This is a genomic window from Pseudomonas putida (assembly GCF_028682175.1).
GTDB lineage: Bacteria > Pseudomonadota > Gammaproteobacteria > Pseudomonadales > Pseudomonadaceae > Aquipseudomonas > Aquipseudomonas putida_AD.
On record NZ_JANHKS010000007.1, the window covers coordinates 1 to 57,671 of the forward strand.

The following is a 57,671-nucleotide window of genomic DNA, read 5'->3' on the forward strand; positions in this document are numbered from 1 at the left end:
CGGCTTGCCGGCGGGGGCGTCTGTGAAATCGCCCCCGCCGGCAAGCCGTGCTGCTACGGATGGTGCGGGATCAAGCTTTCCTGGCAGCAGCCTTGGCGCTGCGCTGGCGCATCGCTTCGAACAGGCAGACACCGGTCGCCACGGACACGTTCAGGCTGCTGACGCTACCGGCCATCGGCAAGCGCACCAGGTAGTCGCAGTGCTCGCGGGTCAGGCGGCGCATGCCTTTGCCTTCGGCGCCCATGATCATGATGGTCGGCCCGGTCAGGTCCTGTTGATACAGTTCCTGTTCGGCCTCGCCCGCCGTGCCGACGATCCACAGGCCGCGCTGCTGGAGTTTTTCCAGGGTGCGCGCCAGGTTGGTCACGGCCACCAGCGGAATCACTTCCGCCGCGCCGCACGCCACTTTACGCACGGTCGGAGTCAGGGTCGCGGACTTGTCCTTGGGCACGATCACCGCCAGCGCACCGGCCGCATCGGCAGTACGCAGGCAGGCGCCGAGGTTGTGCGGGTCGGTCACGCCGTCCAGCACCAGAATCAGCGGCGGGCCTTCGGTACGGTCCAGCAGCTCGTCGAGCATCGCCTCGCCCCAGACCTGGCTTGGGCTGACATCCGCCACCACGCCCTGGTGAACACCTTCAACCCAGGCGTCCATCTCACGGCGCTCGGCCTGCCCAACCGACACACGGTTCTGCGCCGCCAGATCGATCAACACCTGAACGCGCGGGTCGCTGCGGCCTTCAGCCAGCCAGATCTGCTTGACCCGCTTGGGGTGATGACGCAACAACGCTTCTACCGCGTGAACGCCGTAGATTTTTTCCAGCTGACTCATGACTTCGCCTTAGGTTTACGCGCCCCGCCGCTCTTGGCAGCCGGAGCCGAGCCCGATTTTGGCGGGCCTTTACGGTGTTTACTCGGTTTTGCCGACTTGCCGGCAGGAGCGGAGTCACTCCGGGACGGCTTTCCCGACGACGCCTTGCTACCACCCTTCGCTTCAGCCAGCAGGGCTTTTTTCATCTCGCGGCTCTTGCGCACTTCGGCGTTCTTGGCTGCCGCATCGCTTGGGCGATAGGCCTCGACCACAGGCTCCTTGGCGGCACGACGGCTCGGGCGAGAGGAGCTGGTCTTTTCCGCAGCCTTCTCGACAGGCGCAGGCTCTGCGGCCTTGCGCTTGCGGGTCGTCGGCGAAACAGCGGCCTTGTCGGACATTTCGAAGTCGATCTTGCGCTCGTCGAGATCGACGCGCATGACCCGCACTTCGACGGTGTCACCCAGACGGAAGCTGCGACCGGTGCGCTCGCCCGCCAGACGGTGATGAACCGGGTCGAAATGGTAATAGTCGCCCGGCAGCGCGGTGACGTGCACCAGGCCTTCGACGTAGATGTCAGTCAGCTCGACGAACAGACCAAAGCCGGTCACAGCCGTGATCACGCCCGGGAACGACTCGCCCACGCGATCCTTCATGAACTCGCACTTGAGCCAGTTGGTCACGTCGCGCGTGGCCTCGTCGGCACGGCGTTCGCTCATCGAGCACTGTTCGCCCAACTGCTCCAGCGCCGCCACGTCGTACGGGTAGATCCGAGCTTTCGGGATGGTCGAACCACCAGCACGACGAACGTGCGGGGTGTCCTGCTTCGAGTGAATGACGCTGCGAATGGCCCGATGGGTCAGCAGGTCCGGGTAGCGGCGAATCGGCGAGGTGAAGTGGGTGTACGCCTCGTAATTCAGGCCGAAGTGGCCGTTGTTGTCGGAGGTGTAAACCGCCTGGCTCAGCGAGCGCAGCATGACGGTCTGGATCAGGTGGTAATCCGGACGGTCCTTGATGTTTTCCAGCAGCGCCTGGTAGTCCTTCGGCGACGGACCGTCCTTGCCCTTGTGCAGGGAAAGGCCCAGCTCACCGAGGAAGGCACGCAGTTTTTCCAGGCGCTCCGGCGGCGGGCCGTCGTGGACGCGGTACAGCGCAGGAATCTCGTGTTTCTTGAGGAATTGCGCGGTGGCCACGTTCGCCGCCAGCATGCATTCTTCGATCAGCTTGTGAGCGTCGTTGCGGGTGGTCGGCCGAATTTCGGCGATCTTGCGCTCGGAACCGAAGATGATCCGGGTTTCCTGGGTCTCGAAATCGATCGCGCCGCGGGCATGACGGGCGCCCAGCAGGACCTTGTACAACGCATAGAGCTGCTTGAGGTCCGGCACGACTTCGCCGTACTGGCTGCGCAGTTGCTTGGCCTCGGCGGTTTTCGGGTGCTCCAGCATCGTGCTGACCTTGTTGTAGGTCAGGCGTGCATGGGAATGGATCACCGCCTCGTAGAACACGTAGTCGGTCATTTCGCCGGTCTTGGAGATGGTCATCTCGCAGACCATCGCCAGACGGTCGACCAGCGGATTGAGCGAGCACAGGCCGTTGGACAACTGCTCGGGCAGCATCGGCACCACGCGCTCCGGGAAGTACACGGAGTTGCCGCGCACCTGGGATTCGGCATCCAGCGCCGAGCCGATCTTCACGTAGCTGGAGACGTCGGCAATGGCCACGTACAGCTTCCAGCCACCGGAGAACAGGCGCAGCTTGCCCGGTTTGGCTTCGCAGTACACCGCGTCGTCGAAGTCGCGGGCGTCTTCGCCGTCGATGGTGACGAACGGCAGGTGGCGCAGGTCGATGCGGTGTTCCTTGTCCTTCTCCTGCACTTCAGGCTTGAGCTTGGCGGCTTCCTTGAGCACCGCTTCAGGCCAGACGTGAGGGATGTCGTAGGTACGCAGCGCGACATCGATTTCCATGCCCGGCGCCATGTAGTTGCCCACGACTTCGACCACGTCGCCCTGAGGCTGGAAGCGCGGCGTCGGCCAGTGAGTGATCTTCACCTCGACGAACTGGCCGATCTTGGCGTTGGCGTTGCGGCCCGGCGTGACCAGCACTTCCTGCTGGATCTTCGGGTTGTCGGCGACGACGAAACCGATGCCCTGCTCCTCGAAGTAGCGACCGACGATGGTTTCGTGGGCGCGGGAGATGACCTCGACGATCACGCCTTCGCGACGGCCACGACGATCAAGGCCCGAAACCCGTGCCAGGGCACGGTCGCCATCGAACACCAGGCGCATCTGCGCCGGGCTCATGAACAGGTCGTCCGAACCGTCGTCCGGGACCAGGAAGCCGAAGCCGTCGCGGTGACCGCTGATGCGGCCCAGGATCAGGTCGAGCTTGTCCACCGGCGCGTAGGTGCCGCGGCGGGTGTAGATCAGTTGGCCATCGCGCTCCATGGCGCGCAGGCGCCGGCGCAGGGCCTCAATCTGATCTTCGGTGGTCAGGCCGAACTCTGCGACCAGCTCTTCACGGGCTGCGGGTGATCCGCGCTCGGAGAGGTGCGCCAGGATCAGTTCGCGGCTTGGGATGGGGTTTTCGTATTTTTCCGCTTCACGAGCGGCCTCGGGATCGAGGGACTGCCAATCGGCCATTAGAATGAGTTCACCTTATCTGTATGCAATTAGTTTGGCATATACCCGATTGAAACGCGAAGGCAGCGTTTGCTGAGTCTTTTCGCTATTTCAAAAAAAATTTCACTTCGGGGGTTTACAGCCCCGATTCCCATCCGTAAGATGCGCCCCACAACGACGGCACACGCCACGTTGTAGTTGAAATCAAGCGGCTTTTTAAACAAATAGTCGAATGAAATCAACGAATTGCCCAGATGGTGAAATTGGTAGACACGCCAGCTTCAGGTGCTGGTGACCTTACGGTCGTGGAAGTTCGAGTCTTCTTCTGGGCACCAATTCAACGAAACCGAGCCAAGTGCTCGGTTTTGTGCTTTCCGGGGTTTGAAAAAACCCGCAGCAGAACCATCTCCCAGCCTAGTCCATTCCCCGACTTGCGCGATTGCGAACAGCGACCGCCCTTCTCGCCCGCCTCCTTTTGGGCGCATCCTGCAAAAAATCCATCTCGCGCTAATTTTTCTCAAATTTATGTTGCATTAAAACGAAAAATCTAATTAAATCAGCGCCATGCCCAGGTGGTGAAATTGGTAGACACGCCAGCTTCAGGTGCTGGTGACCTTACGGTCGTGGAAGTTCGAGTCTTCTCCTGGGCACCAAACAAAAACGAAACCGAGCCAAGTGCTCGGTTTTGTGCTTTCTGGGGGTTGGAAAATCTCACCTACTTTACGTAGCAGCACGGCTTGCCGGCGGGAGCGGTGTGTCAGCGCCAGCGATGTTGGCTGACACGCCGCCCCCGCCGGCAAGCCGTGCTGCTACGGGTCTATGCGCGGAACTGCCCCAGGCTCGCCTTGAGCTGCGCCGCCAGTTTGTCCAGCGCCTTGCCACTGGCCGTCGTCTCTACCACCGCCTGCGCGGCCTTCTCTGCCTGCGCATGAATAACCTCGACACGCCCACGCACCGCTTGCGCACCCTGCGCCTGCTGCTCGGCCGCACGCGTCGCCAGGCCTATCGCCGCATGCACCTGCTCGACCGATGTCTGCACGCTTTGCTGCAGGCGCGCGCTGTCGCGCAATACGGCCAACCCTTCCTTGGCCTGACGCCCGGCCAGCCCGATGGTGGCCACGGCCTCTTTCGCGCCTGACTGCAATTTCGCGATGTGTTCCTGAATGTCACCGGTCGAGCTTTGCGTCTTGCTGGCCAGCGCCCGCACTTCATCCGCCACCACAGCAAAGCCGCGACCGGTTTCGCCCGCCCGCGCCGCTTCGATCGCCGCGTTGAGGGCCAGCAGGTTGGTCTGTTCGGCAATGCCATGAATCACTTCCAGCACCACCTCGATTTGTTCGCTCTGCTGCGCAAGGCGCTCGATCACCTGCGATCCGGTTTCGACCTGTCCGGCCAGCGCCTCGATCAGATTGCCCACCTGCGCGGAGGTGCGGGTGTTTTCATCGGTTGCCTGGCGGATATCCACCACTTGCTGCAAGGCCGCCTGCATCGCCTTGCTTTCAGCCTGCGCCTCGTCGGCCATGTGCGACAGCGCCTGCAAACTCGCCGCTACCTCATCGCGCTGCAGTTCGGCTGCAGCATCGGCCCCGGCGTTGCGCTTGCTCATCGCACCGATCTCGACGCCCGTCTGCTGCGCCACATCCCCGGCCTCACGCACGATGGGCTGCAACTTGTCGACGAACCGATTTACGGCAGCCGCCATGTCACCGATCTCGTCGTTGCTGTTGAGCTTGACCCGCTTGGTCAGGTCGCCCTCTCCCGCCGCCAGATCATCCAGCGCACGGTTGAGTAACTGGATACGCAGCACGACACGGCGCCCCAATACCACCGCCAGCACGATCAACACGCCAAGTCCGACCAGCGCCAGGCCCACGCCTATTTTCAGGCGCAAAGCCTCTGCCGCTTCCTGAACCGCTGAACGGGTATTGGTCGCCATCGCCGTGGCCGAGCCTTGCGCCGTTTGCAGCCGCGCACGCAGCGCGCCGGAACTCTCCGCCGCAGCACCACCCAGGCTCTCAGACACCAGTTGCTCGCCACTGCCGATCAGCGCCGTGAAGCGTTTGTCCAGCGCCGCCAGGTCAGTCTCGACCGAGGCCGTGGAAACGCCCATGCGCACCTTGCCGATCTCGACGCCATTGGGGCTGATGGACGCCTCGACGTAGTACACCTGCGGGTCTTTCTGCGCAGCATTGAGCACCTTGTCCATGGCACGCTCGCCATCGCCCTTGGCCAGCAGCGACTTGATCGCCTCGCTGTCGCGGTTCAGGTAGCGGGTCAGGTGTTCGCCCTGGGCGTCGTCGTACACCACGAACAGCACGTTGGGATTGCGCTGGGCGCGGCGGGCGAACTCGGAAAGCGTCGGCGTATCGTTGTCCCACATGGCGCGAGGCGCGACCGCTGCAAGAAGCTCTGCCATGTCTGTTGCCGAATCCTTCAGATCCTTCTCAAGCGTCGCACGCAGTTGCTTCTGCTCGTCCTTCAGGCGCGTAGAGAGCCCTGCGCTCAAGCGCTGGCGGGTATTCTGCGAAAGGCTGTCCAGACTGGATGTTACGTCGCGGCTTGCCTGCTCAAGCTCCCCGGACAAGTGTTGCGAATCTACACCCAGGCGCGCGGCGAGATCGGACTCCAGCGCCGTGACCGTGCTCCGGGTCAGGGCGAGCGCAACCAGCACCTGCACCAAAAGGGCAATGCCAAGGGCAATGAATACGGGGCGCAGCAAGCGGCTGCGAAAAAGCGAAAGAACGGCAGACACAGGAGATCCCCCAGCGCAAGCGCCACTAAAATGATGGCGTCTTTTCTGGCGGTATTTACAGCAAGTGTTGTGCCGTAATCGAAAGAGGGATATTGCAGGCAAAACAAAGGGCCGCCTGAGCGACCCTTTGTTTGTGCATCAACGACTTATCAACCGAACGGGTGACGCAGAACGATGGTTTCGTTGCGATCCGGGCCCGTCGAAATAATGTCGATCGGTGCGCCGACCAGTTCTTCCAGACGCTTGATATAAGCGCGGGCGTTGGCTGGCAGCTCTTCCAGGGTCTTGGCGCCCAGGGTCGATTCGCTCCAGCCTGGCACTTGCTCGTACACCGGCTCCAGGCCGATGTAGCTGTCGGCGTCGGTCGGAGCTTCGATCACGGCACCGTTTTCGTTCTTGTAACCCACGCAGATGTTGATGGTTTCAAGACCGTCCAGTACGTCCAGCTTGGTCAGGCAGATGCCCGAGATGCTGTTGACGTCGATGGCGCGACGCAGGATGACGGCATCGAACCAGCCGCAACGGCGGGCACGGCCGGTGGTCGCACCGAACTCGTGGCCACGCTTGGCCAGGAAAGCACCGACGTCGTCGAACAGTTCGGTCGGGAACGGACCGGAACCGACGCGAGTGGTGTAGGCCTTGGTGATGCCCAGGATGTAGTCGATGAACATCGGGCCAACGCCGGAACCGGTGGCGATGCCGCCAGCAGTGGTGTTGGAGCTGGTGACGTACGGGTAGGTACCGTGGTCGATGTCCAGCAGCGAACCCTGAGCACCTTCGAACATGATGTCTTTGCCGGCACGACGCATTTCATGCAGCGCAGCGGTGACGTCCAGCATCATCGGCTTGAGCTGCTCGGCGTATTCCATGCACTCGTCCAGAGTCTTCTGGAAATCGATTGCAGGCTCTTTGTAGTAATTGACCAGCACGAAGTTGTGGTAGTCCAGCAGCTCGCCCAGCTTGGCGGCGAAACGCTCGCGGTGGAACAGGTCACCGATGCGCAGGCCACGGCGTGCAACCTTGTCTTCGTAGGCCGGGCCGATGCCGCGACCGGTGGTGCCGATCTTCTGCTCGCCACGGGCCTTTTCACGGGCCTGGTCCAGCGCCACATGGTACGACAGGATCAGCGGGCAGGACGGGCTGATGCGCAGACGCTCGCGCACAGGAATGCCCTTCTCTTCCAGCTTGGTGATTTCACGCATGAGTGCGTCAGGCGCCACGACCACACCGTTACCGATCAGGCACTGCACGCCTTCGCGCAGGACACCGGACGGAATCAGGTGCAGGACGGTTTTCTCGCCATCGATCACCAGGGTGTGACCGGCGTTGTGGCCGCCTTGATAGCGAACTACCGCGGTAGCATGTTCGGTCAGCAGATCAACGATCTTGCCTTTGCCCTCATCACCCCACTGGGTGCCCAGGACTACGACATTCTTACCCATAACACTTGTCCTCATTCACGCAAACTTGGTGCCGGCTGCAGCCGACTGGAAAACTCAAGAGGCCAGCGGCATTACCTGCCAAAGCTCGCCATGCTGAATCAATTGCCGATCACAGTCGGCTTCTTTCGCTGCGCAGACCTCCTGGCCCGGCAACGCCTGGACCACGCGCTCACCTTCGCTGCGCAGCTGGCAGACTTTCTGCCAGAGTGCCGCATCGGTGCTGTCAGGCATCCAGATACCGCCAGACGGTAGCTCGATCTGTGCCTGCCCTAGCGTGACCAGGGTCTTGAGATCGGTGGAGAAGCCCGTTGCCGGACGCGCACGACCGAAGTCGGCACCGATATCATCGTAACGACCGCCCTGGGCGATGGACTGGCCAACGCCCGGAACGAATACCGCGAACACCACGCCGGTGTGGTAGTGATAACCACGCAGCTCGCCCAAGTCGAAGTACAGCGGCAGATCCGGGAAGCGAGCCGACAGACGCTCTGCGATTTCCAGCAGATCGTCCAGTGCCTCGATGACCGGTGCCGGCGCCTTGGCCAGACGGTCACGGGCAGCGGCGAGCACTTCACGACCACCGCACAGATCGACCAATGCACGCAGCATGGCGGCCAGATCCGCTGGCAGGTTTTCGGTCAAGGTCACGACTTCGTCGATGGCCTTGCGCTGCAGGGCATCGAACAGCTGCTGCTCGACTTCGCCCGACAGACCGGCCGCACGGGCCAGGCCACGGTAGATACCGACATGGCCCAGGTCCATATGGACATCAGGCACGTCCGACAGTTGAAGCATAGCCAGCATCAGGCTGATGACTTCGACATCGCTGCTTGGGCTGGCGTCGCCGTACAACTCGGCACCCAACTGGATCGGGCTGCGCGAGGACGACAGGGCACGAGGCTGCGCATGCAGGACGCTACCGGCGTAGCACAGGCGGCTCGGGCCTTCGCGGCGCAGGGTGTGCGCGTCGATCCGGGCGACCTGCGGGGTGATGTCCGCACGGAAACCCATCTGCCGGCCCGACTGCGGGTCGACCACCTTGAAGGTGCGCAGATCCAGATCCTGGCCAGCACCTGTGAGCAGTGATTCGAGGTATTCGATGTGCGGGGTGACGACGAACTCGTAGCCCCAGCTCTGAAACAGATCCAACACCTGACGACGCGCCACTTCTATGCGCGCAGCTTCCGGCGGCAGTACTTCCTCGATGCCATCCGGCAGCAGCCAGCGGTCAACCGTTGCCATTACGCCTTTCCCCTATGATCCGGGCGGCCAACCCTCGGGCGGGCCTTGAGTGAAGCAGACAGTGCCCTGCGGACGTCGTTTTCAGGGCGTTTGCGCCTGAGCCTTCTGTCTCGCAGCTTTGCGAACACTGTCCTCGAAAAAACTGCCGCGCACGAAACACGCCACGGCCAATCAATCGTGTAGACGCAAAAAAGCCGGGAATTTCCCGGCTGCCGCATCATACACACGTTTTGGCGCAGGATCACCCCGCCGGACAGTTTTGCCGCCCGGCGGGGCCATCAATTACCGTGCGCGATTACGGTTTGGCTTTCTCCAGGTAGCGGAAAAACTCGCTGCCCGGATCCAGCACCATCACGTCGCTCTTGTTCGCGAAACTTTCGCGGTAGGCACGCAGGCTGCGGTAGAACGCGTAGAACTCCTGATCCTGACCGTAGGCCTTGGAATAGATGGCGGCGGCTTGTGCATCACCGTCACCACGGGCTTCCTCGGACTCACGATAGGCTTCGGCCAGCAACACGCGGCGTTGACGATCGGCGTCGGCACGGATGCCTTCGGCCAGCTCGTTACCCTTGGCGCGGTGCTCGCGAGCTTCACGCTCACGCTCGGTGCTCATGCGCTCGAACACGCTGCGGTTCACTTCCTTGGGCAGGTCGATGGCCTTGACGCGGACGTCGATGACTTCGATGCCCAGTTCCTTCTCGGCCATGCGGTTCAGGGAAGCGGTGATGTCAGCCATCAACGCATCGCGCTCACCCGACACGGCTTCGTGCAGGGTGCGCTTGCCGAACTGGTCACGCAGCCCGGACTCCAGGCGGCGGGACAGGCGCTCGTCAGCGATCTGCTTCAGGCCCGATGTCGCGGTGTAGAAACGCTCTGCGTCCTTCACGCGCCACTTGGCGTAGGCATCGACCATGACCGCTTTCTTTTCCAGCGTCAGGAAACGCTGGGTCGGCGCGTCCAGGGTCAACAGGCGACCATCGAACTTGCGAACCTGGTTCACGTAAGGAACCTTCACATGCAGGCCTGGCGCGACATCCGCCTGGACCACACGACCAAATTGCAGCAATACCGCCCGCTCGGTCTGCGAGACGATATAGAAGCTGTTCCACGCGACCACGGCCAGTACGGCACAGACGATCAGGGCGACCAGAGATTTATTGCTCATCAGCGAGTCTCCCTGGTGCGCGTTTCACGTTGCTGTTGCGTATCGGCGGCCCGGGAACCCGGATCTGCGATCACCGTCGCACCTCCATTGCCCGACGAGGCCGAACCACTGCGGCTGCTTTCGATCATTTTGTCCAATGGCAGGTAAAGCAGGTTGTTCTGACCCTTGTCGCCGGTCACGAGCACCTTGCTGGTATTGCTGAAGACTTCCTGCATGGTGTCCAGGTACAGACGCTCACGCGTGACCTCCGGCGCCTTGCGATACTCGGCCACCAGCTTGGTGAAGCGGTCTGCCTCACCCTTGGCACGGGAGACGACTTCATCGCGGTAACCGTTGGCGTCCTCGACGATGCGCTGGGCCTGACCACGGGCTTCCGGAATCACACCGTTGGCGTAGGTCTCGGCCTGGTTGCGCGAACGCTGCTCGTCTTCACGGGCACGAATCACGTCATCGAAGGCTTCCTGAACTTCACGGGGCGCCGCAGCGCTCTGTACGTTCACCTGGGTCACGGTGATACCGGTGCGATAGGTATCGAGGAAACGCTGGAGGCGCTCCTTGATTTCGCTGGCCATCAACTCGCGACCTTCGGTCAGCACCTGGTCCATGGCGGTCGAACCGACCACGTGGCGCAGGGCACTTTCGGTTGCATGCTGCAGGCTGACTTCAGGCTGATCGACGTTCAGCACGAAATCCTGCAGGTTGGTGATTCGGTATTGCACTGTCAACGGCACCTCGACGATGTTCTCGTCTTCGGTGAGCATCTGGCCCTGCTTGCTGTACGCACGCTCGCGCGTCACGTTCTCGAGGTACTTGCGATCGAATGGCGGGAAATAGATGTTCAGACCCGAACCCACTGTTTCGTAGTACTTGCCGAAGCGCAGGATAACCGCCTGTTCCTGCTCGTCGACCACATAAATGGCGTTGTAAAGCCAGATTGCGAGCAGCGCGACCAGGCCGATGCCGAGCAGGCCGAAACCGCCGCCCTTGCCCGAACCGCCGCCACTGCCGCTGCCATCACCACTGCGTTTCTTGCCACCACCGAACAACCCATTCAGGCTTTCCTGCAGCTTTCGGAAGGCCTCGTCGAGATCCGGTGGCCCCTTGCGGTCGCCGCCCTTGCGCTTGCCGCCCCAGGGATCCTGATTGTTCGAGTTGCCACCCGGCTCATTCCAAGCCATAGCGCTCTCCATCTGATAAAGCAAAGACGCGCCCGCGGCGCGCCGACCAATGCTACAGAATGCCTGTCAAAGCAGCACAACCGCTTTTTCAGGCTTTTATTGCAAAGTGTGTTGCTCGATGAATTCCAGCGGCTGCAGTCCTTCGCGACTCACCAGGCGATTGAATTCAACTCGGGGTAGCCTTACAGCCAACAGGCTCTGGCCTTCCTCGTCATGCTCCTCGCTCTGCACCGCTCCCAGCTGGAAGAACTGGGCGCGAAGCCTTGCGAAGCGTTGCGACAGGCACAGGGTGCCAACGAACAGATCGTTGCCCAACAATTCGGCGATGGCTTGCTTGAGCAAGTCCAGGCCACGACCGTCACGAGCGGAAACCCAGACCCTTTGCGGCTTGCCATCGGCATCGCGCTGGATCTGAGGCTCGACCCCCTCGAGCAAATCGAGTTTGTTATAGACCTCGAGCATCGGCAAGTCCTGGGCACCGATCTCGCCCAGTACCGCCATTACCTGCTCAATCTGCTCCATGCGGTCGGGCTCGTGAGCGTCGATCACATGCAGCAACAGGTCCGAGTTGCTCGACTCTTCGAGCGTAGCCCGAAAGGCCTCGACCAGCTTGTGCGGCAGATGGCGGATGAATCCCACCGTATCGGCCAGCACGATCGGCCCCAGGTCGTTGAGTTCAAGACGGCGCAGGGTCGGGTCAAGGGTGGCGAACAGTTGGTCAGCAGCGTAGACGTCGGAATCGGTCACCGCATTGAACAGCGTCGATTTGCCGGCGTTGGTGTAGCCAACGATCGAAACGGTCGGGATGTCCGCGCGCGAGCGGCCACGGCGGGCCTGGTCACGCTGGCTGCGGACCTTCTCGAGACGGCTCTTGATCTGGCGCAGGCGCACCCGCAACAGACGCCGGTCGGTCTCGAGCTGGGTTTCACCCGGACCGCGCAGGCCGATACCACCGCCCTGACGCTCAAGGTGAGTCCAGCCGCGAACCAGGCGCGTGCTCATATGTTCAAGCTGGGCCAGTTCGACCTGCAGCTTGCCCTCGTGGGTACGGGCGCGCTGGGCGAAGATGTCGAGAATCAGACCCGTACGGTCAAGCACGCGACACTCGAACACACGCTCGAGGTTACGTTCCTGACTGGGCGTAAGGATGTGATTGAAGATGACGATATCGGTTTTTTCGGCCTGGACCAGATCGCGCAATTCCTCGACCTTGCCACTGCCTACCAGATATTTGGCCGTTGGCCGATGTCGTGGCACGTTGATGAACGCGACGATATCGGCACCCGCCGAAACAGCCAGTTCCCGGAACTCCTGCGGATCTTCGCGCGCCTCAGGGTCCTGGCCATCCAAATGAACGAGGATTGCCCGCTCACCACCACCGTGGCGCTCAAAGAACAAGGCAGACTCCTATCAGGCGTTACCTGGCTCAGCATCACCCTGTTCGGATTCGGAAGCGCTAGGCAGGCGAATTGGACGAACTGGAACGACGGTAGAGATAGCGTGCTTGTAAACCATTTGGCTGACAGTGTTCTTCAGCAAAATGACGAACTGGTCGAACGACTCGATCGTGCCTTGCAGTTTGATACCGTTTACCAGATAGATCGAAACCCCGACCTTCTCTTTACGCAAAGTATTCAGGTAAGGGTCTTGTAGCGAATGCCCTTTTGACATGTGCCGCACTCCTTTAAGGATCAATAGAATAAATTCGAAAACATTGGCTTGGGCCGTTACCCCCCAAGGATAGACGGCTATTGCAAGGACTCAGCTCAATATGGAGGCCGATCCCAGGTATTTCAAGGTGCGTGGCAGATTGTCGCAAGCCAGGCTGTCCAACCAGTGTAAATCTTCCCAGCTTCGCAGCCAGGTGAACTGCCTCTTGGCCAACTGGCGCGTGGCGATGATGCCGCGTTCGCGCATCTCGTCGCGGGTCAGGTTGCCGTCAAGGTAGTCCCAGACCTGGCGATACCCTACAGCTCTGATAGACGGCAAATTCGAGTGCAGGTCACCCCTCGAACGTAACGCTACGACTTCTTCAACGAATCCTTCATCGAGCATTTGCCCGAAACGCAGTGCGATCCGGTCATGCAATACCTTGCGATCTGCCGGAGCAATCGCAAGATTTGCGACAGTATAGGGCAATTGATGCCGCCCCGAACCGCCAGCTTGAGCACTTTGCGCACTTTGTTGCTCGCGATGCGCGGTCATGCTCATTCCGCTGACCCGATAAACTTCCAGTGCCCGCACCAACCGCTGTGGATCGTTGGGATGAATCCGCGCCGCCGACACCGGGTCGATACTCGCCAATTCATCGTGCAATGCCTGCCAGCCACGACTGGCCGCTTCGGCTTCCAGTTGTGCCCGAACCTGTGGATCGGCGGCCGGCATGTCGGCAAGGCCCTCCAATAGAGCCTTGAAATACAACATGGTGCCACCGACCAGCAGGGGAATTTTCCCCCGGGCGGTGATTTCGGCCATGGCCTGCAAGGCATCGGTACGAAAATCAGCGGCGGAATAGCTCTGCGACGGGTCGAGAATATCGATCAATCGATGCGGATACTTGTCCAGAAGCGCTTTTGAAGGCTTGGCGGTGCCGATGTCCATGCCACGATAGACCAGCGCCGAGTCGACACTGATGAGTTCGCACGGCAGCACCTTGGTCAGTTCGATTGCAAGATCGGTCTTGCCAGCGGCGGTCGGCCCCATCAGAAAGATGGCCGGAGGATAGGCACTCATCAGCGACCGCGCAGAAACAGTTTGTCGAGATCGTCCAGGCCCAGTTGGGTCCAGGTCGGCCGTCCGTGGTTGCATTGACCGCTGCGCTCGGTGTTTTCCATGTCGCGCAGCAGGCCGTTCATTTCCGGGATGGCCAGGCGACGGTTGGCGCGCACGGCGCCGTGGCAGGCCATGGTGCCGAGCAGTTCGTTCATGTGCGCCTGCACCCGGTCGCTGGTGCCGTATTCCATCAGGTCCGCCAGCACATCGTGCACCAGCCGGTTGGCTTCGGCCTGTTTGAGCAATGCCGGAATCTGCCGGATCGCCAGGCTCTCAGGGCCCAGGCGCTGCAGTTCGAAGCCCAGTTGCTGGAAGGTCGCCATGTGCTCCTCGGCGCAATCGGCCTCGCGCTGGCTGACGGCGATCGACTCAGGCACCAGCAGCGGCTGGCCGGAGAGCCCTTCGCTGGCCATGGCGATCTTCAGGCGTTCGTACATGATCCGCTCGTGGGCGGCATGCATGTCCACCAGCACCAGCCCGTGGGCGTTTTCGGCAAGGATATAGATGCCTTTGAGCTGCGCCAGCGCATAACCCAGTGGCGGGATATCGCCCTGGGACTCGGGCAGCGCAACGCCAGCGGACGCATCCGGACTGGCCTGAGCGCCCGGCAGCGGGGCAAAGAACGTGCTGTAGGCCGCCCGCGCTTCTTCCGCTGGCAACACCGACGCAGGGCGTGGCGTGTACTGATATTGATAGCCCGAACCGCTGCCGCTGCCCGGCGCGGAGCCGGCAGGAGGGTTCCAGGCCGGGCCTTGCGGGGTTTCCAGCACGTTGTTGGCCAGGCGCATCTCGCCCTGCGGGCCGAACTCGCCGGCTTCCGGCCCGGTTGGGCGCACCAGCGCGGTAACAGAGGTGGTGCCCGCCACCTGATCTTCAGGGCGCACATCACCCAGCGCGCGGTGCAGCGTGCCATAAAGGAAGTCATGCACCATGCGCCCGTCACGGAAGCGCACTTCGTGTTTGGTCGGGTGAACGTTGACGTCCACTGCCGCCGGATCGACCTCGAAGAACAGGGCGAACGTCGGGTGCCGACCGTTGAACAGCACGTCGCGGTAAGCCTGACGGACCGCGTGGGCAACCAGTTTGTCGCGCACCGCACGGCCGTTGACGAAGAAGTACTGCAAGTCAGCCTGGCTGCGGGAGAACGTCGGCAAACCGACCCAGCCCCAGAGTTTCAGGCCATTGCGCTCGACCTCGATGGGCAGCGCCTGTTCGAGAAAACCCGGCCCGCAGACAGCCGAGACGCGCCGCGCACGGGCCACGTCATCGCGGGCCTCGTGCAGGCTGAGGATGGTCTTGCCGTTATGGCGCAGGTGGAAGGCCACGTCGAAACGCGCCAGGGCCATGCGCTTGATGACTTCCTGCAGGTGATCGAATTCGGTCTTCTCGGCCTTGAGGAACTTGCGCCGGGCCGGGGTATTGAAGAACAGGTCGCGCACTTCCACCGAGGTGCCCACAGGATGCGCAGCAGGCTGCACGCGGGCGGCCATGTCGCGGCCTTCGGTTTCCACCTGCCAGGCCTGATCGGCGTCACGGGTGCGCGAGGTCAGGGTCAGGCGGGCGACGGAGCTGATCGATGCCAGCGCCTCACCGCGAAATCCCAGGCTCATGACCCGCTCGAGGTCTTCCAGGTCACGGATCTTGCTGGTGGCGTGGCGCGCCAGGGCCAGCGGCAGGTCGTCGGGGGAGATACCGCCGCCGTCGTCGCGCACGCGCAACAGCTTGATACCTGCCTGCTCGACGTCGACATCGATACGCCGGGCGCCGGAGTCCAGGCTGTTTTCCAGCAGCTCCTTGATGACCGACGCAGGGCGCTCGACCACCTCGCCCGCGGCGATCTGGTTGGCAAGCCGTGGGCTGAGCAACTGGATGCGCGCAGCCTGTGCTGCTGGGGTATCGCTGCCTACAGTAACGTCGAAGCCTTGCTCATCGAGCAGCAGGTCGGTCATGGCTCACCCGCCAGTTCCGCGCTCGGGATCTTCAATTGCTGGCCGACTTTCAGCTCATCGGAGCTCAGCCTGTTGGCGCTGCGCAACGCCTCCATGCTCATGTCATAGCGCGCCGACAGCATGCTCAGGGACTCGCCCGGGCGCACGGTGTGCTCACGCGGGCCCATGGCCAGCTTGCCGTTGTCGCGCAGCCAGGCAATGTAAGTGCCCTGCGGCGGGTTCTGCTGGAAGAACTGCTTCACGCCAGCGGTGATCGAACGCGCAAGCGCCTGCTGATGGCTCGCACCTTCAAGCTTGTTGGCTTCGGCGGCGTTGGAGATGAACCCGGTTTCGACCAGGATCGACGGGATGTCCGGCGACTTGAGCACCATGAAGCCCGCCTGCTCGACCCGGGACTTGTGCAGCGAAGTCACACGGCCAATGTTGCTCAGGACCTTCTGCCCGACGTTGAGGCTGGACGTCAGCGATGCGGTCATGGACAGGTCGAGCAACACGCCCGCGAGCATGCGGTCCTTGTCGTCCAGGCTCACGGCGCCCGCACCACCGATCAAGTCGGAGCGGTTTTCACTGTCGGCCAGCCAGCGCGCGGTTTCAGACGTCGCGCCGCGTTCAGACAGGGCGAACACCGATGCACCGAAGGCAGCCGATGAAGGCGCGGCGTCGGCGTGAATGGAAACGAACAGGTCGGCGCCCTTGGCGCGGGCAATCTCGGTGCGTTTACGCAGCGGAATGAAGTAGTCGCCGGTGCGGGTCAACTCTGCGCGATAGCCCTTCTCGGCGTTGATCTGGCGCTGCAGCTCCTTGGCGATGGACAGCACCACGTTCTTTTCTTTCTGGCCACGGCCACCCGAAGCGCCGGGGTCTTCGCCGCCGTGACCGGCATCGACCACCACCACGATGTCGCGCTTGCCGTTAGGCACAGGCGGCAACTTGATTTCAGGCTTGGACGGGCTGACCGGCACCGCAGGCGTGGCCGGGGCGACGGTTGCCGGGGTATCGGCCACGGTTGGCGTCGGGTTGGCGTCGGCCGGGTTGTCGTACAGGTCGACCACCAGACGGTTGCCATACTGTGCGTTCGGCGCCAGGGTGAAGCTCTTCGGGGTCACGGCCTTCTTCAGGTCGATGACCACACGCAGGTCGTCAGGGGTGCGCTGGGCCGAGCGCATGGCGGTAATCGGCGTGTTGGCGGTGCCGATATTCAGCGAACCGCCCAGGGTCGCGCCATTGATGTCGATCACCAGGCGGTCCGGGGACTGCAGCGTGAAGACGCTGTGCTGAACCGGCCCGGACAGGTCGAACACCAGGCGGGTGTTATCCGGAGCGCGCCACAAGCGGACACTTCGTACCTGTGTAGCGGCCAACGCATCGACAGCCAGTGTCGTCAGCAACAGTCCTACCACAGTAACCAGCGCGCGCATGCGCATACCTAACCCCATATCTATTTGAATTCCAAAGCCAAAGCGGCACACCACGCTTGCCCACGCGAGCTTTCCGGGCTCAGTGTCAGCGCTCGACCATCAGCGTGCGGCCTAATGGTAATGATCAGGTCAGGCTTTGGCAAAAAGCCTGTACCCAGATTCGGCCACTCGATCAGGCACAGCGCTTCTCCTTCGAAGTAATCGCGTATGCCGAGGAATTCTAGCTCTTCTGGATCAACAAGTCGGTAAAGATCAAAGTGATACGCGCGATTTCTCCCAATATCGTAAGGTTCCACGAGGGTGAAAGTCGGGCTTTTGACCGCGCCGGTGTGCCCCAGGCCCCGGATGATGCCCCGTGACAGGGTCGTCTTGCCCGCCCCCAGATCCCCTTCGAGAAAAATAATCCCACTGCTTTCAGTCACTTGGGCAATCCGTGCACCAAAGTTCGTCATCGCCTCTTCACCCACCAGGTGCAGGGTTAACTCAGACACGGTTGTTGCTCCTCCAGAAGCTTGCGAATCACAGGAATCAGATCAGCGGCAGCCAGACCGCGTCCGTCAGAACCACATTTCTCGCCCGCCAGCGCGTGCAGCCACACGGCCAGGCAGGCAGCCTCGAATGCCGGCATGCCTTGCGCCATCAGGGCGCCGATGACTCCGGCCAGCACGTCCCCCAGCCCACCCGTGGCCATCGCCGGGTGTCCGTGGTCGGCCAACGCCAGCTCGCCGCTCGGGCTTGAAATCAAACTGCCACTACCTTTCAAGACGCATACGGCATCAAATTTTTTAGCCAGGGCTTTCGCCGCCGCCGGGCGATCAGCCTGAATTTCTCGGGTGCTGACGCCCAGCAGCCGCGCCGCCTCGCCCGGGTGCGGTGTAATCACGCAACCTTCGGGCAGGCTGACCGACCCCGCCGCTAGTTGATTCAGCGCATCGGCGTCCCACACCTGCGGGCGCTCGGCGTTCGCTGCCGCAGACAGCAGGCTGCGCCCCCAGGCCGCCTGGCCCAGTCCAGGGCCGACCACCAGCACCGTTGCAGGCTCGATCAGCCCCATCAACTGGTTGGCCGAACTGATGCCTGCACTCATGACTTCCGGAAACCGCGCCAGCGCCGCCGAAACGTGCTCGGGCCGGGTCGCCAGCGTCACCATGCCCGCGCCGCAGCGCAACGCGCTTTCGGTGGACAGCAGCGCCGCACCGCCGAAGCCCAAATCGCCACCGATCACCAGCGCGCGCCCGAACATGCCCTTGTGCGAGGTACGCGAGCGAGGCGCAAGGCGCGGCAGATTGAATGTATCCAGCCGTTTCACGACGACCGGGACCTGCGCGACGATGGCCGGATCGGCCTGCAGATCGTCGAACACAAGCTCGCCCACCAGGTCCGGCGCATCGCCGGTGAACAGGCCAATCTTGAGCCCGATAAATGTCACGGTGAGGTCAGCGCGCACCGCTTTACCCAGCATATGACCTGTGTCGGCGCACAGCCCCGAGGGGACATCCACCGCCAGCACCGGCAGCCCGCTGGCGTTGATCGCCTCGATGGCGTCAGCGTAAGGAGCGCGAACGTCGCCCTTGAGTCCGGTGCCCAGCAACGCATCCACAAGCACACCACTCAGGGCCTGTTGCTGCCAGGGCCGGACATCGACGCCTTCGGCCAGCGCCTCTTTATAAGCAGACTCGGCGTCGCCGGTCAGGGCCGCGGTATTGCCCACGGCCAGTACCCGCACCTGCCAACCCGCCCGCTTGGCCAGCGCGGCGATCAGGTAGCCATCGCCAGCGTTATTGCCGTGCCCTGCCAGCACCGTCACGTCACCGACATCAGGCCAGCGACGACGCAGCGCGCGCCATGCCGCATGGGCTGCGCGCTGCATCAATTCGAAGCCGGGCGTACCTGCTGCGATCAGGCGCGCGTCGAGGTCGCGCACCTGGACTGCGCCATACAGCGCGTCGGGTAATGGAGGTTTACTGTGCAACATGCGTCTTCGGGCTCCGATGTCTGGCAGAATTATACCCACCTGTGCCCCGGTGTCCTCCTTGCATGTCCGCGATTACTGTAGATCCATCCACAAACGCTGTGCCTTTGAATGCTGCCCAGTTGGACGAGCTTGCCCAATCGGTCAAGGATTGGGGGCGCGAGCTGGGTTTCCAGCAGGTCGGCATCTCGGGGCTGGATCTGGCGGAACATGAGCAGCATCTGGAGCGCTGGCTCGAAGCCGGGTATCACGGCGAGATGGACTATATGGCAGCCCATGGCAGCAAACGTTCGCATCCCGACGAATTGGTGCCGGGAACGTTGCGAGTTGTTTCCCTGCGCATGGACTACCTGCCCGGCGACACGCAGATGGCGCAATTGCTGAATCAGCCCGAGAAAGCCTACGTGTCGCGCTACGCCTTGGGCCGCGACTACCACAAGCTGATCCGCAAACGCGTGCAGCAACTGGCCGAGCGCATTCAGCAGGCCATCGGCCCGTTCGGTTTTCGCGCATTCGTCGACAGCGCCCCGGTGCTGGAAAAAGCCATCGCCGAACAGGCGGGGCTGGGCTGGATCGGCAAGAACACCTTGGTGCTCAATCGCAAGGCCGGCAGTTATTTCTTCCTCAGCGAGTTGTTTGTCGACCTGGCCCTGCCGGTCGATGCCCCCCACGCTACCGAACACTGCGGCCGGTGCAGCGCGTGCCTCGACATCTGCCCGACCAATGCTTTCGTCGGCCCCTACGTGCTGGACGCCCGGCGTTGTATTTCCTACCTGACCATCGAGCTGAAAACGGCGATTCCGGAAGATTTGCGGCCGTTGATCGGCAACCGGGTGTTCGGCTGCGATGACTGCCAGATCGTCTGTCCGTGGAACCGCTTCGCCCGGCCAACCGATCAGAACGACTTCAAGCCGCGTCACGGTCTGGACAATGCGGAGCTGACCACGCTGTTCTTGTGGGATGAATCGACTTTTCTCAGCAACACCGAAGGCTCGCCCTTGCGGCGGGCGGGTTATGAGCGGTGGTTGAGGAATCTGGCGGTGGGGCTGGGGAATGCGCCGTCGAGTATCCCGGTGATCGAGGCGTTGAAGGCACGGCTGGATTACCCGTCGGAGATGGTGCGCGAGCATGTGGAATGGGCGTTGCGCCAGCACAACCTCCGCAATCCCTTGTAGGAGTGAGCTTGCTCGCGATGACGGTGTGTCAGCCCCTGATCCTTTTGCTGACGAAACGTTATCGCGAGCAAGCTCACTCCTACAGGACCGTGGTGTAAGCAGCAATTATGGTGCAGCTCAAACCTTGATGAAATGCTCGCGATAGAAACGCAGCTCGGCGATGGATTCGCGGATGTCGTCCAGCGCCAGGTGGGTGCTGCCCTTCTTGAACTTCAGCTCAGGCGACCAGCGGGCGGCCAGTTCCTTGAGGGTCGAGACGTCCAGGTTGCGGTAGTGGAAGTAGTTTTCCAGGGTCGGCATGCGTTTATAAAGGAAGCGGCGATCCTGGCAGATGCTGTTGCCGCAGATCGGCGAGCTGCGCTCCGGGACCCACTGCTTGATGAACTCCAGGGTCATGGCTTCCGCCTCGGCGGTGGAGATCTTGCTCTCGCGCACGCGCTGGGTCAGGCCCGAGCCGCCATGCTGGCGGGTGTTCCACTCGTCCATGCCGTTGAGCAGTTCATCGCTCTGGTGCACGGCAATCACCGGGCCTTCGGCCAGCGTGTTCAGCTCGCTGTCGGTGATGATGGTTGCCATTTCGATGATGACGTCGTTATCAGGGTCCAGACCTGTCATTTCCAGGTCGATCCAGATCAGGTTCTGCTTGTTCTGCATATGTCGGCTCCTACGCTTAGGCGCGCAGTTTAGCTCAGGCGGGCGTGCTAGACTCCCGGCGTTTTCATCATTCATCAGCTTTACGCGTCATAAAATGGATCACTGAGCACCCATGGCCAAACGCCAACTCAATCGCCGCCAGAACTGGCGCATCGAAAAGATTCAGGGCGAACGCGCAGCCCGCGCCGCCAAACGTGAATCGCAAGCCTTGGAAACGCTGGAAGGCGGCGATCTGGGACCCGAACAAACGGGCCTGGTGATCGCGCACTTCGGCGTGCAGGTGGAAGTCGAGGCGCAGGACGGCGAGCTGAGCGGGCAGGTGTTCCGTTGCCACCTGCGCGCCAACCTGCCAGCGCTGGTCACCGGCGACAAGGTCGTGTGGCGTGCGGGCAACCAGGGCATTGGCGTGATCGTCGCGCAACTGCCGCGCAGCACCGAACTGTGCCGCCCGGATTCCCGCGGCCAGCTGAAACCCGTGGCGGCGAACGTCGATTTGATCGTGATTGTGTTCGCCCCGGCCCCCGAGCCCCACGCCAACCTGATCGACCGCTATCTGGTGGCCGCCGAGCACGCCGGGATTCGCCCGCTGCTGTTGCTCAACAAGTACGACCTCATCAACGAGCAGAACGCCCCGGCGCTCAATGCGTTGCTGGCGGTCTACCGCACCTTGGGCTACCCGGTGCTGGAAGTCTCGGCGCACCACGGCAACGGCATGCAGCAACTGCAGGACCAACTGGACAGCCACATCAGCGTGTTCGTCGGCCAGTCCGGCGTGGGCAAGTCCTCGCTGGTCAACAGCCTGCTGCCGGAAGTAGGAACTCGGGTCGGGCCGCTGTCGGAATATTCCGGCCAGGGCACCCACACCACCACCACCGCGCGGCTGTTCCACTTCCCCCGCGGCGGCGATCTGATCGACTCCCCCGGCATCCGGGAATTCGGCCTGGGCCATGTGAGCCGCGCCGATGTCGAGGCGGGCTTCATCGAATTCAACGACCTGCTCGGCCGCTGCCGCTTCCGCGACTGCAAGCACGACCGCGAACCGGGCTGCGCGCTGCTCAAGGCCCTGGAAGACGGCCGCGTGCAGCAGCAGCGGATGAACAGCTATCGCTCGATCATCGCCAGCCTTCCTGAAGACAGCTACTAACCCGTAGCAGCACGGCTTGCCGGCGGGGGCGGCGTGTCAGGCGACACAACTGTGACTGACCCACCGCTCCCGCTGGCAAGCCATGCTGCTACGGACCGCGGTACCGCAGAAACAAAAACGCCGCGATCATCGCGGCGTTTTTGTCAGAACCTGTTTCAGTTCTTGGTTTCGTCGATCTTCAACTGCCCCTGATCGAAGATATTCAGCTTCTGCCGGATCTCGTGGGGCTGGGCGTAAGCCTGCGGATCCACGGGGGCCGGGCTGTTCGACGCGCCTGGCTGGGCAGCCGGAGCAGGTGCCGGGCCGGTCTTCGGCGCTTCCCCTGCGTTCTGGTCGCCTTCGATACGCGCCTGGGCCTTTTTGGTCAGCACGGTGATGTCGATGCGGCGGTTGATCGGGTTGTTCGGGTTGTCCTTGTCATACAGCGAAGACGAGGCAAAGCCGACCACGCGAGCCACCTGCCCGTCCGGATAGCCACCTGCCGTCAATGCACGGCGCGCTGCGTTGGCGCGGTTGGCCGACAGCTCCCAGTTGCCGAATCCGTTGTTGCCCACGTAAGGCGTGGCATCGGTATGGCCGCTGACGCTCACCTTGTTCGGCACCGTCTTGATGGTGTCGGCCATGGCCAGCAGGATGTCTTCGAAATACGGCTTCAGGCGTGCACTGCCGATGTCGAACATCGGGCGGTTCTCCGCGTCCATGATCTGGATGCGCAGGCCGTCCTGGGTGATCTCGAACAGGATCTGGTCCTTGAACTTCGCCAGTTGCGGGTTCTCGTTGACCTTGGTCTGCAGCTCTTGCAGCAGCATCTCCAGACGCTCTTGCTCGACCTGTTCGGCCGCCGCCTCTTCCTTGTCGGCATCCACGGGCACCTTGTCCGGCGCAGGAGTGGATTTGACTTCAGGGTTGAGGGTCTGGTCCGGCGACATTTCGGGCGAACCGCCCAGGTCGATGACGTAGGGCGAGCCGCTGTCGGAGAAACCGACCGGGTCCTTGAAGTAACCGGCGATGGCGATCAACTGCTCAGGCGTTGCCGAGGACATCAGCCACAGCACCAGGAAGAACGCCATCATTGCCGTCGCGAAGTCGGCAAAGGCGATTTTCCAGGCACCACCGTGGTGCCCTCCGCCAAAGCGCTTGACGCGCTTTACGATAATCGGCTGATTATTTTCCATGGATCAACGACCGCGAACAGCTTGTTCCAGCTCGCTGAAGCTGGGGCGATGCGCTGGATACAGGACCTTGCGGCCGAATTCGACGGCCAGTGAAGGCGGAACGCCCGAGGCCGAAGCCACCAGGGAGGCCTTGATCGACTCGAACACGTTCATCTCTTCCTTGGCATCGTGGGCCAGGCACTGAGCCAGCGGGCCGAAGAAGCCGTAGGCCGCGAGGATACCGAAGAAGGTACCGACCAGTGCCGCACCTACGTGCATACCGATCGCGGCCTTGTCACCGGAACCCAGGGACGCCATGGTCACCACGATACCCAGTACCGCCGCGACGATACCGAAACCGGGCATGCCGTCGGCCACGCCGGTCACGGCATGGGAGGGGTGTTCCAGCTCTTCCTTCATGCTCAGCAGTTCCATGTCGAACAGGCCTTCGAGCTCGTGGGGAGCCATGTTGCCGGACGACATGATGCGCAGGTAATCGCAGATGAAGGCGATCATGCGGGTGTCTTTGAGCACGCTTGGGTATTTGGCGAAGATCGGGCTGTTTTCCGGTTCTTCGATGTCACCCTCGATGGCCATCATGCCTTCACGACGGCTCTTGTTGAGGATCTCGTAGATCAGGCCCAGCACTTCCAGATAGAAAGCATGGGTAAACCGCGAGCCGAACATCTTCACGGATTTCTTGATCACGTGCATGGTCATGTAGCCCGGGTTCGCCTGCAAGAATGCGCCGAACGCCGCACCGCCGATGATCAGCACCTCGAAAGGCTGGATCAACGCAGCGATTTGACCATGGGAGAGTACGTAGCCGCCGAGGACGCTCGCGAAAACGACGATGATGCCGATAATTTTTGCCATAGGTAGAAAATACTTACTGAGTCGGGTTCATGGTCATTGTGCGAGAAGCGCTCAAAACTCTTGTTCTCCTTATCGGCACGAGTGCGCGAGACTATAGTCAAATCAGGCGAAAATCCTGTCTGGCGTCTGGCTCGGGCACAGCAGCGCGAAGGCCAGCATGATGCCAGCATTCGACGCCGATCAAAACCTCCCAGCCGTATGGGTCTTGTGAATGCAATCAGAAAAAGCTTCGACGCTCCCCGTTCCGCAAACGGTCGATACCTGGCTCACTCAACTCGATAGCATTGCCCTGCCCGTCCCGGCGGTGGCATACGCCAAGGTCCAGGCCGCGCTGAACGACAGCCGCAAGTCCCTGCGTGACATTGCCGACCTGATGCAGGACAGCCCCGCCCTGGTGCTCAGCGTCCTGCGCGAAGCCAACCTGCACAGCAGCGGCCTGGCCGAGCCTGCGGAAAGCCTGGAAGTGGCGCTGAACCGGCTGGGCCTGGCGCGCACCGGCACTCTGCTTGCGCGCCTGCCGAGCGTGGAGCTGCAACGCATCCCGGTGGCATTGCGTCAGTTGCAATTGATCAGCCAGCACGCCACCCAGCAGGCTTACGGCTTGTTCGCCAATCAACTGGCGCGGCTGTGGCAGGACATCCACCTGGGCAGCCTGCTGTTCCTGGCGCCGCTGTGGCCCATGGCGCTGGCGCATCCCAAGCTGCTGGAAGAGTGGGAGCTGCGGGTTATCCACAAGGGCGAATGCGCCAAACGCGTCGAAAAGGCCTTGTTTGGCGTACGCTTGCTGGACGTCTGCCAGGCGCTGGCCGAGCGCTGGCGGCTGCCGGTCTGGGTCACTCAGGGTTACAACCTGCTGATGAACGAGCAGCGCAACCTGGTCAAGGTGTTGCGCATCGCCCATGAGAACGCCGAACCCCTCAAACAGCAGCAGGCGCTGGACGCCGACCTGCTGCTGCGCCGCTGGCTCAACCAGCCGGCCAACACCATTCTGCTGGCCAACGGGCTGGCGCTGTCCGCGCAACAGGCCTGGGACACGCCGCACAATTTGCGCTGGCAATTGCTCACCAGCCTGTACCTGCAACAGCCATTGATGGAATTGCAGCAGCAAGTGCACCAGAACGCCGCCGCCAGCGCCCGCCAGCACGCAGCGCCGGGGGTGTGGCATCCGGCCGAAGCCTTGCTCTGGCCGTGGGACACGCGCCGGGTGCACAAGGGCCCGCTGCCCGCCCCGCCGCCATCGGCCGAAGCGTTGCAGGTGTGGCGCAAGCATTGCGGCGACCTGCTCAAGGAACCGAGCGCCTTCGCCAACGCCATGCACCTGACCCTCTGCGCCCGTGACGCACTGGTGGCTTCAGGCATGCAGCGCGTGTTGCTGCTGATGCTCGATCGCAAGAGTGACAGCCTGCGGGTGCACCAGATTGCGGGTGTGGATAAATCCGCCGCAGCGCTGCTGATTCCCTACAAGGAAAGCACCGTGCTGCAACGGCTTCTGGCCCAGGCCACCCAACTGCGCCTGACGCCGGGCAACAACGCGCAGTTCTCGGCCCTGCTGCCCGCGCAACTGCGAAACCTGTTCAGCGGCGAAAACCTGCTGATCCGCTCACTGGCCAGCAATGGCCGGGTGCTGATGCTGGTCGCGGCGGATCAGGGCGGCGGGCCGTTCTCTGAAGTCACGGTTCAGGCCTTTGGTAAAACGGGGCAATGTATCGAGAAGGCGCTGAGCACCTTTAGCCAACGCAATGGCTGACAGCTGAGCTACAATTCGCCTCTTTTTCGCGATCTGGAGACCTCACATGTCTGCCTTCTCAAGCTTGCCACTGGTGATCGAGCCCGCCGATCTGCAGGCACGCCTTGGTGCTTCAGAGCTGATCCTGGTCGACCTGACCAGCGCGGCCCGCTACGACGCCGGCCACATTCCCGGCGCGCGCTTCGTCGATCCCAAGCGCACGCAACTGGGCCAGCCGCCTGCTCCGGGCCTGTTACCAACCCAGGCGCAGCTTGAAGCGCTGTTCGGCGAACTGGGCCACGACCCTGACGCGGTCTACGTGGCGTACGACGACGAAGGCGGCGGCTGGGCCGGGCGTTTCATCTGGCTGCTGGATGTCATCGGGCATTCGAAGTACCACTACCTGGATGGCGGGCTGCTGGCCTGGCAGGCAGAGAACTTGCCGCTTTCCACCGAAGTACCGGCATCTGCCGGCGGCCCGGTGGCGCTGACCCTGCACGATGAGCCCACCGCCACCCGCGAATACCTGCAAAGCCGCCTGGGCGCCGCCGACCTCGCGATCTGGGACGCCCGCGGCCCGCTGGAATATTCCGGCGAGAAGATGGTGGCAGCCCGGGGCGGCCACATCCCCGGCGCCGTGAACTTCGAGTGGACCGCCGGCATGGACAAGGCGCGCAGCCTGCGCATCCGCACCGATATGCCGCAAATTCTCGAAGAACTGGGCATCACCCCGGACAAGGAAGTGATCACCCATTGCCAGACACACCATCGCTCGGGTTTCACCTACCTGGTGGCCAAGGCGTTGGGCTACCCACGCATCAAGGGCTACGCCGGCTCGTGGGGCGAGTGGGGCAACCACCCGGACACGCCGATCGAGAAGTGACACCTGCACATCGGCCTTCAACCCTTTTTTGAAACACTTTAGGATCCTTGATGAAACAGCGTCTGTTTATTCTTTTCCAATACCTGCTGCCCCATCATCTGCTCTCGCGCCTGGCCGGCTGCGTCGCCGAATGCCGCGTGCGCTGGTTCAAGAATGCGTTCACCCAGTGGTTCGTGCGCCGCTATCAGGTCGACATGTCCCAGGCACTGGTTGAAGACGTCACCGCGTATCCGCACTTCAACGATTTCTTCACCCGCGCCCTGAAACCGGGCGCGCGCCCGCTGGACGAAACCCCCGGGGCGATCCTCTGCCCTGCCGACGGCGCGGTGAGCCAGTTGGGCCCGATCGAACATGGCCGCATCTTCCAGGCCAAGGGCCACAGCTTCAGCGCCCTGGAACTGCTGGGTGGTGATGCACGCCTGTCCGCGCCGTTCATGGGCGGCGAGTTCGCGACCATTTATCTGTCGCCGAAAGACTACCACCGCGTGCACATGCCGCTGGCTGGCACCCTGCGCGAGATGGTCTACGTGCCGGGCCGCCTGTTCTCGGTCAACCAGACCACCGCTGAAAACGTCCCTGAACTGTTCGCCCGCAACGAACGCGTCGTTTGCCTGTTCGATACCGAGCGTGGCCCGATGGCCGTGGTGCTGGTGGGTGCGATGATCGTCGCTTCCATCGAAACCGTGTGGGCGGGCCTGGTCACGCCACCCAAGCGTGAACTCAAGACTTTCCGCTACGACGAAGCCGCGCGCGCCCCGATTCATCTGGAGAAAGGCGCCGAGCTTGGCCGCTTCAAACTGGGTTCGACTGCCATCGTGCTGTTCGGCCCTGATCAGGTGAAATGGGCGCAGACCCTGGCGGCAGGATCGCCAACGCAAATGGGCCAGTTGCTGGCCGTCCCCGCTCAGGCCTGATTATTGCCTGACAAATCCTGACACGCTTTTGTTGACGGTCCCGTATCCCCGGATACGGTCCGCCATGGGCGGTCATGAAGCCGAAGTATCACGGACGATACAATGTCATTTTGATATTAGGACTGTTCTGAAATACCGATGATGGTAAAGTCACTTATCGGTGTTGTAGGAAATTTCGCTTCCAATTGACGTAAACTTGCTCGTTTCGCTCGGCCTGCGCACCTTTATCCACGCAGTTTCCTGCAGCCTTTCGAGCCAGTAGCTTTTGGAGTTTGTTTGTCACATGAGTAATTTGAGCCTCCCACTGTTGTTGCGCGCACCTGTGCCGACGCAGTCGAGCCTGTCGTTCTGTGACGCGACGCCCAAAGACCTGAAACGCTGGATCGCCACGCTTCCCAAAGCCAACCTCGGCGAAATGGCCCGCCAGCTCTACCAGGGCCTGGGCGAGCTGAACCAGTTGCTCACCCCCAGCGACAACCGCCTGCAGTTGCTCGAATTGCTGCGCCCGGAAGTTTTTTTCGTGTGCAAGCACCTTGAGCGGCACTTTCTGAACCAGTCGGTGGTGCTCGAAGAGCGCCCGCGCAAGGTCGCGAACCTGTGTCAGGCCCTGCAAAACCATCTGGCCATCGGCTACAAACAGATCATCGCCAAGGTGGCACCCAGGCTCACCCGGGATCGCATCACCCTGCTGACAACCGCGCTGCAACGGGCAATGCATTGCCTCAACGGCCCGCTGATCCGCGCCAACCAGCTGTATTGCCCGGTGCAGGACGGCCTGTGGCTGGAGCTGCACCTGATCTACCAGATCGCCCGGCAGCATCAACTGCATAATATCCCCGTTGCTGACAGCCAGGCACACCACACTCGCACGCTGACGGTGGAACAGACCTACACCGTGGCGCTGTTGATGGGCTGCTCACGTTGCAACCAGATGCGCCAGCACAACATCGGCAAGCTGGCCGATGCGCTGGACGCCTGGAGTTCCATGGTCACCCTCCAGCAGCCGGTGGACGACACCAGCCTCTATGCAGTGGCCCACGGCACCGACACTGCGCCGCGCTACACCTCGCTGTACACCGAGGATCAGCGCGCCAGCCTGCTGGGCATCAACCCCCGCGCCCTGTCCGCCGCCTTGCAGCGCTACATCGACACGCCCATCGAGCAGCGTTCGCAGTCTTATCTGCACGTGCCCCCGGGCCTGTCGATCGATGTTTTGCAGCATCTTGCGGCCGCATGGGGCGATGTGTCCGAGCGCGCCTTCCAGCGCATGCCGGGCCAGGGCACCCTGACCGTCTGCGTCGGCATGAGCGCCCTGCACTATTTCGTTGGCGGGCAGCAGAGCTTCAGCGACCTGCTGCTGGTGCCGGCCGTGACCGTCAGCAAGGTCGCCGAATACACCCTCGAACCGCTCGTACCGGAAAAGCATGACCCTTGGGCGCAGTCGATCGAGGTGCAGCGCAAGGGCACATCGACCACCATGCTGCCGTTCGAAGAAATCGAATACCAGCGTGACGAAGCCGACGGCGGCGCCCCCGCTTCCGACGCCCAGAAAGGCTTTCCCAGCTACAGCCTGAACATCGTCAATCACAGCCCCGGCGGTTACTGTCTGGCGTGGCCCAAGGACGTGCCTGACCAGTTGCAGGCCGGGGAGGTGATCGGAATTCAGGACCACGGCCATGGCTGGAGCATCGCGGTCGTGCGCTGGGTGCGCCAGGTGCGCAGCGGTGGCACGCAGATGGGAGTCGAGCTGATTGCGCCCTTTGCCCAGGCCTGTGGCATGCAATTGCTGCGTGGCGAACAGAGCAGCCAGTACCTGCGAGCGCTGCTGTTGCCCGAGGTACGGGCCATCGACGTGCCAGCGACCGTGGTCGCCCCGCGCCTGCCCTTCGAGGACGGCAGCAAGGTGATGATCAACACCACCGGCGACGAGCGCCGCGCCACCTTGAGCAATCGTCGGGCGACGACCGGCAGCTACAACCAGTTCGAATATCAGATCCTGGAAGCACCGAAGAAACCCGCCCCGGGCAGCGAAGTGCCAGAGCAGGAATTCGATTCGTTGTGGACGGTGTTGTAAGGCATTCTGATTTCGACCTGTGGGAGCGAGCTTGCTCGCGAAGGGGCCGGTACATCCAACAGATCTTCATCGGATGAGCGTCAGCATTCGCGAGCAAGCTCGCTCCCACAGAAGTTACAACGTCTTTATAGCCCTTCCCGGTCGCGGAAGCCCAGCAGATACAGCACGCCATCCAGGCCCAGGGTCGAGATCGCCTGTTTCGCCGACTGCTTGACCAGCGGCTTGGCGCGGAAGGCCACGCCCAGGCCGGCAATCGCCAGCATCGGCAGGTCGTTCGCGCCATCGCCCACGGCAATGGTCTGCTCCAGGCTCAAACCTTCCTTGCTCGCCAGCTCACGCAGCAGATCGGCCTTGCGCTGGGCGTCGACAATCGGCTCCACGGCAACGCCGGTGCACTTGCCATCAACCACTTCCAGCTCGTTGGCGAAGATGTAGTCGATGCCCAGTTTGGCCTGCAATTGACGGGCGAAATAGGTGAAGCCGCCTGACAGAATCGCAGTCTTGTAGCCCAGGCGCTTGAGTTCGGCGAACAGGGTCTCGGCACCTTCGGTCAGGCGCAGCGAAGCACCGATTTCGTCCAGTACCTTGATGTCCAGGCCCTTGAGCAGCGCCAGGCGCTCCTTGAAGCTGGCGCGGAAGTCCAGTTCGCCGCGCATGGCGCGCTCGGTGATTTCCGACACGCGGTCGCCCACGCCGTGGGCCTTGGCCAACTCGTCGATGACTTCGGCTTCGATCAGCGTCGAGTCCATGTCGAACACCGCCAGACGGCGGTTGCGGCGGAACAGCGAATCCTGCTGGAAAGCGATGTCGACGTTAAGCTCCTGCGCCACGTGCAGGAATTCGGCGCGCATCTGCTGGGCATCGGCCGGCTCGCCACGTACGGAAAACTCGATGCAGCCCTTGCCCTTGTCGCTCGGCATGTCCAGTGGCATACGCCCGGACAGACGGTCGATCCGGTCAATGTTCAGGCCGTATTTGGCGGTGATCGAGCTGACGGTCTGCAACTGCTCGGCGGTGACCTTGCGCGTCAGCAGCGTGACGATGTGCCGGTCCTTGCCCTGATCGTCGACCCAATGCTGGTAATCGTCTTCACTGACATGAGTGAACAGCACCTGCTGCCCCAGTTCATCGGCCTTCGACTGGACCTGGTCCAGCACCGCCGCGCCGCTTTCGGTGTCCGGGATCCGGACCAGAATGCCGAACGACAGCGTGTCGTGGATCACGGCCTGACCGATATCCAGGACATCGACGCCGCCCTGGGCCAGGACGCCGGTAAAGGCCGCAGTCAGACCCGGGCGGTCTTCGCCGGTGATGTTAATCAGGACAATTTCGCGCAAGGCGCACCCCCGCTGTGGAAAAAAACCGCATTCTACGCACTTTCAGTGACCGCCGGGCACAGCGAGCGCTTTGCCCCGTCTGGGTCGCTCGCTATACTGCGCCCCAACTTCTCCAAGAGAGCCGTGCTCAGTGAACCGGCCCACGCCAGTAAAAACCGATAATTTCTTCTTGCTGATCTTCCGGGCATTGCGTCACCGACGCGTTCCGATAGCTTTGCGCATCGCCAGCCACAACGTGATCCTCGTCGCGCTGGCGCTGGTGATCTACGCCTGCGTGATGGGCTTGCAGTTCAAGCAAGCCATGCACGAGCAGGCGGACGCGCTGGGCCAGGCCCTGACCACGCAAACCGCGACCTCCGCCACCGAGCTTCTGGTGTCCAACGACATCCTGAGCCTCAACGTGTTGCTGGGTAACCTGGTCAAGAACCCGCTGGTGGCCCATGCAGCCATCTACAGCATGGATAACCGCATCCTCGCCGAAGCGGGCCAGCGCCCGAAAAACGGCCTGCTGGGTGAGGCCGAGGGCCTGTACGAGATCAAGATCACCTTCCAGGACGTGGTCGCCGGCACCCTGCGCATCAGCCTGGACATGAGCCAGTTCCAGCAGCCGCTGACCATCAGCCTGCAAAGCATGGGCATTCTGGCCGGTATCCTGCTCGCACTGGCGCTGGCATTGAGCCTGCGCCTGGGGCGGCATATCTCAACGCCCATGCTGCAACTGCGCATGTGGCTGCGTTATATCGACCCGTACACCCCGGCTACCGACCGTCAGGACGAAATCGGCGACCTGGCGCGCCAGCTCAAGGCGTCCTACGCGCCGCCTGAGCCCGAGCCTGCACCGGCTCCGCAACCTGAACAGGTTGAGGAAGACGACGACACCTCGCCCGAATTCGACGCCAACGACCTCGCAGGCCCCGAGTTCGACGAAGCGCCAAAACCCCGTGCCACCGCCATTCCGGCCCGCCGCATCGTGGCCGAGGAAGATCAGGAAGACGAAGACGACCCGTTCGCCGATCTTCGTGACGAAACTCCGGTGGTGCAGAAGCCGGCCCCGCGCCCTGTGTTGCCAGTGGTGCCTTTGCAGCCGCAATACAGCGCCGTGCTGGCCGTGCAACTGGGTTCCCAGGAACAACTGCGCCGCCTGCCCCGCACCCGCCTGACCGAATTGCTGGAGCGCTATCGCGACTGCATCGACCAGGCTGCATCCTTGTATGACAGCGAACTTCACACGCTCAACGATGGCAGCTCGCTGATGGTGTTCAGCACCCAGGACAGCGGCGACGACTACCTGACCAACGCGATTTGCTGCGGCGAGCTGTTGCGCGCCCTGAGCCATGCGCTGCAGATCGAAGTGGCGGACAGCGGCATCACCCTGCAATTGCAGCTGGGCCTGACGCTGGGCGAAGGCCTGCACGGCATGGACCAGATCGACCTGCTGCTGACCGAAACCGCCCAGGACGCACTGGCACTGTCGCAACACAGCCGCAACCTGCTGCTGGTGGAGCGCAAGATCAGCGAAGACCACACCATCCGCCAGCGCGCCCGCATCCGCCCGATCGCCAGCCCCGAAGGCGCAAGCTGCGTCGAGCGCCTGATGGAGCCGTATCCGTCCATGCTCGAACGCCAACTGGCGCGCATGCACGAAGCGCGCAAGGTCTGACCTGACCCGCTCCTACAGACAATACAGTCCGTAGGAGCGCGCTTGCCCGCGACCGGCGTGGTGTCAGACAGCACATACCCCTCAGACACACCGCCCTCGCGGGCAAGCGCGCTCCTACAGATTACGGGGCGACGTGACCTGTGCATCTTCCCTAACCCATCACCCACAAAAAAGCCCGCATCGCTGCGGGCTTTTTGTTGGGCGTGATCCTTAGAAGCGGAACACTTCCAGATCGGTGCGGATCGGCGAGGCCATCGGGATCTTTGGCTTGTCCTGATCGGTGCGGGTCTTGGCGGGCTGGGCGGACTTCTTCGGCTCGTCAGCGACCAATGGCTGCGCAGCCACCGGCTTGACCGCAGCACTCAACTGCTCGGCCAGACGCTGCAACAGCACGCCCTGAGCCTTGACCTGAGCAGCGGAAGTGCCGGCATGCGGCTCTTCCAGGTGCACCAGCTTGCTGTCACGCACGGTGCCGCGACGGTCCAGCAGACGCCATTGGGCATCGAGCACCGCAGGCTGGTTCTCGCCTGAGTCCAGACGGGTGATCGACAGCACCACCTGCACGTCAGGCGTGAAGTTGGCCGCAGCCGGCGCCATCACCACGCGCTGGCTGTCGAGCTTCCACGCCAGTTGGCGCAGCAGCAGTTGGTCGATGTCGGCAGACAGGCTGCCAGCCCAGCGGCCATCCTTCGAGGCAGTCAGGCTGCCATCGGGCTGACGCTGAAGTAATGTTTCCCGTTGCAGGTAATCAGCAACGGAAACCGGCCCGAGCACAACAGCCACGCCGGCACTTTGTTTTGGTTGGCCTGGTTCGCCGCTGTCCAGTTGATAGAGCGAAGTAGGCTGATGAACACTGCACCCGGCCAAACCCAGAACGCCGGTTAACAACAGAACAAAAGGAACGCGTAGAAAATTCATCATTCCGTCCAAGTGGGCACCACACGACGGGCCCACAATGTCAAATACTCAGAGAACATAAAGGCACTCAGCCACGCTGGCGCCAAAGGACGTCATATCATCCGTGAATATGCGCGATGACTCCAGCGATTCTGCGTCGATCTTGGTGACAATACGAAGATCGATCGCTGAAAACGGCCGTTTACGTAGCGCTTTCCACTAACAATGCATCAACTCGCTGGAATCCGCGTGGTAGCTTATTGCCACGTCTGCCTCGCTCCCCTTTGTAATGCTCAAGATCGTCGGGTTTCAGAGACAGCGTGCGCTTGCCTGCCTGGAGCACCAGGGTGGCGCCATCAGGAATGACCGCAAGGTCAGTCACGTATTCTTCGCGGCTGGCCACGCGATCGCCCGGAATACCGATGATCTTGTTGCCCTTGCCCTTGCCCAGTTGCGGCAGGTCGCTGATCTTGAACACCAGCAGGCGGCCTTCGGTGGTCACTGCCGCAAGCCAGTTCTGCTCACGGTCCGGCACCAGGCGCGGCAGGATCACCTTGGCGCCCGCAGGCAGACTGACAAGCCCCTTGCCCGCCTTGTTCTTGGCCTGCAAGTCTTCGCCCTTGACCACGAAACCGTAACCGGCGTCGGAAGCGATGACGTACAGCGCATCGTCGTCCGGCAGCAATACGCACTCGAAGGTTGCGGCTGGCGGTGGCGTCAGGCGTCCGGTCAGCGGATCACCCTGCCCACGGGCCGACGGCAATGTATGGGCCGCCAGCGAATAGCTGCGGCCGGTGGAGTCGATGAACACCGCAAACTGGTTGGAGCGACCGTTGGCCGCAGCCTTGAAGCCGTCGCCTGCCTTGTAGGAAAGGCCGGTGGCGTCGATGTCATGGCCCTTGGCGCAGCGCACCCAGCCTTTTTCCGACAGCACGACCGTCACAGGTTCGGTCGGCATCAGTTCGTTTTCGGACAGCGCCTTGGCTTCGGCGCGCTCGACGATAGGCGAGCGGCGATCATCGCCATAGGTTTCCGCATCCTTGAGCAACTCGGTACGCACCAGCTTGCGCAGCTTGGCTTCGCTGCCCAGCAGGGCCAGCAGTTTGGCCTGTTCCTTGAGCAATTCGTCCTGCTCGCCGCGCAGCTTCATCTCTTCCAGGCGCGCCAATTGACGCAGACGGGTGTCGAGGATGTAGTCGGCCTGAATCTCCGACAGCTCGAAACGCGCGATCAGCTCGGCCTTCGGGTGCTCGGCGGTACGGATAATATGGATCACTTCGTCCAGGTTCAGGTACGCAGTGAGCAAGCCTTCCAACAGGTGCAGGCGCTTCTCGACCTTGTCCAGGCGGAACTGCAGGCGGCGACGCACCGTGGTGATACGGAACTGCAGCCATTCGGACAGCAGTGCCTTGAGGTTTTTCAGTTGCGGCTTGCCGTCCAGGCCGATGATGTTGATGTTCACCCGGTAGCTGGATTCCAGCTCAGTGGTGGCGAACAGATGCTGCATCAGCTCTTCGGGATCGACGCGGTTGGAGCGCGGGATGACGACGATGCGGCACGGGTTCTCGTGGTCCGATTCGTCACGCAGGTCGGCGACCATCGGCAGCTTCTTGGCCTGCATCTGCGCGGCGATCTGCTCCAGCACCTTGGCCCCGGACACCTGGTGGGGCAGCGCGGTGACCACGATGTCGCCGTCTTCGACGCGATACACGGCGCGCATGCGCACCGAGCCACGGCCGCTTTCGTAGATTTTCAGCAGGTCATGACGCGGCGTGATGATTTCCGCTTCGGTCGGGTAATCCGGGCCTTGAACGTGCTCGCAAAGCTGCTCGATGGTGGCCTTGGGCTCGTCCAGCAGGCGCACACAGGCGGACGCGACTTCACGCAGGTTGTGCGGCGGCACGTCGGTGGCCATGCCGACCGCGATGCCGGTGGTGCCATTGAGCAGGATATTCGGCAAACGTGCCGGCAACACGGCAGGTTCATCCAGGGTGCCGTCGAAGTTCGGCACCCAGTCCGCCGTGCCCTGGCCAAGCTCGGTCAGCAGCACCTCGGAGTATCGGGACAGACGCGCTTCGGTGTAGCGCATGGCCGCGAACGACTTGGGATCGTCCGGCGCACCCCAGTTGCCCTGGCCGTCGACCAGGGTGTAGCGATAGCTGAAGGACTGCGCCATCAGCACCATGGCTTCGTAACAGGCCGAGTCGCCGTGGGGGTGGAACTTGCCGAGCACGTCGCCGACGGTACGCGCCGACTTCTTGTGCTTGGCGTCGGCGTCCAGGCCCAACTCGCTCATGGCGTAGACAATACGCCGCTGTACAGGCTTCAGGCCGTCGCCGATGTGCGGCAGGGCACGGTCCATGATCACGTACATGGAGTAGTTCAGATAGGCCTGTTCGGTGAAGTCAGCCAGCGAGCGGCGTTCTACGCCGTCCAGGCTGAGGTCAAGGGAGTCGCTCATGCGGGCCTCATCATTTTGTCGTCTGGCGCAGCAGCAAGGTGCCGCCGCGCTGGGTGAATTCGAGTTGTTTGATGGCGCTCATACCCAGCAGCACCTGATCGCCGTCCAGACCGGGCACCACCAGGGCGCGCACGTTGTCCAGGACGATATCGCCGATCTGCAGCCTGTTCAGCGTGGCCCGGAAAGCCTCGGTGCGGCCATTGGCCGTGCTCACCTCGACCCGGGCACCACGCTCCAGGCGTAATGCATCTGCCACCGCTTGCGGGATCGCGACGTTGGTCGCACCGGTGTCGAGCATGAACTGCACCGGGCGGGCATTGATCTGCCCCGTCATGACGAAATGCCCCTCGCGGTTGCTCACCAGTTGCACCTCGACGTAACCGTCACCGTGCGACGAACTGACGCTGCTGTTCGGGTTTTCCTGACGCTGCTCCCACTCGCCGAAAAACCGCGTCGCCAGGAACAGCGCCGCGGCCCAGACGATGATCAGCATCAGGCGCCCGGCGCGCTTGCCGGGAGGTGCCTGGGTCAAGGCCTGGCGCTCCAGCCACCCTCAGGCGCGGCAAAGCGCCAGACAATGGGGCGTTTTTCGCCATCGGCGCGAGCACCGAAGTTGTTGTCAGTCCCGACCCAGGCGCCCTTGTCGTCAACGATCAGCGCCTCGGTCAGGCCGTATTTCTGATCGTAGAGCCGGTTGGGTTTCAATGCCTCCTTGGCGAAGGACCAGCAGGTTTCCAGTTGCCCGGTTTCCAGGGTACGCCGACAGATCCGGTACGCCGCCCGCTCCAGGGTGTACAGCTTGCCCTTGTACAGCGAGATGTCGGAGAAATCCTTGGCGACCGATTTACCGCCCAGTTCAGGTGGCAGGATGTCGTTGCCGGACTCGACCTTGAGGATGCAACTGGCATCACATTCCCAGCCGTCATTACCCAATTTTGCAGTCAGCAGCCCGCGCTTCTCGCGCTCGGCGGCCAGCCACAGCCGGTCGCCGGCAGGGTTGATCGCGATGCCTTCGAAGATGGCGTTGAAGTGCTGCAGCATTCCCGCCGACTGCGCCTCCTCGACCAGCGCCCTGGGCAGGTCGAGCCAGGTCGGCGCGCCGTTTACGGGCACTTTCAGCACCGTGGCATAGGCCTCGCTGACCAGATAACGGTTGCCGGCAGCGTCACAGCTCACGCCCTCGAAATCCAGATCGCCGCCACGCACCAGGGCCGAAGCCTTGGCCATCCCGCGCAGGGTCGCTGACAGGCCGCTGTCGGGAATCGGCGGAATCTCGAGGACCTGCGCCCGCGCCTTCCACACCGTCGCCGAAGTGTCGAGACGGTACAGCAGCGTGTCGTCGCGGTCGGATACCGTCCACAGCACGCCATCGCACGAGGCCAGCCCCGAGAGATTGCCGCCCACCATGTCGTCCACAGGGTGCTCGGACAGCAACTTGAGTTCCGGCAGCGGCGCGGCGAACGCGGGAGCGGCGGCCAGCAACAGGGCGGCCAGCCAGCCTCGCCTCAAACCATCACCTCGGCCAGGTTGCCTTTGGATTCAAGCCACGCCTTACGGTCGCCCGCGCGCTTTTTCGCCAGCAGCATGTCCATCATTTGCGAGGTGGCTTCGATGTCATCCAGCGTCAGTTGCACCAGGCGCCGGGTGTTCGGGTCCATGGTGGTCTCACGCAACTGTGGCGGGTTCATCTCGCCAAGGCCTTTGAATCGGGTGACCTGTGGCTTGCCGCGCTTCTTCTCGGCCACCAGGCGGTCGAGAATGCCATCACGTTCGGCTTCGTCCAGGGCGTAGTAGATGTCCTTGCCCAGGTCGATGCGGTACAGCGGCGGCATGGCAACGTAGACGTGACCGGCCTCGACCAGCGGGCGGAAGTGCTGGACGAACAACGCACACAGCAGGGTTGCGATGTGCAGGCCGTCGGAGTCGGCGTCGGCCAGGATGCAGATCTTGCCGTAGCGCAGCTGGCTCATGTCAGCCGCGCCCGGATCGACTCCGATGGCCACGGCGATGTTGTGCACTTCCTGGCTGGCGAGCACTTCGCCGCCATCGACTTCCCAGGTGTTCAGGATCTTGCCGCGCAACGGCAGGATGGCCTGGAATTCCTTGTCCCGCGCCTGCTTGGCCGAGCCACCGGCCGAGTCACCCTCGACCAGGAACAGCTCGGCGCGCATCGGGTCCTGACCGGCGCAGTCCGCCAGTTTGCCCGGCAGCGCCGGCCCCTGGGTGATGCGTTTGCGCTCGACCTTCTTGCTGGCTTTCAGGCGACGACCGGCGTTGTTGATCGCAAGCTCGGCCAGCTGCATGCCCATTTCAGGGTGGGCGTTGAGCCACAGGCTGAAGGCGTCCTTGACCACACCGGAGACGAATGCCGCCGCTTCGCGAGAGGACAGGCGCTCCTTGGTCTGGCCGGAGAATTGCGGCTCCTGCATCTTCATCGACAGCACGAAGGCGATACGTTCCCAGACGTCTTCGGGGGCCAGCTTCACGCCCCGTGGCAGCAGGTTGCGGAATTCGCAGAACTCGCGCATCGCATCCAGCAGCCCCTGACGCAGGCCGTTGACGTGGGTGCCACCCTGGGCGGTCGGGATCAGGTTGACGTAGCTTTCCTGAACGCTGTCGCCACCCTCGGGCAGCCACAGCAACGCCCAGTCCACCGCTTCCTTGTTGCCGGCAAATACGCCGCAGAAGGGTTCTTCAGGCAGGCGCAGGAAGTCACTGACCGAATCCTGCAGGTAGGAGCGCAGGCCATCTTCGTAATGCCACTCGACCTTCTCGCCGGTGCCTTTGTCTTCAAAGCTGACGGTCAGGCCCGGGCACAGCACGGCCTTGGCCTTGAGCACGTGCTTGAGGCGGCTGACGGAGAATTTGGGGCTGTCGAAATACTTGGGGTCCGGGGCGAAATAGACGCTGGTGCCGGTATTGCGCTTGCCGACCGTGCCCACCACGGCCAGTTCGCTGGCCTTGAACCCGTCGGCAAAGGACATCTCGTATTCGTTGCCGTCACGCTTGACCCGCACCCGCACTTGGGTCGAGAGCGCGTTGACCACGGAAATCCCCACCCCGTGCAGGCCGCCGGAGAACTGGTAGTTCTTGTTGGAGAACTTGCCGCCCGCGTGCAGCTTGGTGAGGATCAGCTCGACGCCCGACACGCCCTCTTCCGGGTGAATATCCACCGGCATGCCGCGACCGTCGTCGGCCACTTCCAGGGAGTTGTCGGCGTGCAGGATGACCTGCACCGATCTGGCGTGTCCGGCCAGTGCTTCGTCGACGCTGTTGTCGATGACTTCCTGGGCGAGGTGGTTCGGCCGCGTGGTGTCGGTGTACATGCCCGGCCGCTTGCGGACCGGGTCGAGGCCCGAGAGGACTTCGATGGCGTCTGCGTTATAAGAGCTAGCGCTGGGATTGGCCATGGGGTCTCGTCATCAAGTCGTTCATGAAATTTCGGAGTGACGCTATTGTTCCAAGCGTGTTCTACATATTTGTTGCAGCAAAGGCTTTGATCGGTCGCACATTCACAACGACGACAGATCGATGGCCTGGAGCAGTTCCGGGGCAAACCCGGCAAAGCTCAACAGGGTGGGCAGTTTATCGGCAAACCCCTGGAAACTGTGATCGCCACCGGCCTCGATGCGCAGCGCGCACGCCCGGTAGAAGGCCTGGGCGCGGCGGTAGTCCAGCGTTTCGTCACCCGTCTGCAGCCACACCTGGATACGCTGGGGGTCCTGCGGCGCCGGCACTTCTATCTCAGCCAGCGCAGCCACGTGATCGTGGGTCAGCTCCCAGGTTTCGCCGGTGTACAGGTTCTGTTGCGTGCCCAGGAAGCCGTCGAACAACTGGTGCGGATTGACCGCAGGGTTGATCAACACCGCCTTCAGACCATGCCGCTCAGCAAGGTGAGTCGCATAGTAGCCGCCGAGCGAGCTGCCGACCAGTAATGGCCGACCGCCTAGTTCCTCGATGGCCGCCTCGAGCTGGGCGATGGCCTGGCGCGGGTGATGGTGCAACTCCGGCACGCGCAATTGCTCGCCAAGCCCCAGCGTTCGCATGAGGGAGGCCAGTTGCGTGGCCTTTTTCGACATCGCCGAGCTGTTCAGGCCGTGAATATAAAGCAGAGTCGAATGTTGCGGGTTCACGGGATCGTCTCCGTAAGCTGCGATTCAAGGGGCCGCCTGGGGCTGCCTCACACGGCAAAGCCACGCAGTTTACAGGGACAACGGCGTGAACACTCGTTTGTTGGCGGTGTGTGGCGAATTCAGGATGTTTCCTTCAATACCCGGCGCCACTGAGATCGACCTCGAACAGGTCCGGATCGATGCGCGACACACCGGTTTCCATGTGCCCGTCGTCGAACAGCCGCAGCCAGCGATATCCCGGAGCCTTCGCGTCGAGGGCGAAGTCTTCGCTGTTCGGCGCGAATTGAATGCAGGTCGAGGGCGAGGCCATCAGGCGCAAGCCCTCGTGCATCTGGTCGAACTCCTGGTGCACGTGGCCCCAGAGCAAAGCACGGGCCTGGGGAAAACGTTCCAGTACCGAGAACAGGGCATCCGGGTTGCGAAGACCGATGGGCTCCATCCACGCCGCGCCAATGGGCACCGGATGATGATGCAGACAGATCAAATGATGGCGTTGCGGCGCCTCGCTCAGGGCCTGGGCCAGCAGTTGCAGTTGCTTGTCTTCCAGATAACCGGGCACAGAACCCGGCACGGCGGAATCCAGCATCGTCACCCGCCAGTTGCCGATATCGACAACGGGGTCGAGCACGTCGCTCTGCTGCGCGGCAATCGCCATCTCCCGCAGCTCGTCATGGTTGCCCGGCAGCCAGCGCTTGGGCGCATCCAGCCGCTCGCTCGCCTGGCGAAACGCCTGATACGACTCCACCGTGCCGTCCTGGGATAGATCGCCGGTGGCCAGCACCAGATCGATCTGCGGCTGCTCGGCCAGCACCCGGTCCACGACCGCCGTGAGGCTGTCGCGCGTGGTCATGCCCAGCAGCGCGCCGTCCGCTTCGGCAAACAAATGGCTGTCGGATAGTTGCACCAACAATACAGAGGACGAATTCAGGGCTGCGCTCGGCAAAGGCCATCTCCTTGAGCGGGTATGGCCGGATTATGGTGTTTGATTGGAGCAACGGCAAACCCGGAAACAGGGTTGCAGTTCTCATTTGTGCAACATCGAGAGGCGCGTGGGTGTAATCGGTCCCGTAGCAGTCCGGCTTGCCGACGACAGCGATCTTGAGGGCGCCTCGCCGGCAAGCCGGACTGCTACAGGGCGGTGGGGTGCTTTGGATTTTGATTTTGATCTTTGTGCGCGATGGTGCAGGCGACGCCGAACGCGACGTAAAGGCGCCAGGCCGAGCGCAGGTGTCGTGGAGGGGGATGAGCGGCAGGAAGCCGCGAAAGCCGTGCGGGCCATGGATGGCCCATCATGGCGTGCCCCCGGAACGACGCCGGAGTCGAGGGAAGTCCGAAGGACCCCAGCCAGGAGCAAATGGTTTGCCTACTTTCCCGAAAGAAAGTAGGTCGCCCGTAAGGGGCGAAACCCTCAGGTCCAGTGCACTCGATAACGGATCTGCCCCCAGTGGTAGTGGTCCAGATTCTGGTGAGCATATCCGTTCGCGATGTCGACTCGGAATCACCTTTGCGCCTTTACGGCGCGCTACTTTGTTTCGGCAAAGTAGCCAAACCATTTGCGACAGGCTGGGCCGCGACTTCGTCCCGGTTCCCTCACTCCGGCGCCGCTCCGTGGGTCCGCCGTGATGGGCCATCCATGGCCTGCACGGCTTTCGCGGCTTCCTGCCGCTCAACCCACTACGCGACACCTCCGTTCGGCCTGGCGCCTTGACGTCGCGTTCGGTGGCGCCTGTACCATCGCGTAAGAAGATCAAGATCAAGATCAAGAGCTTTGGTTGTACACCGCCCCGTAGCAGCACGGCTTGCCGGCGGGGGCGGTGTGTCAGGGACAGATGGGTTGACTGACACACCGCTCCCGCCGGCAAGCCGTGCTGCTACGAGAGAGAAGTGCGGATAAGGGAGGCTCAGCGAACCGCTTCGAACTCGTGTCCGCAGGCCAGGCAGTGGCTCAGCCATTCGCCGAGGAAGATGTTGAGCTGGGCCTTTTCGTCGGGCTGGTGCATGTGGGCGTTGGGGTATGGGTAGATGCCGCGGAAACGCCGTGCGTGCTGGGCGCCGATGACTTCGGCCATGCGCGCATCGTGGTACACCTGCACTTCCAGGACAGGCACCGGCAGCCACGGCAGGCTGTGTTCCTGACGCACCAGCAGGGTGGAGGTGTAGGGGCAGTTCTGCACGACTTCGACCGACAGCACACCCAGCATCTGATCGCCCTGGGTGACGGCCACCCGGCGCGAGCGTTGTTCGTTGCGCATCTCGGGTAAAAGACGCATCAAGCGCGCGTAGTTCGCCTCACAGGCTGCCTGCAGCCCGGCAAGGTCGACACGGTAGCGCTCGCGCAAAAGATTCACGACCACAGCCCCCTGATTTCGGCGCGATTGAGCGCCAGCCACTGTATTGCGATGATAGTTGCAGCGTTGACGATGCGTCCGTCTTTTACGGCTTGCATCGCGTCGTCGAACGACCAGACCGACACACGGATGTCTTCGGCCTCTTCTTCAAGCCCGTGGACGCCGCCCGCCCCCTCACTGTCGCATTTGCCCAGGTACAGGTGAACGAATTCATTGCTGCCGCCGGGCGACGGAAAGTATTTGGTGATCGGCCACAACGCATTGAAGACAAGCCCAGCTTCCTCCTCTCCTTCGCGGTGAGCAACCTCTTCAGGCTGCTCTTTTTTATCGATCAGGCCCGCGACCATTTCGATCAGCCAGGGGTTGGGGTGCTTGCCGATCACACCCACCCGGAACTGCTCGATCAACACCACTTCATCGCGTTTGGCGTCATATGGCAAGACACACACGGCATCGTGACGCACGAACAGTTCGCGGGAAATTTCCGGGCTCATGCCACCGTCGAAAAGCTCATGGCGCAGGTGCAGACGATCCAGTTGGTAGAAACCCTTGAAGCAGGTTTCGCGCCGGGTGATTTCATGCTTTGTGGGCGTCGATTTCGCGGTATCGGTCATAGGTTTCTCACTGCAAGGCGCTCAGTTCATGGCCCCATCCTAACGTGCTGACGCGCCGGATGCAGCCCTTGCCGGGCGTTCAGACGCGCAAATCCGGCTGTAAAGGTAGACGACGGCAACCGAAAGGCACTCTAATCCGCCCAGTGGCGAACTGATTGCGCCAGACGCAGTCGAAGCCTGTTGCCGTTGCACCCAAGTGATGGCCCTTTATGTCAACGTCAAGGATCACCATGTCGTTTCTGAAGATCATTTCGATGGCCTGCCTGGCCCTGGTTCTGGGCGCCTGCCAGAGCCTGTTCCAACCCAACATGCGCAGTCCGCTGACCGTTCAGCGTGACGCCTCGGAGCTGGTCAAACCCGGCTGCACCGCCAGCGATTGCCCGCTGGTCAACATTGATACCGTGCATTTCCCGGACGAAGCCAAGCTCGATGCCATCGTGCAGCGCACCCTGCTGCAACTGACCCGCAGCGACACCGACGGTCCGGTGCCACCGACCCTCAAGGCGTACCAGGAACAGTTCCTGGCCACGGCGCCGGCGCGCTACAGCAGCTATTTGCAGGCCAAGGTACGTGAGCAGCATGACGGAATCGTGGTGGTCGAGCTGTCCAGCTACCTGGACACCGGCGGCGCCCACGGCAATCCGGGCCGCGCGTTCATCAACTATTCGCGCCAGCTACAGCGCGTACTGACGCTGGCCGACATGCTGGTGCCAGGCCAGGAAGCAGCGTTCTGGGCGAAGGCTGAAATGGCGCACCAGGCCTGGCAGGTCAGCACCAAGCTGGACAAGGACACCGAGTTCCAGAAGATGTGGCCATTCAAGCGAACTTCAAACATCGCCCTGACGTACGGTGCAGTGATCCTGAAATATCCGGTCACCACCATCGCCCCGTACGCCATGGGCCACATCGAGCTGAAGATTCCTTACCCTCAGCTCAACGGCATCATCAAGCCGGAACTGTTCCCCGGCCGGAGCTGATCGCCTTGCCCAGAATCAGTTGCAGCACGCCAGCGACGATCAGCGCTGGCAGTGTTGCGCCGATGTCCGGGTAGAGATTGGCCAGCAGGTGATAGGTGGAAATCCCGCCCAGCCAGGCCAGAAGCGTCATCCAGCGCAAACCTTCAGTCGCGGCGCCATGGCTGCGACGACGCAGGATGAAGTGATCCACCAGCACCACGCCAAACAGCGGCGCGAATACCGAGCCAATCAGCAAGAGGAAGTTCTGGTACTGCGCCAATGGCGCAAGACAGGCGATCAGCGTGCAGATGACGCCGATGGCCAGCGCCAGATGCTCGACCTTGATCTTCACCAGAATCCCGCTGGAAACCGCCGCAGAATGGATGTCGGCAAAGGCGTTTTCCGACTCGTCCAGCAGAATCAGCAGCAGCGGAATGCCCATTCCAGCGCCGGCCAGCGCCAGCAGCAGCGCATTGGCTTCGCCGCTTGGCGCGAAGGCCAGGGTGTAGGCAACGCCCAGGGTCATCAGCCAGAAGTTGCCGATGAAGAAGCCCAGCACCGTGCCGCCGAACACGCCGGTGGCGCGCTTGCCGAAGCGTGAATAGTCGGCGATCAGCGGCAGCCAGGACAGCGGCATGGCGATGGCAATGTCGAAACCCACGGCAAACGGCATCGAGCCATCTCCGGCACGGGCCCACAGCGCCGCCAGATCAGCCTTGCTCAGCAGGTTCCAGGTCAGCCAGGTGCACGCGGCCAGCAGCAGCCAGATGCCCCACTTGCGCAGGATCTGCCGCACGAAGGTCAACGGGCCGCTGACGGCGAGCAAGGTGGCCAGGCCGCCGAACAGTAGCGTCCAGAGCAGCGGGCTTGTCCACAGGCTGCCTTCGGCAAAGGCGCCAGCGCTCAGCAGCGTGGCCGCGTCGCGCATGACGATGATTTCGAACGAACCCCAACCCACCAGTTGCAGCAGATTGAGGATGGCCGGCAGCGCCGCGCCCTTGCTGCCAAGGCTCAGCTTGAGGGCGGCCATGGACGACAGGCCGGTGTCGCTGCCGATCACGCCGACGGCGGCCAGCAGCAGAACGCCCACCAGGGTGCCGAGGAAGATCGCCAGCATCGAGCCGGACAGTCCCAGCCCCGGCGCAAGCAATGCGCCGGTTTGCAGGACCATCAGGCCCACGCCCAGGGAAAACCACAGGGAAAACAGATCCCGACCGCCGAACACCCGCTTGGCAGCGGGGACGGGGATGTCGGGAGAATAGGTGCCGGGTGTGTTCACGTTGTTATCTCGTAAAGAGCAGTGACAAGCTTCAAGCTGCAAGCCACAAGTTAGAAGCCAACGCAGATCCGCTTCTTCTTGCAGCTTGTAGCTTACGGCTTGTGGCTAGATTTTCTTGTAAAGCTGGCTGCCTTCCTGCTTGAACCGCTCGGCCTGCTCGCGCATGCCTTCGGCCACCGACAGGTCCACCGCTTCGATCTTCTGGTTGGCCGCGTACTCACGGACTTCCTGGGTGATCTTCATCGAGCAGAACTTCGGCCCGCACATGGAGCAGAAATGCGCGACCTTGGCCGAGTCCTTCGGCAGGGTTTCGTCGTGGTACGAACGCGCGGTGTCCGGGTCCAGGCCGAGGTTGAACTGGTCTTCCCAACGGAATTCGAAACGCGCCTTGCTCAGGGCGTTGTCGCGAATCTGCGCGCCCGGATGGCCCTTGGCGAGGTCGGCTGCGTGGGCGGCAATCTTGTAGGTAATGATCCCGGTTTTCACGTCATCCTTGTTCGGCAGGCCCAGGTGTTCCTTGGGCGTGACGTAGCAGAGCATCGCGCAACCGAACCAGCCGATCATCGCCGCGCCAATGCCCGAGGTGATGTGGTCGTAACCCGGCGCAATGTCGGTGGTCAGCGGGCCGAGGGTGTAGAACGGCGCCTCGTCGCAGCATTCCAGCTGCTTGTCCATGTTCTCCTTGATGAGCTGCATCGGCACATGGCCCGGACCTTCGATCATGCATTGCACGTCATGCCTCCAGGCGATCTTGGTCAGCTCGCCAAGGGTTTCCAGCTCACCGAACTGCGCTTCGTCGTTGGCGTCGGCAATCGAGCCCGGACGCAGGCCATCGCCCAGCGAGAAGCTGACGTCGTAGGCCTTCATGATTTCGCAGATTTCGTCGAAGTGGGTGTAGAGGAAGTTTTCCTTGTGATGCGCCAGGCACCACTTGGCCATGATCGAACCTCCACGGGAGACGATCCCGGTGACGCGCTTGGCGGTCAGCGGCACGTAGCGAAGCAACACACCAGCGTGAATGGTGAAGTAGTCGACGCCCTGCTCCGCCTGCTCGATCAGCGTGTCGCGGAACAGCTCCCAGGTCAGGTCCTCGGCAACGCCGTTGACCTTTTCCAGCGCCTGATAGATCGGCACGGTGCCGATGGGCACAGGCGAGTTGCGAATGATCCACTCGCGGGTTTCGTGAATGTGCTTGCCGGTGGACAGGTCCATGACCGTGTCCGAACCCCAGCGAATGCCCCAGGTCAGTTTCGCCACTTCTTCTTCGATGGACGAGCCCAGCGCGCTGTTGCCGATGTTGCCGTTGATCTTCACCAGGAAGTTGCGGCCGATGATCATCGGTTCCAGTTCGACGTGGTTGATGTTGGCCGGAATGATGGCGCGGCCGCGGGCGATTTCCTCGCGCACGAACTCAGGGGTGATCTCGTTGGGAATGCTGGCGCCGAAGCTGTGGCCGGCGTGTTGCTGCTTCAACAGGCCGGCAGCGCGGGCCTCCTGCAGCTTCATGTTTTCGCGGATGGCGACGTATTCCATCTCGGCGGTGATGATGCCCTGACGCGCATAGTGCATCTGGCTGACATTGGCGCCGGCCTTGGCGCGGCGCGGGTTGCGCACGTGGGCGAAGCGCAGTTTGGTGAGTTCGGCATCAGCCAGGCGCTGTTGGCCGAAGTCGGAACTCAGGCCGCCCAGGCGCTCGGTGTCGCCACGGTCGTCGATCCACGCCGAGCGCACGTCGCCCAGGCCTTTGCGCACGTCGATGATGACATTGGGATCGGTGTAGGGGCCCGAGGTGTCGTACACGCAGACCGGCGCGTTGATCTCGCCACCGAAGTCAGTCGGCGTTACATCCAGGCTGATTTCGCGCATTGGCACGCGGATGTCCGGGCGCGAACCCTGGACGTAGATTTTCTGCGAGCGGGTGAACGGCTGCACCGACCCCGAATCGACCTGGGCGGATTCACTCAGATTGGCGTTTTTTAGTTTTGTACTCATCGACAGGCTCTCCGGACATCATGGTGCAGCGCATGGATTGTCGGAGCTTGAGCCTGAATCGAACGGACGGATGCACCCTGTGAGAATACGGATGCCGAGAATCGAAAAACGAGGACTGTTCAAAAAATGAACAAAAAAGACCCCGGACGATACTCAAGAGGACTCGCCGGGAGACGAGAAATCTTGTTCCCTACGCAGGCGCTAACCTGATCAGGTTCAACGGGATCCGGATTATCCGATCTCAGCCTCATAGCAAGGCACCCCGACAAGAACGGCGTCAGTCTAGACGCCACACCCGGCAAACGCCAAGCGCGGAATTCAAACGCTCGTTAAATGGCGCATCTGTCGGATTGTTGTCGCGATCTTGTGGAACTACACTCGCAACCGGCGCAAAGCGATCTTGCGGCCACGTCTTCACACAGCTGAATTACTAGGGAATGTCTATGCTGCGCAAACTCTCACTGGCCATTGCCGTTTCATGCGCATCCAACGCGATGGCCACAGCAGCGGACTTGCCACTGCCGACCAAGACCGGTCTGGTCAGCGTCTACCAGGAAGCTGTGAACAACAACGCCGACCTCGCCGCCGCCCGCGCCAGCTACGATGCGCAGAAAGAGATCGTGCCCCAGGCCCGCGCCGGGCTGTTGCCGAACATTTCCGGCGGTGCCGACATCAACAACACCCGCACCAAGATCGACGAACCTTCTGCGGTCATCAACCGCAGCGGTACGGTCTACCGCGCCACCCTGAGCCAACCGATCTTCCGCGCCGACCGCTGGTTCCAGCTCAAGGCCGCCAAGGACGTCAACGAACAGGCCATCCTGCAGTTGTCCGCGACCGAGCAGAACCTGATTCTGCAAAGCGCCGAGGACTATTTCTCGGTATTGCGCGCCCAGGACAACCTGGCTTCGACCAAGGCCGAAGAAGCCGCGTTCAAGCGTCAACTGGATCAGGCCAACGAGCGCTTCGACGTGGGGCTTTCCGACAAGACCGACGTGCTCCAGGCCCAGGCCAGCTACGACACTGCCCGGGCGGCGCGGATCGTCGCCAAGCGTCAGGTGGACGACGCATTCCAGGCGTTGGTGACCCTGACCAACCGCGAATACAACTCCATCGAAGGCATCGTCCACACCCTGCCGGTGCTGGCGCCGTCGCCCAACGATGCGAAATCCTGGGTCGACACGGCCTCGCAACAGAACCTCAACCTGCTGGCCAGCAACTACGCCGTCAGCGCCGCCGAAGAAACCCTGCGCCAGCGCAAGGCCGGGCACGCGCCGACCGTCGATGCCGTCGCCCAGTACCAGAAAGGCGACAACGACCCGCTGGGCTTCACCAACCCGAACTACACCGGGCAGGACTTCCACGGCAGCGTCGAACAACGCACCATTGGTTTGCAGGTGAACATCCCGATCTACAGCGGCGGCCTGACCAGCTCGCAAGTGCGCGAAGCCTACGCCCGCCTCGGCCAGACCGAACAACAGCGCGAGGGCCTGCGCCGCCAGGTGGTGGAAAACACCCGCAACCTGCACCGTGCCGTAAACACCGACGTGGAACAGGTGCAGGCGCGCAAACAGTCGATCATTTCCAACCAGAGCGCGCTGGAAGCCACGGAAATCGGCTATCAGGTGGGCACGCGCAACATCGTCGACGTGCTCGATGCGCAGCGTCAGTTGTACGCATCGGTGCGTGATTACAACAACACCCGCTACGACTACATCCTCGACAACCTGCGCCTCAAGCAAGCGGCCGGCACGCTGAGCCCGGGGGACTTGCAGGATTTGTCGCGCTTCCTCAAACCCGATTACAACCCGGACAAGGACTTCCTGCCGCCGGACCTGGCGAAGGAAGCGGCGAAGAATTTCGAGCGTCCGTCAGAACGTTGAGTCATTCGCGTCGTATGTGTATGTGACGGCGACCGTGGGTTGCGTTTGATTCTGGCCGGAGGCCGTGGGAGCGAGGCTTGCCCGCGATCTGCCGGGCACCGGCAGCAAAACCAGACAACCGGGATGTGTCAGGCACACCATAGGCAATGGGTTTGCTGCCGCTACGCGGCAGATCGCGGGCAAGCCTCGCTCCCACGCCCTTCGGGCAGAATCAAAAGCAGGTCAGCGGGCGGCCAGCAAATTCGCAATCCCGTCCAGCAACTTCTGCAACGCGCCCTGATTGGCCTTCATCACCGCCAACCCCGCATCGGCCATGGCTTTCGCCTGCTCAGGCCCCTCGATCAATCGCTGCACCACCGCTGCCAATCCCGCCGCATCGCTCACCTCCTCCAACGCCCCGGCACTGCGCAGCATCGCTGCGATTTCGAGGAAGTTGAACAGATGCGGGCCGCTCAATACCGGCTTGTCCAGCGCCGCAGGCTCCAGCAGGTTGTGCCCGCCGTTGGGCACCAGGCTGCCACCGACGAAGGCGATTTCAGCCAGCGCATAGAGAAACAGCAACTCGCCCATGGTGTCGCCCACCAGCACCGAGGTTTCGCGGGTGACCGGCTCGGCGGTCGAGCGACGGACACTGGCAAAACCCTGCTGGCGGCTCAACTCGAACACGCTGTTGAAGCGCTCGGGGTGGCGCGGCACCAGGATCAGCAAGGCTTCGGAATGCTTTTTCAGCACCTCGCGGTGGGCGGCGAGAACCACCTCATCCTCACCGGCATGGGTACTGGCGGCGATCCACACCGGCCGCCCGGTGGTTTGCCAGTCGGCTCGCTGCTGCGCCGCACGCGCCAGCAATTGCGGGTCGATGGTCAGGTCGAACTTGATCGAACCGGTGACGGTTACGCACTCAGGGCGCGCACCCAGGTCACGAAAACGCTGGGCTTCGGTTTCGGTCTGCACGGCGATCAGGCTCATCTCGGCGAGCATCGGCCGAGTCAGTCTGGCGAACTTTCCGTAACCCCGCGCCGAACGCTCCGACAGACGCGCGTTGGCCAGAACTGTTGGAATACCCCGCATCGCACATTGATGAATATGGTTGGGCCACAGCTCGGTCTCCATGATCACGCCGACCTTGGGCTGGATGTGATCGAGAAAACGCCCCGCCGCCCACGGAAAATCGTATGGCAGGTAGCAATGCTGAATGCGCGGCTCGTTGGCGAACATCGACTGAATGCGTTCGGACCCGGTGGGCGTCATGCAGGTGATGGTGATCGGCAGTTGTGGATAACGTGCCAGCAGCGCGCGGACCATCGGCGCGGCAGCGATGCTCTCGCCCACCGACACGGCGTGCACCCAGATGCCGCCCTTTTGCATGGGCGGCAGCCCGCGAGCGAACCGTTCACCGATACGTTGTGCATAAGCCGGGGCCTTGCGGGCCCGCAGCCACAGGCGCAGGGCAATCAGGGGCAGGCCAAGATGAAACAGGAGTGTGTAGAGAGTTCTATTCATGGGCGCGGAGTTTATCAGCCAATGGCCTTCAAATGATGGGTGAAGCATTCGGCCAGCCAGCGTGCGGCAGGCCCCAGGGGTTCGTCGCGGCGCCAGACCATTTCCACCACCAGCGCAGGCGGCGTCCACTCGCTGCTCAGTTCGATCATCTGGTTCTGATAGGCCGGGTATTGCACCACGTGGCGCGGCAGCCAGGCCCACCCCAGTCCGCGCATCAGCAGTTCGGCCATGACGTAGAAACTGTCCGCACGCCACACCTGCGGGCTCAACTGCTCGCCACCGGGATAGCCACTCTGCTGCGGCGCGATGAGCAATTGCCGGTGCCGCGCCAACTGCTGGCGGGTGACCACCGGCTGGCTCGCCAGGGGATGATCGACCGCGCAGACCGTGACCATTTCCACACTGCCCAGCACCCGCCGCTCCAGGGCTTCGGGCATCTGGTCGTGATGAAACAGCAGGCCCAGGTCTGCGCGCCGCTCCACCAGCTTGCGCGCCACATCGCCCTGGGCGCCGCTGGCCAGTTGCACCTCCACGCTGGGGAAGCGTTGATCCAGCGCGTCCAGGCTGTCGAGGACCGGCTGGTAGGGCATGGCTTCGTCATGGGCCAGGCGCAACCGTGCTTCCTGGCCGCGCATCAACGCCAGGGCGCGACCGTCCAGCCGCTCGCACTGGCGCAGCAGTTCCCGCGCCTCTTCAAGCAACGCGTTGCCCGCTTCAGTCAGGCGCGGCTGGCGACCACTGCTACGGTCGAACAGGCTCACGCCAAGATCCGTCTCCAGCATGGCAATCGCGCTGCTGACCGCCGACTGCGCCCGCCGGGACTCTCGCGCTACGGCGGAAAACGAGCGCTGCTCGGCGACGCTGACGAACAGCCTGATTTGTTCAAGGCTCCATTCCATGACTCGGCAACCTATCAGCCCAAGAGATAGGTAATGACTTTACCCCATCTGAGCGAGCGCTAGAATCGGCAGCCATTGAAGACGTATCTGTAAAGAGGACTTTCATCATGTCTGCCTACTACCTGCTCGCCATCGCCATCTGCGCCGAAGTCATCGCCACTGTTTCGATGAAAGCCGTCAAAGGCCTGAGCACGCCACTACCGCTGCTGCTGGTGATCGTCGGTTACGCCGTGGCGTTCTGGATGCTGACGCTGGTGGTGCGCAGCATCCCGGTGGGCGTGGCCTACGCGGTCTGGGCGGGCATGGGCATCGTCATGGTCAGCATCGCGGCGCTGATCATCTACGGCCAGAAACTCGACCTGCCTGCCATCGCCGGCATGGCGATGATCGTCGCCGGGGTGGTGGTGATTCAGCTGTTCTCGAAAACCGCAGGGCATTAAGCAGGTTACTCAAAAGCCTGTTCCCCTATAATGGCGCAATTCGTTTCGCCATTTGAGGTGTTCATGTCTTCCGCAATTTCCACTGACGTCCTGATTGTCGGCGCAGGCGTTGCCGGCCTCTGGCTCAACGCTCGCCTGCGTCGGCAGGGCTTCTCGACAATCGTTGTGGAAAACGCCAGCCTGGGCGGCGGGCAGACGGTCAAATCCCAGGGCATCATCCATGGCGGCGCCAAATATGCACTGCACGGCGCGCTGTCCGGCGCTTCGGAAGCCATCGCCGACATGCCCCGCCGCTGGCGTGAGGCGCTCGCAGGCAAAGGCGAGTTGAACCTGTCGGGCGTGCGTTTGCTGTCCGAGGCGCATTACCTGTGGTCGCCGGGCACCCTGGCGGGCAATCTCACCAGTTTCTTCGCCAGCAAGGCGGTGCGTGGCCGGGTCGATCAGGTCAAGGGCACGGACCTTCCGCCTGCACTGCAGGATCCGCGTTTCAAGGGCAAGGTCTACCGCCTGGCCGAGCTGGTCATCGACGTTCCAAGCCTGATCGAGAAACTCGCTGAACTGGCCGGCGACAGCCTGCTGGCGGGCGAGAAGATCGAGCCGCTGTTGCACGAGGGTGAACTGGTCGGCCTGCGTGTCGATGGCCGCGACATTCACGCCCAGCGCGTGGTGATCAGCGCCGGCGGCGGCACGGCCGATCTGCTCAAGACGCTGAACGTCAGCCATCCGGCCATGCAGCGTCGTCCGCTGCACATGGTCATGGTCAAGGGGCCGACGCTCAAGCCGCTATACGCCCACTGCCTGGGTGGCGGCCCCAAGCCGCGCATCACGGTCACCACCCATCCAGCGGCCGACGGCCAGTGGGTGTGGTACCTGGGCGGTGACATCTCCGAAGCCGAGGGCGTGGCCCGCGAGCCTGCCGAACAGATCGCCGCGGCGAAAAAGGAACTGACTCACCTGCTGCCCTGGATCGACCTGAGCCAGGCGCAGTTCGCAACCTTGCGCGTGGACCGCGCCGAGCCTCAACAAAGCGGCCTGGTACGCCCGGACAATGCCTTCCTCGACGTTCAGGGGCGGCTGATGGTGGGCTGGCCAACCAAGCTGGCGCTTGCGCCGGACTTCGCCGATCGGGTACTGGCGTCACTGTCGCGGGATGACATCCACCCGATTCCACAACCGGCGCGCAAAGACCTGCCCCGGCCGGCGCTGGCTAAACCTGTGTGGGACGTGCTGCTGCCATGAAGACTCTGCACGATCTGCATCGCCCACTGGGCAGCCTGGGCATCGACGTCTCCCCTATCGGCCTGGGCACGGTCAAGCTGGGCCGCGACCAGGGCGTCAAATACCCCAACGGCTTCACCATCCCCGATGACGACGAAGCGCGGATGCTGCTCAAGCAGGCGCGGGACCTGGGCATCAATCTGATCGACACCGCCCCCGCCTATGGCCGCAGCGAAGAACGCCTGGGCCCGCTGCTGCGCGGCCAGCGTCAGGACTGGGTCATCGTCAGCAAGGTCGGCGAAGAATTCGAGGCGGGTCAGTCCCGCCATGACTTCAGCCAGGCGCACACGCGCCTGTCTGTGGAGCGCAGCCTCAAACGCCTGGAAACCGACTTCATCGACCTGGTGCTGGTGCACTCGGACGGCAACGACCTGCATGTGCTCAATGAGTGCGGGGTGTACCAGACGCTGGCCGAGCTCAAGCGCGAAGGCAAGATTCGCGGCTTCGGCTTCTCGGGCAAAACTGTCGAAGGCGGCCTGCTGGCCTTGCAGGATGGCGACTGCGCCATGGTCACCTACAACCTCAACGAACAGGGCGAAAAGCCGGTGCTGGACTACGCTGCTGTTCACGCCAAAGGCATTCTGATCAAAAAAGCGCTGGCCAGCGGGCACGTTTGCGCAGGCGCAGGTGTCGATCCTGTGCAGGCCAGTTTCGAACTGCTGTTCGCACATCCTGGCGTCACCGGTGCTATCGTCGGGACCATCAACCCGCTGCACCTGGCCCATAACGTGGCAACCGCTGCCTCCGTGATCCGCCGTCAGAACTGAACGGGCGGCCGACCCCAACGCAAGAAGGAGCCGATATGCCGCGAACGCTGATCCGCAAGAACCCGAGCAACTTCAAGACCCTGCCGCTGTTCGTCGAAGCCACTCCCGAAGGCCTGAGTTACCAGAGCGTCGGGATGCCGCTGAATTTTTCCCAGACGCTGCAACGTCGTCGCAAGATCGAAGTGCAGGACAGCGAGCGGTTCTCCACTGAACTGGCCAATCTTGGGGTGTCGGTGCGCCTGACGCTGAACTGGCAGAACCGCGATTACTGGGTGCTGGTGCGCCAGCGCCGCCAGGACCGTGGCGATGTGGTGCTCAAGCTGATTTCCGGTTACGTGCCGGCCCACGAGCTGAACCTGCCGCTGCACACGGCGATTCAGGAAGTGGCCGAGGAATGCCTGATCGAAACGCCCCAGGGCTGGCTCGGCGGGCGCTTCAACGACACCTGGCTGCCTGCGCCCTACGCTGCCGCCCTGCACTACCGCGAGGCCATGCCCTTTCGCCTGAGCCCGCTGTCCGGAGCTGCGCGCCCCGTGCGCTGCGGCAGCATGACCTTGATCGAACGCCCGCGCGCCTATGTGCACCTGCCGACCGCTTCGCTGCAGTTGATCTACGACATGCGCCTGGAAGTGCCCCGTGAAGCTCGGCCGCTGAGCCTGTTTCACGTCGATGAGACGCTGGAGAACGACCAGTTGGTCGCGAGGCTCAACCGCAGCAAGCCTGACCTTTACCTGATGCCGCTGGAAAATGGCGTGCCCTTGCCTGAGCTGTATACGCTCAAGAACGACAAGCTGTCACCGGCGGGCACCCGTGGTTTGTACCTGGCCGAAAGCTTCGCGGCGCAGGAAGGCTGGGTAGTGCGCGAGGAGCGCATTCGCTGGAAGGACTGGCTGCTCGCCCAGGGGCTGACCCCAAAGAAGGCGAAAAAGACCGGCATCAAACGCCGATTGACGGTGGGCGCCAAACAGCTGCTGCGCATGGCGCGCAAGACGCTGCATAAAACCTGATGCTGCCCTGACCTGTAGGAGTGAGCTTGCTCGCGATCGCGGCGTGTCAGACAACGAATTCGTCATAGACAGACGGTTATCGCGAGCAAGCTCACTCCTACAATGACCGTAATCCATGATGGATCGCCGTCCAACCCGTAATTACTGCCCGCGGATCTTCTCGACAATCGCGGTGGTCGAGCTGTTCTCCACCAACCCCAGCACGCGCACTTCGCCGCCGTAGGCCTGGACTATCGGCGCGCCGACCACCTGGTCGACGCTGTAGTCGCCGCCCTTGACCAGCACATCGGGCTTGACGTGGGTCAGCAGGTTTTCCGGTGTGCCCTCGGGGAAGCTGATCACCCAGTCCACCGCGCCGAGCCCGGCGAGGACCGCCATGCGCCGGTCGACGCTGTTGATCGGACGACCCGGCCCCTTGAGGCGGCTCACCGATGCGTCGTCGTTGACCGCGACGATCAGCCGGTCACCCTGGGCGCTGGCCTGTTCCAGATAGGTCACGTGGCCGGCATGCAGGATGTCGAAACAGCCGTTGGTGAACACGATCGACTCGCCGTGGGCCCGCGCATCTTCGACGGCCAGCAGCAGTTGATCGAGGGTCAGCACGCCGCGTTCCGAACCTTCGGCACGCTGGATGGCGCGACGCAGTTCAGGGGCGCTGATGGCAGCGGTACCCAGCTTGCCGACCACGATGCCGGCGGCCAGGTTGGCCAGGGCCACCGCGTGGGGCAGCTCTTCACCGGCGGCCAGGGCGGCGGCCAGGGTGGAAATCACGGTGTCACCGGCGCCGGTCACGTCGAATACTTCCCGGGCGCGTGCCGGCAGGTGCAGGGCCTGCTGGTCGGGGCGCAGCAAGGTCATGCCGTGTTCGCCACGGGTGACCAGCAGCGCGCCCAGTTCGAGATCGGTCATCAGCTTCGCGCCCTTCGCCACCAGCTCGGCTTCGTCGACGCAATGGCCAACGATGGCTTCGAATTCGCTGAGGTTCGGGGTAATCAGGCTGGCGCCGCGATAGATGCTGAAATCCTTGCCTTTGGGGTCGGCGACCACGGGAATCCCACGGTCACGCGCAGACTTGATGAGCACCTGATGGTTTTTCAGTGCGCCCTTGCCGTAGTCGGACAGTACCAGCACCTTGACGCCGTCCAGCAGGGAATCGACTTCCTCGCTCAGGGCGATGGCGTCGGTGGCGAAGGGTTCTTCGAAATCGATGCGCAGCAGTTGCTGGTGACGGCTCATGACCCGCAGCTTGACGATGGTCGGCTGGTGGGCAACGCGCTGGAAGCGGGCCGTCACGCCTGCGGCTTTGAGGCTGTTGTTCAGGCTGATGGCGGCTTCGTCTTCACCGGTCACGCCGACCAGCGAGGCCTTGGCGCCCAGGGCTGCGATGTTGAGCGCAACGTTGGCTGCGCCGCCCGGGCGATCTTCGATCTGGTCGACCTTGACCACTGGCACCGGGGCCTCAGGGGAAATTCTGGAGGTACCGCCATGCCAATAGCGGTCGAGCATGACATCGCCCACTACCAGAACTGGTGCCTGATCGAAACGCGGCATGGACAACTTCATCGAACAACCCGTAACTAAGAATGAACAAGGCCGGAATCTTAGCACAGGGTTTGGAAAGGCTTGAGGCCTTGGGGAAAAGTCGGCGTAACAGAACGTGAGGATGCCTGTGCTGGCCCCATCGCGAGCAAGCTCACTCCTACAGGTCTTGCGCAAATCCTGTAGGAGTGAGCTTGCTCGCGATAGGCGTCAAAGGTGATGCGTCGGAAAATCTGCTGCTATACCGCCCCGACCGGTGCGGGCTCATCCAGGCCCATGGCGTGCAGGCGCGAGTAGTAGCCGTTCTGTGCCAGCAACTGGGCATGGGTGCCGCGCTCGACGATACGGCCCTGATCCATGACAAGGATCAGGTCGGCGCGCTCGATGGTCGACAGACGGTGAGCGATGACCAACGTGGTGCGGCCTTTCATGACGTGATCCAGCGCCGCCTGAATGTGCCGCTCCGACTCGGTGTCCAGCGCCGAAGTCGCCTCGTCGAGGATCAACAATGGCGCGTTCTTGAGCAGCGCGCGGGCAATCGCCAGGCGCTGGCGCTGACCGCCGGAGAGCAGTACGCCGTTCTCGCCGACCTGGGTATCGAAGCCTTCTGGCAGTTGCTCGACGAACTCCTTGGCGTAGGCATCGGCTGCCGCCGCTTCGATGTCGCTGCGCGGCGCACCGGCCAGGTCACCGTAGGCGATGTTGTTGGCAACGCTGTCATTGAACAGGGTCACGTTCTGGTTTACCTGGGCCACGTGGCGG

Annotated in this window: 46 protein-coding genes, 2 tRNA genes and 1 riboswitch (1 of these 49 running past the window's edge); of the genes, 15 read left to right on the forward strand and 33 right to left on the reverse strand. The window is 62.6% G+C overall.

What is annotated here, in order from left to right:
* Positions 1-70 precede the first annotated feature (70 nt).
* The gene (gene rlmB / locus NPS29_RS07305; RefSeq protein ID WP_274131671.1) at positions 71-832 is read right to left on the reverse strand and encodes a 23S rRNA (guanosine(2251)-2'-O)-methyltransferase RlmB; all 762 of its coding nucleotides are present in this window, start codon (positions 830-832) and stop codon (positions 71-73) included.
* Entirely contained in the window at positions 829-3,447 is a 2,619-nt protein-coding gene (gene rnr / locus NPS29_RS07310; RefSeq protein ID WP_274131672.1) for a ribonuclease R, read from the reverse strand. Before rnr ends, rlmB begins: the two co-directional genes overlap by 4 nt.
* Positions 3,448-3,674: 227 nt before the next feature.
* Between rnr and NPS29_RS07315 the strand changes: the two genes are divergently transcribed.
* Together NPS29_RS07315 and NPS29_RS07320 are read left to right on the forward strand one after the other, a co-directional pair.
* Positions 3,675-3,761, forward strand: a tRNA-Leu gene (locus NPS29_RS07315).
* Positions 3,762-3,992: 231 nt separating this feature from the next.
* Positions 3,993-4,079, forward strand: a tRNA-Leu gene (locus tag NPS29_RS07320).
* Positions 4,080-4,243: 164 nt separating this feature from the next.
* On the opposite strand, the gene NPS29_RS07325 is transcribed toward NPS29_RS07320, so the two are convergent.
* From NPS29_RS07325 to NPS29_RS07380, 12 genes are all read right to left on the reverse strand, one after another.
* Positions 4,244-6,178 carry a methyl-accepting chemotaxis protein gene (locus NPS29_RS07325; RefSeq protein WP_274131673.1) on the reverse strand — a complete coding sequence of 645 codons (1,935 nt, stop codon included), beginning with the start codon at positions 6,176-6,178 and terminating at the stop codon, positions 4,244-4,246.
* Positions 6,179-6,327: 149 nt separating this feature from the next.
* A complete protein-coding gene (locus NPS29_RS07330) occupies positions 6,328-7,620 on the reverse strand; it encodes an adenylosuccinate synthase (protein WP_274131674.1) in 1,293 nt (430 codons plus the stop codon).
* 54 nt (positions 7,621-7,674) lie between these two features.
* Positions 7,675-8,862 (reverse strand): ATP phosphoribosyltransferase regulatory subunit, encoded by a 1,188-nt coding sequence (locus tag NPS29_RS07335; RefSeq protein ID WP_274131675.1) that lies wholly within the window; start codon positions 8,860-8,862, stop codon positions 7,675-7,677.
* A gap of 295 nt (positions 8,863-9,157) precedes the next feature.
* The gene (gene hflC / locus NPS29_RS07340) at positions 9,158-10,027 is read right to left on the reverse strand and encodes a protease modulator HflC (RefSeq protein ID WP_274131677.1); all 870 of its coding nucleotides are present in this window, start codon (positions 10,025-10,027) and stop codon (positions 9,158-9,160) included.
* The gene (gene hflK / locus NPS29_RS07345; RefSeq protein WP_274131678.1) at positions 10,027-11,205 is read right to left on the reverse strand and encodes an FtsH protease activity modulator HflK; all 1,179 of its coding nucleotides are present in this window, start codon (positions 11,203-11,205) and stop codon (positions 10,027-10,029) included. The genes hflC and hflK overlap by 1 nt, the downstream gene beginning before the upstream one ends.
* A 96-nt stretch (positions 11,206-11,301) precedes the next feature.
* Positions 11,302-12,603: a ribosome rescue GTPase HflX gene (gene hflX, locus NPS29_RS07350; RefSeq protein WP_274131679.1), complete on the reverse strand. Its 1,302-nt coding sequence runs from the start codon at positions 12,601-12,603 to the stop codon at positions 11,302-11,304.
* 12 nt (positions 12,604-12,615) lie between these two features.
* On the reverse strand, positions 12,616-12,876 hold the full coding sequence (hfq, locus tag NPS29_RS07355; protein ID WP_007921378.1) for an RNA chaperone Hfq: 261 nt from the start codon (positions 12,874-12,876) through the stop codon (positions 12,616-12,618).
* 90 nt (positions 12,877-12,966) lie between these two features.
* Positions 12,967-13,938 carry a tRNA (adenosine(37)-N6)-dimethylallyltransferase MiaA gene (miaA, locus tag NPS29_RS07360; RefSeq protein WP_274131682.1) on the reverse strand — a complete coding sequence of 324 codons (972 nt, stop codon included), beginning with the start codon at positions 13,936-13,938 and terminating at the stop codon, positions 12,967-12,969.
* Positions 13,938-15,926 carry a DNA mismatch repair endonuclease MutL gene (mutL, locus tag NPS29_RS07365; protein ID WP_274131683.1) on the reverse strand — a complete coding sequence of 663 codons (1,989 nt, stop codon included), beginning with the start codon at positions 15,924-15,926 and terminating at the stop codon, positions 13,938-13,940. Before mutL ends, miaA begins: the two co-directional genes overlap by 1 nt.
* Positions 15,923-17,362 (reverse strand): N-acetylmuramoyl-L-alanine amidase, encoded by a 1,440-nt coding sequence (locus tag NPS29_RS07370; RefSeq protein WP_274131684.1) that lies wholly within the window; start codon positions 17,360-17,362, stop codon positions 15,923-15,925. The genes mutL and NPS29_RS07370 overlap by 4 nt, the downstream gene beginning before the upstream one ends.
* 2 nt (positions 17,363-17,364) lie before the next feature.
* Positions 17,365-17,835: a tRNA (adenosine(37)-N6)-threonylcarbamoyltransferase complex ATPase subunit type 1 TsaE gene (gene tsaE / locus NPS29_RS07375; RefSeq protein ID WP_274131685.1), complete on the reverse strand. Its 471-nt coding sequence runs from the start codon at positions 17,833-17,835 to the stop codon at positions 17,365-17,367.
* A complete protein-coding gene (locus NPS29_RS07380) occupies positions 17,823-19,319 on the reverse strand; it encodes an NAD(P)H-hydrate dehydratase (RefSeq protein ID WP_274131686.1) in 1,497 nt (498 codons plus the stop codon). Before NPS29_RS07380 ends, tsaE begins: the two co-directional genes overlap by 13 nt.
* Before the next feature lie 62 nt (positions 19,320-19,381).
* Between NPS29_RS07380 and queG the strand changes: the two genes are divergently transcribed.
* Positions 19,382-20,491, forward strand: coding sequence for a tRNA epoxyqueuosine(34) reductase QueG (gene queG / locus NPS29_RS07385; RefSeq protein ID WP_274131687.1), 1,110 nt, complete (start codon positions 19,382-19,384; stop codon positions 20,489-20,491).
* Between the two features lie 117 nt (positions 20,492-20,608).
* Here the strand turns inward: queG and orn are convergent, their stop codons facing one another.
* Complete coding sequence (orn, locus tag NPS29_RS07390; RefSeq protein WP_274131688.1) at positions 20,609-21,145, reverse strand: oligoribonuclease; 537 nt, start codon at positions 21,143-21,145, stop codon at positions 20,609-20,611.
* 112 nt (positions 21,146-21,257) lie between these two features.
* On the opposite strand from orn, the gene rsgA reads away from it, so the two are divergent.
* Positions 21,258-22,289 carry a small ribosomal subunit biogenesis GTPase RsgA gene (gene rsgA / locus NPS29_RS07395; RefSeq protein ID WP_274131689.1) on the forward strand — a complete coding sequence of 344 codons (1,032 nt, stop codon included), beginning with the start codon at positions 21,258-21,260 and terminating at the stop codon, positions 22,287-22,289.
* Positions 22,290-22,444: 155 nt separating this feature from the next.
* Here the strand turns inward: rsgA and motB are convergent, their stop codons facing one another.
* Both motB and motA read right to left on the reverse strand, forming a co-directional pair.
* The gene (motB, locus tag NPS29_RS07400; RefSeq protein ID WP_274131690.1) at positions 22,445-23,464 is read right to left on the reverse strand and encodes a flagellar motor protein MotB; all 1,020 of its coding nucleotides are present in this window, start codon (positions 23,462-23,464) and stop codon (positions 22,445-22,447) included.
* A 3-nt stretch (positions 23,465-23,467) separates the two neighbouring features.
* Positions 23,468-24,319, reverse strand: a complete 852-nt coding sequence (gene motA / locus NPS29_RS07405) for a flagellar motor stator protein MotA (RefSeq protein WP_274131691.1) — start codon at positions 24,317-24,319, stop codon at positions 23,468-23,470.
* Positions 24,320-24,530: 211 nt separating this feature from the next.
* On the opposite strand from motA, the gene NPS29_RS07410 reads away from it, so the two are divergent.
* The 4 genes from NPS29_RS07410 to NPS29_RS07425 all read left to right on the forward strand — a co-directional run bounded on the left by NPS29_RS07410 (position 24,531) and on the right by NPS29_RS07425 (position 29,916).
* Complete coding sequence (locus NPS29_RS07410) at positions 24,531-26,066, forward strand: HDOD domain-containing protein (protein WP_274131692.1); 1,536 nt, start codon at positions 24,531-24,533, stop codon at positions 26,064-26,066.
* Positions 26,067-26,112: 46 nt separating this feature from the next.
* Positions 26,113-26,928 carry a thiosulfate sulfurtransferase gene (gene rhdA, locus NPS29_RS07415; RefSeq protein WP_274131693.1) on the forward strand — a complete coding sequence of 272 codons (816 nt, stop codon included), beginning with the start codon at positions 26,113-26,115 and terminating at the stop codon, positions 26,926-26,928.
* A gap of 50 nt (positions 26,929-26,978) precedes the next feature.
* Positions 26,979-27,842 (forward strand): archaetidylserine decarboxylase, encoded by an 864-nt coding sequence (gene asd, locus NPS29_RS07420; protein ID WP_274131694.1) that lies wholly within the window; start codon positions 26,979-26,981, stop codon positions 27,840-27,842.
* Between the two features lie 283 nt (positions 27,843-28,125).
* Positions 28,126-29,916, forward strand: coding sequence for a molecular chaperone (locus NPS29_RS07425; RefSeq protein ID WP_274131695.1), 1,791 nt, complete (start codon positions 28,126-28,128; stop codon positions 29,914-29,916).
* A gap of 125 nt (positions 29,917-30,041) precedes the next feature.
* Here the strand turns inward: NPS29_RS07425 and serB are convergent, their stop codons facing one another.
* Positions 30,042-31,253, reverse strand: coding sequence for a phosphoserine phosphatase SerB (gene serB / locus NPS29_RS07430; RefSeq protein ID WP_274131696.1), 1,212 nt, complete (start codon positions 31,251-31,253; stop codon positions 30,042-30,044).
* Between the two features lie 130 nt (positions 31,254-31,383).
* Here serB and NPS29_RS07435 point away from each other — a divergent pair, with 130 nt between their 5' ends.
* Positions 31,384-32,913 (forward strand): histidine kinase, encoded by a 1,530-nt coding sequence (locus NPS29_RS07435; RefSeq protein ID WP_274131697.1) that lies wholly within the window; start codon positions 31,384-31,386, stop codon positions 32,911-32,913.
* A 210-nt stretch (positions 32,914-33,123) separates the two neighbouring features.
* Here the strand turns inward: NPS29_RS07435 and NPS29_RS07440 are convergent, their stop codons facing one another.
* The 9 genes from NPS29_RS07440 to NPS29_RS07480 form a co-directional block, all read right to left on the reverse strand.
* Positions 33,124-33,831 carry a PqiC family protein gene (locus tag NPS29_RS07440; protein WP_274131698.1) on the reverse strand — a complete coding sequence of 236 codons (708 nt, stop codon included), beginning with the start codon at positions 33,829-33,831 and terminating at the stop codon, positions 33,124-33,126.
* 181 nt (positions 33,832-34,012) lie between these two features.
* On the reverse strand, positions 34,013-36,271 hold the full coding sequence (gene parC, locus NPS29_RS07445) for a DNA topoisomerase IV subunit A (RefSeq protein WP_274131699.1): 2,259 nt from the start codon (positions 36,269-36,271) through the stop codon (positions 34,013-34,015).
* Between the two features lie 10 nt (positions 36,272-36,281).
* Positions 36,282-36,764 (reverse strand): retropepsin-like aspartic protease family protein, encoded by a 483-nt coding sequence (locus tag NPS29_RS07450; protein WP_274131815.1) that lies wholly within the window; start codon positions 36,762-36,764, stop codon positions 36,282-36,284.
* A 35-nt stretch (positions 36,765-36,799) separates the two neighbouring features.
* The gene (locus NPS29_RS07455) at positions 36,800-37,780 is read right to left on the reverse strand and encodes an esterase-like activity of phytase family protein (RefSeq protein ID WP_274131700.1); all 981 of its coding nucleotides are present in this window, start codon (positions 37,778-37,780) and stop codon (positions 36,800-36,802) included.
* The gene (gene parE / locus NPS29_RS07460; protein ID WP_274131701.1) at positions 37,777-39,681 is read right to left on the reverse strand and encodes a DNA topoisomerase IV subunit B; all 1,905 of its coding nucleotides are present in this window, start codon (positions 39,679-39,681) and stop codon (positions 37,777-37,779) included. Before parE ends, NPS29_RS07455 begins: the two co-directional genes overlap by 4 nt.
* 102 nt (positions 39,682-39,783) lie before the next feature.
* The gene (locus tag NPS29_RS07465; protein ID WP_400606330.1) at positions 39,784-40,350 is read right to left on the reverse strand and encodes a YqiA/YcfP family alpha/beta fold hydrolase; all 567 of its coding nucleotides are present in this window, start codon (positions 40,348-40,350) and stop codon (positions 39,784-39,786) included.
* A gap of 187 nt (positions 40,351-40,537) precedes the next feature.
* Entirely contained in the window at positions 40,538-41,347 is an 810-nt protein-coding gene (gene cpdA, locus NPS29_RS07470; protein ID WP_274131703.1) for a 3',5'-cyclic-AMP phosphodiesterase, read from the reverse strand.
* Between the two features lie 958 nt (positions 41,348-42,305).
* Entirely contained in the window at positions 42,306-42,758 is a 453-nt protein-coding gene (locus NPS29_RS07475) for a DUF1249 domain-containing protein (protein WP_274131704.1), read from the reverse strand.
* Complete coding sequence (locus tag NPS29_RS07480; RefSeq protein WP_274131705.1) at positions 42,749-43,366, reverse strand: NUDIX domain-containing protein; 618 nt, start codon at positions 43,364-43,366, stop codon at positions 42,749-42,751. Before NPS29_RS07480 ends, NPS29_RS07475 begins: the two co-directional genes overlap by 10 nt.
* 230 nt (positions 43,367-43,596) lie before the next feature.
* Between NPS29_RS07480 and NPS29_RS07485 the strand changes: the two genes are divergently transcribed.
* Positions 43,597-44,343, forward strand: coding sequence for an RsiV family protein (locus NPS29_RS07485; protein ID WP_274131706.1), 747 nt, complete (start codon positions 43,597-43,599; stop codon positions 44,341-44,343).
* Here the strand turns inward: NPS29_RS07485 and cytX are convergent.
* Together cytX and thiC are read right to left on the reverse strand one after the other, a co-directional pair.
* The gene (gene cytX, locus NPS29_RS07490; RefSeq protein ID WP_274131707.1) at positions 44,312-45,601 is read right to left on the reverse strand and encodes a putative hydroxymethylpyrimidine transporter CytX; all 1,290 of its coding nucleotides are present in this window, start codon (positions 45,599-45,601) and stop codon (positions 44,312-44,314) included. The genes NPS29_RS07485 and cytX overlap by 32 nt on opposite strands.
* A 105-nt stretch (positions 45,602-45,706) precedes the next feature.
* A complete protein-coding gene (gene thiC, locus NPS29_RS07495) occupies positions 45,707-47,593 on the reverse strand; it encodes a phosphomethylpyrimidine synthase ThiC (RefSeq protein ID WP_274131708.1) in 1,887 nt (628 codons plus the stop codon).
* A gap of 170 nt (positions 47,594-47,763) precedes the next feature.
* A riboswitch (TPP riboswitch) is annotated at positions 47,764-47,868 on the reverse strand.
* 168 nt (positions 47,869-48,036) lie between these two features.
* On the opposite strand from thiC, the gene NPS29_RS07500 reads away from it, so the two are divergent.
* Entirely contained in the window at positions 48,037-49,476 is a 1,440-nt protein-coding gene (locus tag NPS29_RS07500; RefSeq protein WP_274131710.1) for a TolC family outer membrane protein, read from the forward strand.
* Between the two features lie 222 nt (positions 49,477-49,698).
* Here the strand turns inward: NPS29_RS07500 and waaA are convergent, their stop codons facing one another.
* Positions 49,699-50,979: a lipid IV(A) 3-deoxy-D-manno-octulosonic acid transferase gene (gene waaA / locus NPS29_RS07505; RefSeq protein WP_274131711.1), complete on the reverse strand. Its 1,281-nt coding sequence runs from the start codon at positions 50,977-50,979 to the stop codon at positions 49,699-49,701.
* Between the two features lie 14 nt (positions 50,980-50,993).
* The gene (locus NPS29_RS07510; RefSeq protein WP_274131712.1) at positions 50,994-51,878 is read right to left on the reverse strand and encodes a LysR family transcriptional regulator; all 885 of its coding nucleotides are present in this window, start codon (positions 51,876-51,878) and stop codon (positions 50,994-50,996) included.
* Positions 51,879-51,985: 107 nt separating this feature from the next.
* On the opposite strand from NPS29_RS07510, the gene NPS29_RS07515 reads away from it, so the two are divergent.
* From NPS29_RS07515 to NPS29_RS07530, 4 genes are all read left to right on the forward strand, one after another.
* On the forward strand, positions 51,986-52,318 hold the full coding sequence (locus NPS29_RS07515; protein ID WP_274131715.1) for a DMT family transporter: 333 nt from the start codon (positions 51,986-51,988) through the stop codon (positions 52,316-52,318).
* A gap of 63 nt (positions 52,319-52,381) precedes the next feature.
* The gene (locus NPS29_RS07520) at positions 52,382-53,557 is read left to right on the forward strand and encodes an NAD(P)/FAD-dependent oxidoreductase (protein ID WP_274131716.1); all 1,176 of its coding nucleotides are present in this window, start codon (positions 52,382-52,384) and stop codon (positions 53,555-53,557) included.
* A complete protein-coding gene (locus NPS29_RS07525) occupies positions 53,554-54,363 on the forward strand; it encodes an aldo/keto reductase (RefSeq protein WP_274131717.1) in 810 nt (269 codons plus the stop codon). The genes NPS29_RS07520 and NPS29_RS07525 overlap by 4 nt, the downstream gene beginning before the upstream one ends.
* Positions 54,364-54,398: 35 nt before the next feature.
* Entirely contained in the window at positions 54,399-55,370 is a 972-nt protein-coding gene (locus tag NPS29_RS07530; RefSeq protein WP_274131718.1) for a metal ABC transporter ATPase, read from the forward strand.
* A gap of 141 nt (positions 55,371-55,511) precedes the next feature.
* Here NPS29_RS07530 and hldE read toward each other — a convergent pair whose 3' ends face one another.
* Positions 55,512-56,933 (reverse strand): bifunctional D-glycero-beta-D-manno-heptose-7-phosphate kinase/D-glycero-beta-D-manno-heptose 1-phosphate adenylyltransferase HldE, encoded by a 1,422-nt coding sequence (hldE, locus tag NPS29_RS07535; protein ID WP_274131719.1) that lies wholly within the window; start codon positions 56,931-56,933, stop codon positions 55,512-55,514.
* 215 nt (positions 56,934-57,148) lie between these two features.
* A protein-coding gene (gene msbA / locus NPS29_RS07540; RefSeq protein ID WP_274131720.1) for a lipid A export permease/ATP-binding protein MsbA crosses the window boundary here: on the reverse strand, positions 57,149-57,671 show its 3' end. Its footprint extends 1,286 nt past the window's final position; 523 of the gene's 1,809 nt are visible here — the last part of the coding sequence; its start codon lies off the right edge, out of view; its stop codon occupies positions 57,149-57,151.

Excerpts from the sequence above, each read along its gene's own strand:
- rsgA (WP_274131689.1), top strand. The coding sequence starts at position 21,258 with ATGGCCAAACGCCAACTCAATCGCCGCCAGAACTGGCGCATCGAAAAG.
- NPS29_RS07425 (WP_274131695.1), top strand. The coding sequence starts at position 28,126 with ATGAGTAATTTGAGCCTCCCACTGTTGTTGCGCGCACCTGTGCCGACG.
- NPS29_RS07450 (WP_274131815.1), bottom strand. The coding sequence starts at position 36,764 with ATGCTGATCATCGTCTGGGCCGCGGCGCTGTTCCTGGCGACGCGGTTT.
- hflK (WP_274131678.1), bottom strand. The coding sequence starts at position 11,205 with ATGGCTTGGAATGAGCCGGGTGGCAACTCGAACAATCAGGATCCCTGG.
- rhdA (WP_274131693.1), top strand. The coding sequence starts at position 26,113 with ATGTCTGCCTTCTCAAGCTTGCCACTGGTGATCGAGCCCGCCGATCTG.
- hldE (WP_274131719.1), bottom strand. The coding sequence starts at position 56,933 with ATGAAGTTGTCCATGCCGCGTTTCGATCAGGCACCAGTTCTGGTAGTG.
- motA (WP_274131691.1), bottom strand. The coding sequence starts at position 24,319 with ATGGCAAAAATTATCGGCATCATCGTCGTTTTCGCGAGCGTCCTCGGC.
- NPS29_RS07520 (WP_274131716.1), top strand. The coding sequence starts at position 52,382 with ATGTCTTCCGCAATTTCCACTGACGTCCTGATTGTCGGCGCAGGCGTT.
- thiC (WP_274131708.1), bottom strand. The coding sequence starts at position 47,593 with ATGAGTACAAAACTAAAAAACGCCAATCTGAGTGAATCCGCCCAGGTC.
- waaA (WP_274131711.1), bottom strand. The coding sequence starts at position 50,979 with ATGAATAGAACTCTCTACACACTCCTGTTTCATCTTGGCCTGCCCCTG.
- NPS29_RS07440 (WP_274131698.1), bottom strand. The coding sequence starts at position 33,831 with ATGAATTTTCTACGCGTTCCTTTTGTTCTGTTGTTAACCGGCGTTCTG.
- rlmB (WP_274131671.1), bottom strand. The coding sequence starts at position 832 with ATGAGTCAGCTGGAAAAAATCTACGGCGTTCACGCGGTAGAAGCGTTG.
- NPS29_RS07410 (WP_274131692.1), top strand. The coding sequence starts at position 24,531 with ATGCAATCAGAAAAAGCTTCGACGCTCCCCGTTCCGCAAACGGTCGAT.
- NPS29_RS07380 (WP_274131686.1), bottom strand. The coding sequence starts at position 19,319 with ATGTTGCACAGTAAACCTCCATTACCCGACGCGCTGTATGGCGCAGTC.
- parC (WP_274131699.1), bottom strand. The coding sequence starts at position 36,271 with ATGAGCGACTCCCTTGACCTCAGCCTGGACGGCGTAGAACGCCGCTCG.
- NPS29_RS07515 (WP_274131715.1), top strand. The coding sequence starts at position 51,986 with ATGTCTGCCTACTACCTGCTCGCCATCGCCATCTGCGCCGAAGTCATC.
- NPS29_RS07500 (WP_274131710.1), top strand. The coding sequence starts at position 48,037 with ATGCTGCGCAAACTCTCACTGGCCATTGCCGTTTCATGCGCATCCAAC.
- NPS29_RS07530 (WP_274131718.1), top strand. The coding sequence starts at position 54,399 with ATGCCGCGAACGCTGATCCGCAAGAACCCGAGCAACTTCAAGACCCTG.
- queG (WP_274131687.1), top strand. The coding sequence starts at position 19,382 with ATGTCCGCGATTACTGTAGATCCATCCACAAACGCTGTGCCTTTGAAT.
- NPS29_RS07480 (WP_274131705.1), bottom strand. The coding sequence starts at position 43,366 with ATGACCGATACCGCGAAATCGACGCCCACAAAGCATGAAATCACCCGG.
- parE (WP_274131701.1), bottom strand. The coding sequence starts at position 39,681 with ATGGCCAATCCCAGCGCTAGCTCTTATAACGCAGACGCCATCGAAGTC.
- NPS29_RS07370 (WP_274131684.1), bottom strand. The coding sequence starts at position 17,362 with ATGGGGTTAGGTATGCGCATGCGCGCGCTGGTTACTGTGGTAGGACTG.
- NPS29_RS07465 (WP_400606330.1), bottom strand. The coding sequence starts at position 40,350 with ATGTCGAAAAAGGCCACGCAACTGGCCTCCCTCATGCGAACGCTGGGG.
- hfq (WP_007921378.1), bottom strand. The coding sequence starts at position 12,876 with ATGTCAAAAGGGCATTCGCTACAAGACCCTTACCTGAATACTTTGCGT.
- NPS29_RS07330 (WP_274131674.1), bottom strand. The coding sequence starts at position 7,620 with ATGGGTAAGAATGTCGTAGTCCTGGGCACCCAGTGGGGTGATGAGGGC.
- miaA (WP_274131682.1), bottom strand. The coding sequence starts at position 13,938 with ATGAGTGCCTATCCTCCGGCCATCTTTCTGATGGGGCCGACCGCCGCT.
- orn (WP_274131688.1), bottom strand. The coding sequence starts at position 21,145 with ATGCAGAACAAGCAGAACCTGATCTGGATCGACCTGGAAATGACAGGT.
- NPS29_RS07510 (WP_274131712.1), bottom strand. The coding sequence starts at position 51,878 with ATGGAATGGAGCCTTGAACAAATCAGGCTGTTCGTCAGCGTCGCCGAG.
- NPS29_RS07485 (WP_274131706.1), top strand. The coding sequence starts at position 43,597 with ATGTCGTTTCTGAAGATCATTTCGATGGCCTGCCTGGCCCTGGTTCTG.
- hflC (WP_274131677.1), bottom strand. The coding sequence starts at position 10,027 with ATGAGCAATAAATCTCTGGTCGCCCTGATCGTCTGTGCCGTACTGGCC.
- rnr (WP_274131672.1), bottom strand. The coding sequence starts at position 3,447 with ATGGCCGATTGGCAGTCCCTCGATCCCGAGGCCGCTCGTGAAGCGGAA.
- mutL (WP_274131683.1), bottom strand. The coding sequence starts at position 15,926 with ATGACCGACCTGCTGCTCGATGAGCAAGGCTTCGACGTTACTGTAGGC.
- NPS29_RS07335 (WP_274131675.1), bottom strand. The coding sequence starts at position 8,862 with ATGGCAACGGTTGACCGCTGGCTGCTGCCGGATGGCATCGAGGAAGTA.
- asd (WP_274131694.1), top strand. The coding sequence starts at position 26,979 with ATGAAACAGCGTCTGTTTATTCTTTTCCAATACCTGCTGCCCCATCAT.
- motB (WP_274131690.1), bottom strand. The coding sequence starts at position 23,464 with ATGGAAAATAATCAGCCGATTATCGTAAAGCGCGTCAAGCGCTTTGGC.
- NPS29_RS07525 (WP_274131717.1), top strand. The coding sequence starts at position 53,554 with ATGAAGACTCTGCACGATCTGCATCGCCCACTGGGCAGCCTGGGCATC.